General features: G+C 34.4%; 49 protein-coding genes, 1 pseudogene and 1 riboswitch (2 of these 51 cut by a window edge). Of the genes and pseudogenes, 31 read left to right on the top strand and 19 right to left on the bottom strand.

The window, feature by feature from the left end; translation table 11 throughout:
- A protein-coding gene (locus tag ACU8YW_RS27015; protein ID WP_000713629.1) for a radical SAM/SPASM domain-containing protein crosses the window boundary here: on the top strand, positions 1 to 134 show its 3' portion. 745 nt of this gene lie to the left of the window's left edge; 134 of the gene's 879 nt are visible here — the last part of the coding sequence; its start codon lies off the left edge, out of view; its stop codon occupies positions 132 to 134.
- Between the two features lie 36 nt (positions 135 to 170).
- On the opposite strand, the gene pepF is transcribed toward ACU8YW_RS27015, so the two are convergent.
- Both pepF and guaC read right to left on the bottom strand, forming a co-directional pair.
- On the bottom strand, positions 171 to 1,988 hold the full coding sequence (gene pepF / locus ACU8YW_RS27010) for an oligoendopeptidase F (protein ID WP_097890078.1): 1,818 nt from the start codon (positions 1,986 to 1,988) through the stop codon (positions 171 to 173).
- Between the two features lie 136 nt (positions 1,989 to 2,124).
- On the bottom strand, positions 2,125 to 3,108 hold the full coding sequence (gene guaC / locus ACU8YW_RS27005; RefSeq protein ID WP_000432444.1) for a GMP reductase: 984 nt from the start codon (positions 3,106 to 3,108) through the stop codon (positions 2,125 to 2,127).
- A 240-nt stretch (positions 3,109 to 3,348) separates the two neighbouring features.
- On the opposite strand from guaC, the gene ACU8YW_RS27000 reads away from it, so the two are divergent.
- Entirely contained in the window at positions 3,349 to 4,380 is a 1,032-nt protein-coding gene (locus ACU8YW_RS27000) for an acyltransferase (protein ID WP_087981859.1), read from the top strand.
- Positions 4,381 to 4,567: 187 nt separating this feature from the next.
- On the top strand, positions 4,568 to 6,013 hold the full coding sequence (gene dbpA / locus ACU8YW_RS26995) for an ATP-dependent RNA helicase DbpA (protein ID WP_097890079.1): 1,446 nt from the start codon (positions 4,568 to 4,570) through the stop codon (positions 6,011 to 6,013).
- Positions 6,014 to 6,055: 42 nt separating this feature from the next.
- On the opposite strand, the gene ACU8YW_RS26990 is transcribed toward dbpA, so the two are convergent.
- Positions 6,056 to 6,616 carry a DUF1836 domain-containing protein gene (locus ACU8YW_RS26990; RefSeq protein ID WP_088065081.1) on the bottom strand — a complete coding sequence of 187 codons (561 nt, stop codon included), beginning with the start codon at positions 6,614 to 6,616 and terminating at the stop codon, positions 6,056 to 6,058.
- Between the two features lie 164 nt (positions 6,617 to 6,780).
- Between ACU8YW_RS26990 and trhA the strand changes: the two genes are divergently transcribed.
- From trhA to ACU8YW_RS26970, 4 genes are all read left to right on the top strand, one after another.
- Positions 6,781 to 7,428 carry a PAQR family membrane homeostasis protein TrhA gene (gene trhA / locus ACU8YW_RS26985; RefSeq protein WP_000995376.1) on the top strand — a complete coding sequence of 216 codons (648 nt, stop codon included), beginning with the start codon at positions 6,781 to 6,783 and terminating at the stop codon, positions 7,426 to 7,428.
- Between the two features lie 224 nt (positions 7,429 to 7,652).
- Entirely contained in the window at positions 7,653 to 8,669 is a 1,017-nt protein-coding gene (gene galE / locus ACU8YW_RS26980; protein ID WP_426934426.1) for a UDP-glucose 4-epimerase GalE, read from the top strand.
- Between the two features lie 469 nt (positions 8,670 to 9,138).
- Entirely contained in the window at positions 9,139 to 9,729 is a 591-nt protein-coding gene (locus ACU8YW_RS26975; RefSeq protein WP_000542569.1) for an AmiS/UreI family transporter, read from the top strand.
- 99 nt (positions 9,730 to 9,828) lie between these two features.
- Positions 9,829 to 10,716, top strand: a complete 888-nt coding sequence (locus ACU8YW_RS26970) for an NAD-dependent epimerase/dehydratase family protein (protein ID WP_142287457.1) — start codon at positions 9,829 to 9,831, stop codon at positions 10,714 to 10,716.
- An 88-nt stretch (positions 10,717 to 10,804) separates the two neighbouring features.
- Here ACU8YW_RS26970 and sodA read toward each other — a convergent pair whose 3' ends face one another.
- Positions 10,805 to 11,431 carry a superoxide dismutase [Mn] gene (gene sodA / locus ACU8YW_RS26965; RefSeq protein WP_088065080.1) on the bottom strand — a complete coding sequence of 209 codons (627 nt, stop codon included), beginning with the start codon at positions 11,429 to 11,431 and terminating at the stop codon, positions 10,805 to 10,807.
- 217 nt (positions 11,432 to 11,648) lie between these two features.
- Between sodA and ACU8YW_RS26960 the strand changes: the two genes are divergently transcribed.
- Positions 11,649 to 12,719: a nitric oxide synthase oxygenase gene (locus tag ACU8YW_RS26960; RefSeq protein WP_088065079.1), complete on the top strand. Its 1,071-nt coding sequence runs from the start codon at positions 11,649 to 11,651 to the stop codon at positions 12,717 to 12,719.
- Between the two features lie 361 nt (positions 12,720 to 13,080).
- On the top strand, positions 13,081 to 14,649 hold the full coding sequence (locus ACU8YW_RS26955) for a BCCT family transporter (RefSeq protein WP_088065078.1): 1,569 nt from the start codon (positions 13,081 to 13,083) through the stop codon (positions 14,647 to 14,649).
- A gap of 96 nt (positions 14,650 to 14,745) precedes the next feature.
- On the opposite strand, the gene ACU8YW_RS26950 is transcribed toward ACU8YW_RS26955, so the two are convergent.
- On the bottom strand, positions 14,746 to 16,044 hold the full coding sequence (locus ACU8YW_RS26950) for an MFS transporter (RefSeq protein ID WP_426934427.1): 1,299 nt from the start codon (positions 16,042 to 16,044) through the stop codon (positions 14,746 to 14,748).
- 328 nt (positions 16,045 to 16,372) lie between these two features.
- Here ACU8YW_RS26950 and lytS point away from each other — a divergent pair, with 328 nt between their 5' ends.
- The 6 genes from lytS (at position 16,373) to msrB (ending at position 22,581) form a co-directional block, all read left to right on the top strand.
- Positions 16,373 to 18,142 (top strand): two-component system sensor histidine kinase LytS, encoded by a 1,770-nt coding sequence (gene lytS, locus ACU8YW_RS26945; protein ID WP_088065076.1) that lies wholly within the window; start codon positions 16,373 to 16,375, stop codon positions 18,140 to 18,142.
- Complete coding sequence (locus ACU8YW_RS26940; RefSeq protein WP_426934428.1) at positions 18,120 to 18,860, top strand: LytR/AlgR family response regulator transcription factor; 741 nt, start codon at positions 18,120 to 18,122, stop codon at positions 18,858 to 18,860. Before lytS ends, ACU8YW_RS26940 begins: the two co-directional genes overlap by 23 nt.
- 133 nt (positions 18,861 to 18,993) lie before the next feature.
- Positions 18,994 to 19,425 carry an antiholin-like murein hydrolase modulator LrgA gene (lrgA, locus tag ACU8YW_RS26935; RefSeq protein ID WP_000104908.1) on the top strand — a complete coding sequence of 144 codons (432 nt, stop codon included), beginning with the start codon at positions 18,994 to 18,996 and terminating at the stop codon, positions 19,423 to 19,425.
- A 34-nt stretch (positions 19,426 to 19,459) separates the two neighbouring features.
- Positions 19,460 to 20,152 (top strand): antiholin-like protein LrgB, encoded by a 693-nt coding sequence (lrgB, locus tag ACU8YW_RS26930; protein WP_000168869.1) that lies wholly within the window; start codon positions 19,460 to 19,462, stop codon positions 20,150 to 20,152.
- Between the two features lie 328 nt (positions 20,153 to 20,480).
- Positions 20,481 to 21,524: an AI-2E family transporter gene (locus ACU8YW_RS26925; RefSeq protein WP_088065075.1), complete on the top strand. Its 1,044-nt coding sequence runs from the start codon at positions 20,481 to 20,483 to the stop codon at positions 21,522 to 21,524.
- Positions 21,525 to 21,615: 91 nt separating this feature from the next.
- Positions 21,616 to 22,581, top strand: a complete 966-nt coding sequence (gene msrB / locus ACU8YW_RS26920; RefSeq protein WP_097890084.1) for a peptide-methionine (R)-S-oxide reductase MsrB — start codon at positions 21,616 to 21,618, stop codon at positions 22,579 to 22,581.
- A 27-nt stretch (positions 22,582 to 22,608) separates the two neighbouring features.
- Here the strand turns inward: msrB and ACU8YW_RS26915 are convergent, their stop codons facing one another.
- Positions 22,609 to 25,725, bottom strand: coding sequence for an efflux RND transporter permease subunit (locus ACU8YW_RS26915; protein WP_426934429.1), 3,117 nt, complete (start codon positions 25,723 to 25,725; stop codon positions 22,609 to 22,611).
- Between the two features lie 142 nt (positions 25,726 to 25,867).
- Here ACU8YW_RS26915 and ACU8YW_RS26910 point away from each other — a divergent pair, with 142 nt between their 5' ends.
- Complete coding sequence (locus tag ACU8YW_RS26910; RefSeq protein WP_088065072.1) at positions 25,868 to 26,740, top strand: TetR/AcrR family transcriptional regulator; 873 nt, start codon at positions 25,868 to 25,870, stop codon at positions 26,738 to 26,740.
- A gap of 30 nt (positions 26,741 to 26,770) precedes the next feature.
- Here ACU8YW_RS26910 and ACU8YW_RS26905 read toward each other — a convergent pair whose 3' ends face one another.
- Positions 26,771 to 27,742 carry a glycosyltransferase family 2 protein gene (locus tag ACU8YW_RS26905; RefSeq protein WP_001170707.1) on the bottom strand — a complete coding sequence of 324 codons (972 nt, stop codon included), beginning with the start codon at positions 27,740 to 27,742 and terminating at the stop codon, positions 26,771 to 26,773.
- A 36-nt stretch (positions 27,743 to 27,778) separates the two neighbouring features.
- On the bottom strand, positions 27,779 to 28,162 hold the full coding sequence (locus ACU8YW_RS26900; RefSeq protein WP_000413281.1) for a GtrA family protein: 384 nt from the start codon (positions 28,160 to 28,162) through the stop codon (positions 27,779 to 27,781).
- A gap of 302 nt (positions 28,163 to 28,464) precedes the next feature.
- Here ACU8YW_RS26900 and ACU8YW_RS26895 point away from each other — a divergent pair, with 302 nt between their 5' ends.
- Complete coding sequence (locus ACU8YW_RS26895; protein ID WP_088065071.1) at positions 28,465 to 29,904, top strand: glycosyltransferase family 39 protein; 1,440 nt, start codon at positions 28,465 to 28,467, stop codon at positions 29,902 to 29,904.
- A 59-nt stretch (positions 29,905 to 29,963) separates the two neighbouring features.
- Here the strand turns inward: ACU8YW_RS26895 and ACU8YW_RS26890 are convergent, their stop codons facing one another.
- From ACU8YW_RS26890 to ACU8YW_RS26870, 5 genes are all read right to left on the bottom strand, one after another.
- Complete coding sequence (locus ACU8YW_RS26890; RefSeq protein ID WP_097890086.1) at positions 29,964 to 31,421, bottom strand: ArnT family glycosyltransferase; 1,458 nt, start codon at positions 31,419 to 31,421, stop codon at positions 29,964 to 29,966.
- 92 nt (positions 31,422 to 31,513) lie between these two features.
- Entirely contained in the window at positions 31,514 to 33,067 is a 1,554-nt protein-coding gene (locus ACU8YW_RS26885) for an ABC-F family ATP-binding cassette domain-containing protein (protein ID WP_087981892.1), read from the bottom strand.
- Between the two features lie 210 nt (positions 33,068 to 33,277).
- Positions 33,278 to 34,099 carry a glycosyltransferase family 2 protein gene (locus ACU8YW_RS26880; protein ID WP_087981893.1) on the bottom strand — a complete coding sequence of 274 codons (822 nt, stop codon included), beginning with the start codon at positions 34,097 to 34,099 and terminating at the stop codon, positions 33,278 to 33,280.
- 28 nt (positions 34,100 to 34,127) lie between these two features.
- Positions 34,128 to 35,582 carry an oligosaccharide flippase family protein gene (locus ACU8YW_RS26875; RefSeq protein WP_087981894.1) on the bottom strand — a complete coding sequence of 485 codons (1,455 nt, stop codon included), beginning with the start codon at positions 35,580 to 35,582 and terminating at the stop codon, positions 34,128 to 34,130.
- A 490-nt stretch (positions 35,583 to 36,072) separates the two neighbouring features.
- Positions 36,073 to 36,585, bottom strand: coding sequence for an acyl-CoA thioesterase (locus ACU8YW_RS26870; protein ID WP_000412135.1), 513 nt, complete (start codon positions 36,583 to 36,585; stop codon positions 36,073 to 36,075).
- A 312-nt stretch (positions 36,586 to 36,897) separates the two neighbouring features.
- Here ACU8YW_RS26870 and ACU8YW_RS26865 point away from each other — a divergent pair, with 312 nt between their 5' ends.
- Positions 36,898 to 38,211, top strand: a complete 1,314-nt coding sequence (locus ACU8YW_RS26865; protein ID WP_088065069.1) for an ArnT family glycosyltransferase — start codon at positions 36,898 to 36,900, stop codon at positions 38,209 to 38,211.
- A gap of 92 nt (positions 38,212 to 38,303) precedes the next feature.
- Here ACU8YW_RS26865 and ACU8YW_RS26860 read toward each other — a convergent pair whose 3' ends face one another.
- The 3 genes and pseudogenes from ACU8YW_RS26860 to ACU8YW_RS26850 all read right to left on the bottom strand — a co-directional run bounded on the left by ACU8YW_RS26860 (position 38,304) and on the right by ACU8YW_RS26850 (position 40,367).
- The gene (locus ACU8YW_RS26860) at positions 38,304 to 39,110 is read right to left on the bottom strand and encodes a methyl-accepting chemotaxis protein (RefSeq protein WP_370512865.1); all 807 of its coding nucleotides are present in this window, start codon (positions 39,108 to 39,110) and stop codon (positions 38,304 to 38,306) included.
- Positions 39,108 to 39,485, bottom strand: a pseudogene (locus tag ACU8YW_RS26855) (protoglobin family protein); the annotation flags it as partial. The pseudogene ACU8YW_RS26855 and the gene ACU8YW_RS26860, both read right to left, overlap by 3 nt.
- Before the next feature lie 249 nt (positions 39,486 to 39,734).
- Positions 39,735 to 40,367, bottom strand: coding sequence for a trimeric intracellular cation channel family protein (locus ACU8YW_RS26850; RefSeq protein ID WP_000924376.1), 633 nt, complete (start codon positions 40,365 to 40,367; stop codon positions 39,735 to 39,737).
- Positions 40,368 to 40,638: 271 nt separating this feature from the next.
- Here ACU8YW_RS26850 and wpaB point away from each other — a divergent pair, with 271 nt between their 5' ends.
- From wpaB to ACU8YW_RS26810, 8 genes are all read left to right on the top strand, one after another.
- Complete coding sequence (gene wpaB, locus ACU8YW_RS26845) at positions 40,639 to 42,045, top strand: secondary cell wall assembly protein WpaB (RefSeq protein ID WP_426934430.1); 1,407 nt, start codon at positions 40,639 to 40,641, stop codon at positions 42,043 to 42,045.
- 77 nt (positions 42,046 to 42,122) lie between these two features.
- On the top strand, positions 42,123 to 43,223 hold the full coding sequence (locus ACU8YW_RS26840) for a glycosyltransferase family 4 protein (RefSeq protein WP_088065067.1): 1,101 nt from the start codon (positions 42,123 to 42,125) through the stop codon (positions 43,221 to 43,223).
- Between the two features lie 15 nt (positions 43,224 to 43,238).
- A complete protein-coding gene (locus ACU8YW_RS26835; RefSeq protein ID WP_046955475.1) occupies positions 43,239 to 43,979 on the top strand; it encodes a WecB/TagA/CpsF family glycosyltransferase in 741 nt (246 codons plus the stop codon).
- A gap of 291 nt (positions 43,980 to 44,270) precedes the next feature.
- Positions 44,271 to 45,470 (top strand): niacin permease NiaP, encoded by a 1,200-nt coding sequence (niaP, locus tag ACU8YW_RS26830; protein ID WP_098082159.1) that lies wholly within the window; start codon positions 44,271 to 44,273, stop codon positions 45,468 to 45,470.
- Positions 45,471 to 45,738: 268 nt separating this feature from the next.
- On the top strand, positions 45,739 to 46,455 hold the full coding sequence (locus tag ACU8YW_RS26825) for a LytR/AlgR family response regulator transcription factor (RefSeq protein WP_048542790.1): 717 nt from the start codon (positions 45,739 to 45,741) through the stop codon (positions 46,453 to 46,455).
- Between the two features lie 121 nt (positions 46,456 to 46,576).
- Entirely contained in the window at positions 46,577 to 48,655 is a 2,079-nt protein-coding gene (cstA, locus tag ACU8YW_RS26820; protein WP_000854302.1) for a carbon starvation protein CstA, read from the top strand.
- Positions 48,648 to 48,851, top strand: coding sequence for a YbdD/YjiX family protein (locus ACU8YW_RS26815; protein WP_000919820.1), 204 nt, complete (start codon positions 48,648 to 48,650; stop codon positions 48,849 to 48,851). The genes cstA and ACU8YW_RS26815 overlap by 8 nt, the downstream gene beginning before the upstream one ends.
- Before the next feature lie 147 nt (positions 48,852 to 48,998).
- Positions 48,999 to 50,054: a GGDEF domain-containing protein gene (locus tag ACU8YW_RS26810; RefSeq protein ID WP_098082158.1), complete on the top strand. Its 1,056-nt coding sequence runs from the start codon at positions 48,999 to 49,001 to the stop codon at positions 50,052 to 50,054.
- 82 nt (positions 50,055 to 50,136) lie between these two features.
- On the opposite strand, the gene pdxK is transcribed toward ACU8YW_RS26810, so the two are convergent.
- The gene (gene pdxK / locus ACU8YW_RS26805) at positions 50,137 to 50,961 is read right to left on the bottom strand and encodes a pyridoxine/pyridoxal/pyridoxamine kinase (protein ID WP_088065063.1); all 825 of its coding nucleotides are present in this window, start codon (positions 50,959 to 50,961) and stop codon (positions 50,137 to 50,139) included.
- 134 nt (positions 50,962 to 51,095) lie between these two features.
- Between pdxK and ACU8YW_RS26800 the strand changes: the two genes are divergently transcribed.
- From ACU8YW_RS26800 to ACU8YW_RS26790, 3 genes are all read left to right on the top strand, one after another.
- Entirely contained in the window at positions 51,096 to 52,667 is a 1,572-nt protein-coding gene (locus ACU8YW_RS26800; RefSeq protein WP_088608206.1) for a GAF domain-containing sensor histidine kinase, read from the top strand.
- A 20-nt stretch (positions 52,668 to 52,687) separates the two neighbouring features.
- The gene (locus ACU8YW_RS26795; protein WP_000695794.1) at positions 52,688 to 53,335 is read left to right on the top strand and encodes a response regulator; all 648 of its coding nucleotides are present in this window, start codon (positions 52,688 to 52,690) and stop codon (positions 53,333 to 53,335) included.
- A gap of 190 nt (positions 53,336 to 53,525) precedes the next feature.
- Positions 53,526 to 54,152, top strand: coding sequence for an FMN-dependent NADH-azoreductase (locus ACU8YW_RS26790; protein WP_000246726.1), 627 nt, complete (start codon positions 53,526 to 53,528; stop codon positions 54,150 to 54,152).
- 63 nt (positions 54,153 to 54,215) lie between these two features.
- On the opposite strand, the gene ACU8YW_RS26785 is transcribed toward ACU8YW_RS26790, so the two are convergent.
- On the bottom strand, positions 54,216 to 54,887 hold the full coding sequence (locus ACU8YW_RS26785; RefSeq protein WP_426934431.1) for a transcriptional regulator YeiL: 672 nt from the start codon (positions 54,885 to 54,887) through the stop codon (positions 54,216 to 54,218).
- A 106-nt stretch (positions 54,888 to 54,993) separates the two neighbouring features.
- Between ACU8YW_RS26785 and ACU8YW_RS26780 the strand changes: the two genes are divergently transcribed.
- Entirely contained in the window at positions 54,994 to 55,689 is a 696-nt protein-coding gene (locus ACU8YW_RS26780) for a YjjG family noncanonical pyrimidine nucleotidase (RefSeq protein ID WP_426934432.1), read from the top strand.
- Between the two features lie 40 nt (positions 55,690 to 55,729).
- Here the strand turns inward: ACU8YW_RS26780 and ACU8YW_RS26775 are convergent, their stop codons facing one another.
- Positions 55,730 to 56,962, bottom strand: coding sequence for a chloride channel protein (locus ACU8YW_RS26775; protein WP_060487937.1), 1,233 nt, complete (start codon positions 56,960 to 56,962; stop codon positions 55,730 to 55,732).
- A 314-nt stretch (positions 56,963 to 57,276) separates the two neighbouring features.
- Positions 57,277 to 57,381: riboswitch (SAM riboswitch) on the top strand.
- A 92-nt stretch (positions 57,382 to 57,473) separates the two neighbouring features.
- On the opposite strand from ACU8YW_RS26775, the gene ACU8YW_RS26770 reads away from it, so the two are divergent.
- Positions 57,474 to 57,671, top strand: the start of a protein-coding gene (locus ACU8YW_RS26770) for a bifunctional O-acetylhomoserine aminocarboxypropyltransferase/cysteine synthase (protein WP_000504750.1). Its footprint extends 1,101 nt past the window's final position; 198 of the gene's 1,299 nt are visible here — the first part of the coding sequence; the start codon lies at positions 57,474 to 57,476; its stop codon lies beyond the right edge, outside the window.

The raw sequence follows: 57,671 nt of genomic DNA, 5'->3' as shown, positions 1-57,671 counted from the left end.
ATATTAATAATGACTCATTTTCTAATATTATAGAAGGTGAAAGAGCAACAAACATTGTCGATGGATTTTCGAAAAGAGTTGCAGTCGAAGAGCTATGCAGGAAATGTGGATACCGTAAAAGATTTGGAAAATAAATATGAAAAAAGCCCTCATAAAGTGAGGGCTTTTTTTTATTCTTGATAAGAACGTTCCAATTCATCAATTAAGGAACCGACGTAAGAAACAGCCCTGCGGATTGCATCTGGTTTTGACATATCTACTCCGGCATGCTTCATTAATTCAAGTGGTTTCATCGTACCACCAGCGCGAAGTACATCTAACCAGCGATCAACGGCAGGTTGCCCTTCCTCTTTAATCATTTGGGCTACCGCAGTAGATGCAGTGAGGCCTGCGGAATAGGTGTAAGAATATAAGCCCATATAATAATGAGGTTGGCGCATCCAAGTTAAGCCAGCACCTTCGTCAATTTCTACAGAATTTCCCCAGAATGTCGAAAGTACATTTGTTTTTATTTCAGTTAAAGTTGTAGCTGTAAGTGCTTCTCCTTCTTCTGCTAGGGTATATACTCTTCTTTGATATTCTCCCTCAAGTAAGTGAGTAACAAAGTTATGATAATATGTGCCAAGTAGTTGCAGAATCACCCATCTGCGCATTCTCTTGTCGTCAGTAGTCGCTAATAAATGCTGGGCTAATAGTAATTCATTCATTGTAGATGGTGCTTCAACAAAGTACATAGATGGACGTACATTCATAATACGCTGGTTTTTATTTGCTAAATAAAAATGACCAGCATGGCCAAATTCATGTGCTAATGTGAAGCATCCACGCATCGTATTTTGCCATGTAATTAAAATGTATGGATGAGAACCATATGGGCTTGAACAAAATGCTCCGGTGGATTTGCCTACGTTATCTGCAAGATCAACCCATCTTTCTTTGAATCCTTTTTCGATAATGGAACTATATTCATCGCCTAATACCTTTAAAGAATCTTGAATTAATTTACCAGCCTCCTTGTATGTGATGGTTGGATTAAATTCGGTATCTAAAGGTGCATGTAAGTCGCAGAACAGCATTTGATCGAGTCCTAATACTTTCTTTTTTAAATCTGCAAAACGGCGCATATGAGGCGCTAATTCTTTATAAATAATATCAAGTTGATTGTTATACATTTCAAGTGGAACTTTTTGAGGTTCTAAAAGCATATGAGTAACAGATTCAAATTTGCGTAAACGAGAGAGTGTTACTTGTTTTTTTACTTCAGTAGCATATGTTGTTGCCACTGTATTCTTATATCGTTTTAAGGTGGAAACAAATGATGAGTATGCTTTTCTACGTATGTCTACGCTTGGAGAGAACTCATATTTGCTTTCAAATAATGAAAATGATACAGGGAGTTCGTTTCCTTTTTCGTCTTGTATGGAGGTAAAATCCATATCGGCTAATTTAGTCATACCGTAAATTTTGTATGGAGAACTATGTACTTCGCCAAGTGCAGCAAGAGCTTCTTCTGTTTCAGGAGAGAGCGTGTGCGGCCTTTTTTGTAGGATGTCTAGTAATGATTTACGGAAAGGTTCGAGTTTTGTTTCTTCAGCTAAATATTTTTCAATTGTTCCTTCGTCGAATGAGAGGATTTCATTATGGATAAAGGACAGTGCAGTATGTACTTTCGTCCATAAAGCAGCAATTTTGGAAGAGTTCGCTTGAATAATTGGATTTGTACGATCAGTGGATTCTTTTAAATTTGCATATGAGTATAGTTTTGTTAACTCCATTAAAAGATCTTCTTCTAAAAGTAGGCAATGTAATAAGGTAGTGGGGCTAGTGTGTAATTGTCCTTTAAACGCATCAAGTTTTTTTATATCGTTTGTTAATACACGTAATGCAGTTTCCCACTCTTTATCAGATTCGTATAAATCAGAGAGGTCCCATGTTAGTTCAGTAGGGACTTCTGTGCGAATATGGCGTTTCTCAATTACATTTTTCATTTGTTATATCCCCCTTATTATAAGTATCTAAAAACAGGATACTAGAAAATTCAGTAAAATGAAAATAATTTACATTTCTATGTATGAAAAAGAAGGACAAGCATAAAAATGCTTGTCCTTCGAGTTAAATTTAAAATTAATATACTTTATCACCGTTGAAAATAGAGTTTTTCACGACTACATAATCTACAGTACGAATTGAGTCTAATTTTGTTCCGCCAGCGTAAGAGATAGAAGATTGAAGATCTTGTTCCATTTCGATTAAAGTATCTTCTAAAGAACCTTTATGCTCAACGAACATTTTCTTACCTTCAACGTTTTTCTTCTCACCTTTTTGGAATTCAGAAGCTGAACCGAAGTACTCTTTATAAAGTTTGCCGTCTTTTTCGATTGTTTCCCCTGGAGACTCTTCATGACCAGCGAATAGAGAACCGATCATAACCATAGTCGCCCCAAATCGAATAGATTTAGCTACGTCGCCGTGTGTACGAATACCACCGTCAGCGATAATTGGCTTACTTGCAGCTTTTGCACACCAGCGAAGTGCAGCTAGTTGCCAACCGCCAGTTCCAAAACCTGTTTTAATTTTAGTAATACAAACTTTACCAGGTCCAATACCAACTTTTGTTGCGTCAGCACCAGCGTTTTCTAATTCTCTTACCGCTTCTGGAGTCCCAACGTTTCCAGCGATAACGAAGCTTTCTGGTAAATGCTTCTTAATATGTTGAATCATGTTGATTACAGCATTAGAATGTCCGTGTGCAATATCAATCGTGATGTATTCAGGTGTAAGTTGCTCAGCAGCTAATTGTTGTACGAATTCATACTCGTCCTCTTTTACACCAACGCTAATAGAAGCGATTAATCCACGTGATTGCATATCTCTAATGAATGAGATACGTTTCTCTGGTTGGAAACGATGCATGATATAGAAGTAATTGTTTTCAGCTAAATAAGTTGCGATTCTTTCATCAATAATCGTTTGCATATTTGCAGGTACGACAGGTAATTTAAATTTATGTTTACCTAAAGTGACAGTTGTATCACATTCAGAGCGGCTGTTTACAATACATTTTGCAGGAATTAATTGAATATCTTCATAGTCGAATACGTTTTCCATCATTTACACCCCTAAAATACGAATATTTTATTCATTTTGTTTAAAAATGTTCGTCCAAAAGATAATTTACATTATTTTCACTCATAAGTCAAAGGTTTTCATGTTTATATTTAAAAATTAAGGTTTAGCTACGTATGTTGTAAGTTCATGTAATTAAAATGTGTTTAAACATAGTATTATTTGATGTAAAATTATGTTTGGGAAATAAAAGTTAAAGAGGTAAATTTAGGAGGGGTGCTAATGAAGCGCTTAGTATATATGGATTGGTTGCGTGTATTAGCAACGATCGCAGTGGTTACAATTCACGTTTCTGCTGGTTATGTTTCTATGTTAGATGCAAATAACGTATCACGCTGGATGGCTGGTAACTTGTTTGAATCGATTTCACGTGCGAGTGTTCCGATTTTTGTAATGATTAGTGGAGCGTTATTGTTAAAGGGTACAAAAGATATTTCAGTCGGGGAATTTTTACAGAAGCGTGCAAGTAAAGTAATTATACCTTTTGTAGCTTGGAGCGCTATATTTTATGCATATGGAGCATATGCAGGATATTTCCCGGCATCTTTAAAGCAAGGGATAAAGCACTTTTTAACGGATACTATTGGGGGACATTTATGGTTCTTATACATGATTGTAGGGATATATTTAATTACACCTCTACTGAAAATCTTTGTGAAGAACGCTAAAAAAAGAGAGATAGAATACTTTTTAATTTTATGGCTATATGCGTCTGTTGTAGTCAATTTAGTGAAATATTATTATCCTATCAACTTTAACATTGAATTATTTTACGTTACAAATTATGTAGGGTATTTCTTACTTGGTTATTATTTATCCAATTACGATATTTCGAAAAAATGGAGGAATATTTCTTACATTGGAGGACTTGTAGGATTTATTAGTACATTCTTTATTACATATTACTATACAGTAAAAGCAAATGGACAGTTAGAGCAGTTTTGGTATGGATATTTTGCGCCAGGTGTTGTACTGATGGCGATCGGATTATTTATATTTTTCAAATATGCATTCCAAAAGTCAGAAAGAGAATTACCATTGTTATTCCGTTTTATAAATCAAGCAAGCCTTGGAATCTATATTCTTCACTTCTTCTTATTAAATAACTTGTTGTACATGGTTTTCCCTAAGGTAAATGAGCGTGTACATGCAATATTGGCAATACCTATTAATGTAACGATTACAATTGTTCTTAGTCTGGTAATTACGTTAGTATTGCAAAGAATACCAGTTGTGAAAAAATTAGTTCCGTAAAAATGAATACAGTATAGATAGGGCAGACTTATTATTAAGGCTGCCTTTTCCTATTTTAAAATTATACTTAGATAAATTTAGGTTGAAACGAATTGAAAACAGTGGATTAATATAGTATCTTACTATAGTCTAAAGTGAGGTATGAAGAACATAATAGGTTAAATATAAAATCAAATGAGGTTAATATATGAGTAAAAAAAGCTTTAGTAATTATGCATTAAGTAAAGAAGTAAGACGAGCACTTACTGGTTTAGGATATGAGCATCCGACAGAAGTGCAAGGAGAGGTTATTCCAGTTGCATTGCAAAAGAAGGATCTTGTTGTAAAGTCGCAAACGGGAAGTGGAAAAACGGCTTCGTTCGGAATACCACTTTGTGAAATGGTAGAGTGGGAAGAGAATAAACCACAAGCATTAGTTTTAACACCAACGAGGGAACTTGCTGTTCAAGTGAAAGAAGATATTACGAATATAGGGCGATTCAAAAGAATTAAAGCTGCTGCAATTTATGGTAAATCTCCATTTGCACGTCAAAAATTAGAGTTAAAGCAAAAGACGCATATTGTAGTGGGGACCCCAGGACGTGTGTTGGATCATATTGAAAAAGGGACCCTTCCTTTAGATCGATTGAAATATTTAGTGATTGATGAAGCAGATGAAATGCTAAATATGGGCTTTATCGATCAAGTAGAGGCAATTATTGATGAATTACCTACAAAAAGAATGACAATGCTATTTTCAGCAACCCTACCGGAAGATATTGAAAAGTTATCCCGTACATATATGAATGCACCAACTCATATTGAAATTAAAGCAGCTGGGATTACAACAGATAAAATTGAACATACCCTTTTTGAAGTAAGGGAAGAAGAGAAGCTTTCACTTCTTAAGGATGTAACTATGATTGAAAATCCAGACAGTTGCATTATTTTTTGTCGTACACAAGAAAACGTAGACCATGTATATAGACAGCTAAAACGAGTTAATTATCCTTGTGACAAAATACACGGTGGTATGGTGCAGGAAGATCGTTTTGAAGTTATGGATGATTTTAGAAAAGGAAAGTTCCGTTATTTAGTAGCAACTGATGTAGCTGCGAGAGGAATTGATATTGATAATATTACACATGTTATTAATTACGATATTCCATTAGAAAAAGAAAGCTATGTACACCGTACTGGAAGGACGGGACGAGCTGGTAATAATGGAAAAGCTATTACATTTATAACGCCTTATGAAAATAGATTTTTAGAAGAGATTGAGGAATATATCGGATTTGAAATTCCAAAGGAACTGGCACCTTCAAAAGAAGAAGTTATAAAAGAGAAAGCAGTATTTGAAGAAAAAATATATGCTAAACCAATTATAAAGAAAGATAAAAATGCAGACCTAAACAAAGGAATTATGAAATTGTACTTTAATGGCGGAAAGAAAAAGAAAATTAGGGCGGTAGATTTCGTTGGTACAATTGCTAAAATTCAAGGTGTTTCTGCTGATGATATAGGTATTATTACAATACAAGATAATGTTTCGTATGTTGAAATATTAAACGGAAAAGGACCACTTGTTTTAAAGGTTATGAGAAATACAACGATAAAAGGTAAACAATTAAAAGTTCATGAGGCAATTAAGTAAACAAAAAAACTATCCACTATAATAGGTGGATAGTTTTTTTATTTAAGATTCTTTTAAATCATCAATCAACTTCTCAGCTAAGCGCCTATACATATTACTCATCGACACAAATGATGTTAGTAATAAAAATTTCTCTAGATTCGGATCTTCTAAGGAAGAAATTTCACTTACTTCTGAAACAAGATTATTTACGTCTTGTGTAAAGCTTTCGACGTTTTTTTCGGTAAGAGAAAGATAATCTTTATATAATGTATTTAATTCGAATGAATCATCGTTTAATAAGGATTCATTTATATTTTCTAAGGAGCTTTTTATGTCATTAATGGAAAGGGCTCCTTTTAATTGATAAATTAAGCTGATTAAAATCATATGCTCTTTTGAGTATTTTTTATTTTTGATTGGAATAAACAGTTTCCCTTTTGCGTAATTGTTAATCATTGTTTTTGTTAATACTTTTTCATCATCGGTTCTTGTTGTATCCGAATAAGTATTTTCAAATAATTGGACAACCTGGTCTACATACAAGTCGACATTTGGAATATCCTCAAGCGTAATGTTTTTTTCTAAATATAATGTTTCAAGCAGTTTATTTATATTTTCCACGTAGAACCCCTCACTTTTATAACTTAGTGGAGCATAATGTTTAGTTTATCTCTAAATATGGTATTACGAAACAAATGAATTGTAAATGTTGACCTCTAATAATAATACGTATATAATTACATGTAGTTATTGAAACTACATGTAATTATATGAGGGGTGTATATATGAATGCTTATGTAAGAGAACCAGTTAATGCTTTTACCCACTTGGGAGGAGCTGTATTATCATTTATTGCATTATTAGCTATGCTTGTAAAAGTTTCTATTAAGATGCCATCTTTTGCGGCAATTACAGCTGTTATTTTGTTTGGTATCGGAATGATGGTTCTGTATACAGCATCAGCTGTATATCATAGTGTTGTAGCCAGTGAACGTGTTATTTATTTCTTTCGGAAGCTTGATCACTCTATGATTTTTATATTGATTGCAGGTACATATGCACCATTTTGTTTAATTACATTACATTCCGCAAACGGTTTATTATTATTTTGTTTAGTTTATGCAACTGCCATTTGTGGTATTGTTTTTAAAATGTTTTGGTTTAGTTGCCCGAGATGGTTATCAACAGCAATTTATATTACAATGGGCTGGTTAATTGTTCTGTTCTTTGCACCGTTAGCTGCTAACTTAAGTGCAGGAGGTATCGTGCTTCTAGTGCTTGGAGGCATTCTTTATACAATCGGTGGATTTATTTATGGAACAAAGCCAAAATGGTTAGAGTTTAAACATATGGGGCATCATGAAATTTTTCACGTGTTCGTGTTATTGGGAAGCCTTGCCCACTTTTTAAGTGTATATTGCTACGTAATTTAACAAGATGAAATTTCCGAGTGATTTTTATTTTTTCTTGATTAATAAATAAAGATATAGACACATATGTATGTTAAAGAGTTGCATAACGTAAAGGTTATGCGGCTCTTTTTTATATAAATAATAATTCGAAATAAATATTCTAAATTATCAGTCTTTTGTGGTAGGATAGATTTGTATTGAGGTTATAAAATTTTATAATTAATAATAAGTGGGGGACTATATATATGGCGATACTTATAACAGGTGGAGCAGGATATATTGGTAGTCATACGTGTATAGAATTATTAAATAATAATTATAAAATTATAGTCGTAGATAATCTTTCAAATAGTTCAATCGAGTCCTTAAATCGAGTAAAAGAAATAACAGGAAAACAATTTGAATTTTATAAAGAAAGTGTTTTAAATCGTGAAAAAATGAATGAGATTTTTTTGGAAAATAATATTGAAGCGGTTATACATTTTGCTGGATTTAAAGCAGTGGGGGAATCGACTACAATTCCTCTAACATATTATTATAATAATATAATAAGTACAATCGTACTATGTGATGTGATGCAGAAACATCATGTTAAAAAGTTTATTTTTAGTTCATCTGCAACTGTATATGGAATTCCAAAAACGTCACCAATTACAGAAGAATTTCCACTAAGTGTGACAAATCCATATGGGCAAACAAAATTAATGATTGAGCAAATTATGCGTGATGTGGCAAAAGCTGATGATGAATGGAGTATTGCGTTACTTCGTTATTTCAATCCCTTCGGAGCACATAAAAGTGGTCGTATTGGAGAAGATCCAAATGGGATTCCGAATAATTTAATGCCATATGTAACGCAGGTGGCGGTAGGTAAATTAAAGGAACTAAATATATTCGGAAACGACTATCCAACAAAAGACGGGACAGGTGTCCGTGATTATATTCACGTTGTTGACCTTGCAAAAGGACATGTAAAGGCACTTGAGAAAGTACTTGAGACGAAAGGAATAGAGGCATATAATCTTGGCACAGGTAAAGGGTATAGTGTGTTAGAGATGATAAAGGCTTTTGAGGAGGTTTCAGGTAAAAAAATACCTTATAAAGTGATAGGGCGTCGTCCTGGTGATGTAGCAGTATGTTTTGCTGATGTATCTAAAGCGAAACGAGAATTAGGATGGGAAGCAAAATATGGGTTAGAAGAGATGTGTGTAGATTCTTGGAGATGGCAGGTAAATAATAAAAACGGCTATCAAATGATTTAAGGTAGTTAGTAAAGCATTCTCTTATTAATTTGTAGGATATTTTATGTATATAATAAATTGTTTTCTTTATTATGTTGCTTGAGGTCAGTAATATGTTCAATTTAGGAAAGAGAATGTAATAAAATATTACTGACCATAGCATTTGAATAGCAACCGGTTCTATTGAAAAGTATTCCAATACTTGTATCATTGTTAAAGTGCGTTTATAATCAAATAATCTTGTTAGCTTTTTGCTTGAATTACGTATTATTGAAAGCGTTTTTATTGCGTGATATATTTTGATTGACATCATTACTGTATAAAATGTATGAAAAGGGTTTTTCTATTGTTTTTTAAGGTAGGAAGTCTGACTTATTTTCGAAAAAACTTCGTATGTAGTTGTAAGTAAGAAGGAGAATAAGGAATAATATAATTTTTACAAGACGGGGAGGGTACAGTGTGAAAATGTAAGGTTTTCACATGAGGATATATGGGGTACGTAGGATTATTACTTTCGGGTGCAGCTTTATTTTTAAATAGTCTTGTTATATTAGGGAAAGCAGAGATGAAAAGTGCGGGTGTTTTTAATTTATTTGTGGGTGCACTACAAATTATTATTCCGTTCTATTTGATCATGATTTCTGACCAAAGTAATTGGACAGTGTATTCATATGCAGCTACTTTCTTATTTGGATTAACCTATTTATATGTAGGTGTTACCTTTATAAAAGGAATGGATAGTAGCGGTTTAGGTTGGTTTTGTATTTGGGTAGCAATTATTGCTTTATTCTATATGGTTGTTTCATTTGTTCAATTTCACGATGTTGTTAATGCATTAACGTGGTTTATGTGGGCATTACTTTGGTATTTATTCTTTGTATTAAATACACAAAAGAAGAATATCAATCAATATCTTGGAAGAATTGCCTTCGTACAATCATGGGTAACATTGACGTTGCCTTCACTCTTTTATTTTATGGGAGTATGGGGAGAGGGATTCGTATATGAACTATGGGTTTATGTATCCGTAATTTCTATTTTATACTTCTGTTATTGTATTTATAAATATCGAGTACGTTAATATATTTTCTGTAGAAAAGCATGGAATCGTTAAACGAATTCCATGCTTTTTCTATATTAGCATTTATAATAGAGAGGTAGTATTTTACAATTTATCAAAATGGGGATGATGAATTTGAAAAAAGTATTGGTGCTAGGGGGAACAAGATTTTTTGGTAAACATTTAGTAGAAGCACTTTTGCAAGCTGGACACGATGTAACAATTGCGACGAGAGGCATTACTGAAGATTCTTTTGGAAGTGTAGTAAACAGATTGATTGTAGATAGAGAAGACGAAAAACAACTAGCTGAGCGTCTAAAAGATAAAAGTTATGATATCGTATACGATAATTTATGCTATAGCTCGAATGCGGCGAAGATAGTATGTGGAGTGTTACGAGGAAAAACGAAGAAATACATTATGACATCTTCAATGGCTGTTTACGAGCCAGCACTAGGCTTATTAGAAGAGAACTTTAATCCGTACGAGTATGCCGTTACGTATGGTGGTAGGAAGGATTTTACTTATAGTGAAGGAAAGAGATTAGCCGAAGCGGTTTCATTTCAACAAGCAACATTCCCAGTTGTTGCAGTACGTTTTCCAGTTGTTATTGGAGAAAACGATTATACGAAAAGGTTACAATTTTACGTTGAACATATTGTGAAGCAAGAACCTGTCGCCGTGAATAATCTAGATGGAGAGTTATCATTTATACATGAAAAAGAAGCAGGAGAATTTTTAGCTTGGTGCGGGATGAAGGACATAGAAGGGCCAATTAATGCTTGTAGCAACGGGGTAGTTTCTACTCGAGAAGTTATTCATTTCATAGAAGAAAATACGGGAATAAAAGCACTCGTTCAAGAAGTAGGAGATAATGTAGCACCTTATAATGAAGTGATTAATTGTACATTACATAATGGAAAAGCTAGTGAATTAGGATTCCCGTTCCGAGAATTGAAAATAGAAATAGAACAAGTATTACGTTATTACATACATGCAATGAAATAATCATAAATCCCCCGGTGGCAATCCGGGGGATTCTGGAGGATTTCGACAATACTAATTGTACATTACCAAACTTACCTTATACGCACGACTAATGTTTTTGTGATCGCATTGCTTGTAAATACTTTTCATTTACCTGGTCCCAGTTCACTGTATGCCACCAGTTGGTAACAAATTCTGGACGCCGATTTTGATACTTTAAATAATAGGCATGTTCCCATACATCGATGACGAGTAATGGAATTTTACCTTCTTGCAAAGGTGTATCTTGATTGGGTGTACTCATAACGGAAAGTTCCTCACCGTCCAGAACAAGCCATCCATAGCCACTTCCAAAACGACTAATAGCTGCTTTGGAAAGTTGATCTTTTAAGTTGTCAAAGGTATTGAAATAATAATCAATTACTTTTGCAACGTCTCCATTAGGCTCACTGCCACCTCGCGGGCTCATTACTTCCCAAAAAAGACTATGACAATAGTGACCACCACCGTTATTTCTGACAGCTGTAACAATTTCTTTTGGTAAAGTTTCTAAATTACATAGTAACTCTTCTAAAGATTTATTATGTAATTCCGTATAGTTTTCTAAAGCGGCATTCAAGTTATTTACGTATGTCGCATGGTGCTTTCCATGATGAATAGAAAGCGTGTTGCTATCGATATATGGCTCTAGTTCATCATAGTCATATGAAAGCTTTGGCAATTGAAATGAAGACATAACATTCCCTCCTTTCTCATTAAAAAGTTGGTCTAGGTAAAAATAATTTACCTGAGTCAAAAATACACCTATTTTTTATACAAGTCAATAGTAATCTCTTTAATTTTCTGAAAAATATTACAATAAAAGTAACACTTCGACTTTCATTTGTGACTCTTATTCTTTTTGCTTATACTGTAAAGTAGTAACGTTTTGTTGAAATAGAAGGAGATCGTTTATGAGTAAAACGAAACAATTAATAGAGGAAGCGAGTCATTTTATTACGGTTTGCTATAAAGAGCTTAATAAAGAACAATTCATAGAAGAGAGAATAAAAGAAATTCAAGTTGAGATAGAGAAGACGGGGACGTATGAGCATACATTTGAAGAACTTGTTCATGGATCACGAATGGCATGGCGCAATAGTAATCGATGTATCGGAAGACTATTTTGGAGTAAGATGCACATATTAGATGCACGTGAAGTAAATGATGAGGAAGGTGTATACAACGCATTAATTCATCATATTAAATATGCAACGAACGATGGGAAAGTTAAACCGACAATTACAATTTTTAAGCAATATCAAGGTGAAGAAAATAATATACGAATTTATAATCACCAATTGATTCGGTATGCAGGGTATAAAACAGAAATGGGAGTGATTGGTGACTCTCATTCCACTGCGTTTACGGATTTTTGCCAGGAACTTGGCTGGCGAGGAGAAGGTACGAATTTCGATGTATTGCCACTTGTTTTTTCTGTCGATGGAAAAGAACCTGTATATAAAGAAATTCCAAAAAAAGAAGTGAAAGAGGTACCAATTGAACATCCAGAGTACCCAATCTCATCTTTAGGAGCAAAATGGTATGGGGTTCCAATGATTTCAGATATGCGCTTAGAAATTGGCGGTATTTCCTATACAGCCGCTCCGTTCAATGGATGGTATATGGGGACGGAGATTGGGGCTCGTAACTTAGCGGATCATGATCGTTATAATTTACTGCCGGCTGTTGCGGAGATGATGAAGCTCGATACATCGAGAAACGGTACGTTATGGAAAGACAAGGCGCTAATTGAATTAAACGTGGCTGTTTTACATTCTTTTAAAAAACAAGGAGTTAGTATTGTGGATCACCATACAGCTGCGCAACAATTTCAACAATTTGAGAAGCAGGAAGCGGCATGTGGACGGGTTGTAACAGGTAATTGGGTATGGCTCATTCCACCGTTGTCGCCAGCTACCACTCATATTTATCATAAACCGTATCCAAATGAAATTTTGAAGCCAAATTTCTTTCATAAATAATAGCTAGTATAGTTTTTTTATGCAAATTATAATTTTTTTTAATTACTGTTACGTAGCAAATGGAAGCCTTTACTCTCGGTTATTTTTGGAAGGAGCTTTTTGAACCAAGGAGTTCCTTATGTTATAATCAAATTTCTGTTTCGAAGACCTTATAGAAATATAAGGTCTTTTGTTTTGCTTTTTTATGTAATAGGAATAGAAAATTTCTTTTAAATAAGGGATTTAGCATATTTTTAGGGACAACATAAGTGTGTAGAAAATTGATGAATTATTATGCTTATATAATCATTGTGTTTTGGATGTAAACAATAAAACATAATAAAGTTGTTTTTTTAGATTGCTGAGGAAGGAGGAAGTGTAAATGAGAATGAAGAGTCGAAAAACGGATTGGCCTGTATTTCTTATTAGTGGTGGCTCACTTTTATTATTTGTAATTGCAGTTATTTTAAATAAAAGTTACGTAGAGGGAGTCATTAATAGCAGTTTTGCAGCTTCAATTAAATATTTTGGTGCCTTTTGGCAAGTTTTATTAATTGGTACATTTGTTGTTGCAATGTGTATGGCATTTTCGAAATATGGGAGAGTTAAACTTGGGGGGCTAGAAAAACCTGAGATTAGTACGACAAAATGGCTCGCTATTATTATGTCTACATTACTTGCTGGAGGTGGCGTTTTTTGGGCAGCCGCAGAGCCGATGTACCATTTGATGACGGTGCCACCAATACATGAAGGTATAACTGCTGGGACGCAAGAAGCGGTAATGCCTGCTTTAGCACAAAGTTATATGCACTGGGGTTTCCTGGCTTGGACGATTTTAGGTACAATTAGTGCGGTAGTTATGATGTACGGGCATTATCATAAAGATATGCCGTTAAAACCTCGAACGCTTTTATATCCTATCTTTGGGGAGAGATTGCGAAAGAGTTGGCTTGGAACAATGATCGATGTATTTGCCATTATTGCGGTAGCTGCAGGGACGATTGGTCCAATCGGATTTTTAGGACTACAAGCAAGTTATGGGTTACAAGCATTGTTTAACATTCCTGATGTGTTTACTACTCAATTAGCTATTATTGTTTGTGTAGTAGCTGTTTCTACTATATCTGCGGTAACGGGAATTGATAAAGGGATTCAAATTATAAGTAATTTAAATGTTAGGTTAGCAGTTTTATTAATGGTATTCGTATTACTGTTTGGACCAGGTGGATTTATTATCGATTCATTTGTTTCTTCGTTTGGATTTTATATAAATGAATTTATTCCAATGAGCACATATCGTGGTGATACAGCTTGGTTAGGGTCGTGGACAATCTTTTTCTGGGGATGGTTTATTGGATATGGACCGATGATGGCAATTTTAGTGAGCCGAATTTCAAGAGGAAGAACAATCCGAGAAATCATCGTTGCAATTGGAATTATTGCACCTATTATTACAACGTTTTGGTTTACTATACTAGGGGGATCAGGTGTGTTTTATGAGTTAATGAATCCTGGTTCTATCTCGGTGGCATTAAGTGAATCTGGTATGCCAGCGGCTATGATTGCAATTACAGAGCAACTGCCACTATCTAATATTATTGGACCTGCATTTCTTTTATTAACAATTTTATTTGTAGTAACAACAGGAGATTCAATGGCTTATTCGATTTCAATGGCAGTGACTGGAGATGGAGATCCTAGAATTAGTTTGCGAGTTTTTTGGTCGCTTATTATGGGCGCAGTTGCGGCGATTCTTTTATATATGGGTGAGGGAAGTATTAACGCCTTACAATCCTTCATTGTAGTGACGGCTGTTCCAGTATCTATTCTGTTATTCCCGATGCTATGGCTAGCGCCTAAAGTCGCAGGGGAATTAGCGTTAAAACAAGGTATTGTAAAAGAAGAAGATAAAACTAGCTTCTTGTTCCAAAAAGCTAGTAAATCAAAATAAATAATTGTATTTATATAAGAAGAGGAAGCGTTTCATTTGAGATGCTTCCTCTTTGCTATTTATTTAACTACTGTTCATACTCTGTACATTTTCAATCTATTCTAATACTTTATCTTTCGTCTCTGGAACACATAATAACATCGTAACTAAACCGATTGGATAGATAATGAAGATGAGAGATAATGCTCCCATTAAATTACCACCTGCAGCAAGTAAGCCGATAATAACAGGCCCAAATCCAGCTAAACCACGTCCTGTACCGAAAATAAAGTTTTCTGCTGTAGAGCGAGCTTCAGCAGGATAGTTTTCGGCTAAAACTGCCCCGAATCCTCCCATCATGCCATTGGCAAAGAATCCAAGCAATGCACTTCCCCATAACAATAATGTTGAGTCTGTGAATAAGAAGAAGTAAATGAGACAGTATATAGTACCACCGACATAATAGATTGTAAAAGCTTTACGGCGACCAATTTTATCAGCTAGAATACCAAAAGTTGCAATTCCAATTAGCATGCCAATTGTAGAGATGAACATCCAACCGCTCGCTTTTGCTAATGTGTAGTTATATTTATTCGCTAAAATAGTTGGCATCCATGTGAAAATTCCATAATATCCGAAGTTCTGGATGAATGACATAATAATAAGACCGATTGTTGTTATCGTTACTTTTTTATTGGCAAATAACTTTCGAAGTGGGAACTTTTTTATTTGCTTTAGTTGTTCTGCCTCGGTAGTTGTTAAATTACCTTCAGCTTCTTTTTGTAACAATTCTTTTTTGTATCGTTGTTTTTGTTCCCATATTTTCGGTTCACTTAAACTTTTGCGGACGTAAACAGCTAATAAAGCGGGAATGAGTCCAAATAAGAAAACAGCTCTCCATCCGAAATGCGGGACGATAAATGCTGGAAGGAGTGAAGCGACTAGTACGCCAAATTGCCATCCAAGTGCAACAACGGATGTCGCCTTAGCGCGCATTTCTTTAGACCATGTTTCAGTTACGATGGCCATTCCAATCCCGAATTCACCACCAACTCCCATTCCAACTAAAAAGCGAAGAATTAATAATTGCCAATAATCTGTTGCGAAATAAATAAGTGCTGTTGCGAGTGAAAATAGTAAGATTGTGAAGGCCATCGTACGGATACGCCCAAATAAATCAGCAATAAATCCAAATAAATAAGACCCGATTAGCATTCCTATTGTGGTAGCTAATGTCAAGTTTCCACCTTCAACAGGGCTCAAATGAAATTCTTTTAAAATGTAGACGAGTACGAAAGATAAGAGCAACATATCTAAACCTTCTGCTGCATATCCTAGCGCAGAACCAAACAATGTTTTATATCTTTTCTCCTTCGTTTCCTCTGTTGTTGATTGTACATCAGTAGTAACGTTCATCATTACTCCTCCTTATTTTCTTCTACAGTCGCTATGGAAGAATAACAAAAGGCCTTCTCACCTGATATGATGAGAAGGCCAAAAAAGCATACGTATCTCTAAAAAAGACCATACGTATAGTATATTCCGACTTCCTTCTCAACCTCACGGGGTTGGGTTAAAGGACTGTATTATATTACTTTATTTTTAGCACTCTTCTATTAGGTTGTCAAATAAAGAGGGGATAGTTATGTGTAAAATATTTCAAAAGATATTGCATTCTTCTTGACGCCCACTTCATTATTTTCCCATAATAAAACTAACTCATATAAAAAGGAATGAATCACAGATGCTAAATTTAGTACTTATGATGATTGAACGTGTCGGACTTATTGTTATTTTAGGATTTTTACTTTCTCATATTAGAACGTTCAGGCGCCTTCTTCATAGACAAGATGGGTATGTAGATAAGCTTAAGCTTATTTGTATTTTTTCAGTGTTTACAATTGTCAGCAATTACACGGGAATTGAAATTGCGGGGAATACAATTATGAATGAAAATTGGCTACAAGGTGTTTCGTCATCTAGTACAATTGCGAATACACGTATTATGGGTGTTGGAATTAGTGGATTGCTTGGTGGTCCTATCGTCGGAATTGGAGTAGGATCGATTGCTGGTATTCACCGTTATATGCTTGGCGGGACGACAGCGCTAAGTTGTGCAATCTCTTCAATTTTAGCAGGTGTTATAACTGGGTATATTGGACACATTTTCAAAAAATATAATCGTGCAATTACGCCTAAATTTTCAGCGATTTTAAGCGTGTTTATTGTTTCTTTAGAAATGATTATGATCCTATTAGTCGTAGAGGATGGAACTAGTATCGTGAAAACAATTGCGATACCAATGATCCTTGTAAATAGTTTCGGAAGTTTTATTTTACTTTCAATGATACAAGCTATTTTGCGTCAGGAAGAAAACGCGAAAGCTCTGCAAACGCATAAAGTATTACGAATTGCTGATAAGACATTACCATATTTTCGCAGGGGATTAACAGAAGAGTCTTGTAAACATGTGGCACAAATTATTCACCGTTTTACGGGAACGGATGCGGTATCCTTAACAGATACAGAGAAAATATTAGCTCACGTTGGATTGGCATCAGATCATCATATTCCTTCACACAGTTTAATAACAGGTTTATCGAAAGAGGTTTTACATACAGGGAAAATAATGAAAGCGAAATCACGTGAGGTTATTAATTGCCAACATGAAGGCTGTCCTTTGCAAGCAGCTATTGTTATTCCATTAACTTCACATGAAAATACGATAGGGACATTAAAACTGTATTTCAAGAACCCTAACCAGTTAAGTCGTGTTGAAGAGGAACTTGCAGAAGGATTAGCAAAAATATTTTCCACGCAGCTTGAGTTAGGTGAAGCAGAGTTACAAAGTAAGTTATTGCAAGATGCCGAAATAAAAGCGTTACAAGCACAAATCAATCCGCATTTTTTATTTAATGCGATTAATACCGTATCAGCTTTATGCCGAACAGATGTAGAAAAGGCAAGGAAGTTATTATTGCAGCTTAGCGTGTATTTTCGTTGTAATTTGCAAGGGGCACGTCAGTTGTTGATTCCACTAGAACAAGAATTAAACCATGTACAGGCATACCTATCACTAGAACAAGCAAGATTCCCAAATAAGTATGAAGTAAAGATGTATATTGAGGAAGAGTTAAAGACAACATTAGTACCACCATTTGTTCTTCAACTGTTGGTTGAAAATGCGTTGCGACATGCTTTTCCGAAGAAACAGCCAGTATGCGAAGTAGAAGTGCATGTTTTTGAAAAAGGGGGCATGGTTCACTTCGAAGTAAAAGATAATGGACAAGGAATTGAGGAAGAACGCTTAGAACAATTAGGAAAAATGGTAGTGTCGTCAAAGAAAGGGACTGGAACAGCTTTATATAATATTAATGAACGACTTATCGGGTTATTTGGGAAAGAGACAATGCTTCAAATTGAAAGTGAATTAAATGAGGGGACAGAGATTACTTTTGTTATTCCTAAAAAAATAGGGGAGGAAGAACGGAGTGTTAAAAGTATTAGTAGTTGACGATGAAATGTTAGCACGTGATGAATTGAAGTATTTATTAGAGCAAACGAAAGAAGTAGAGATAATTGGTGAGGCGGATTGTGTAGAGGATGCATTAGAGGAATTAATGAAAAACAAACCAGATATTGTTTTCCTAGACATTCAGCTATCTGATGATAACGGATTTGAAATCGCAAATATATTAAAGAAGATGAAAAATCCCCCTGCAATTGTGTTTGCTACTGCCTATGATCAATATGCGCTGCAAGCATTTGAAGTAGACGCGTTAGACTACATTTTAAAACCATTTGATGAAGAACGTATCGTACAGACATTAAAGAAATATAAAAAGCAAAAACAAATAAAATTAGAAACAAATCAAGAGGTAAAGAGTGTAGACGTAACGACCGAGATGCATAAATTAGCATTACCAATTGAAGAATCGATTGTACTCGTGAATATTGAAGATATTATATATGTAGGACTTGTGGACGGAAAAGTGACAGTAAAAACAATGAGAGAAACGTATGTAACACACGATACACTTGTAATTTTGGAAAAGAAGTTGCCACAAGCAAGTTTTATGCGTGTCCATCGCAGTTTTATTGCAAATATTAATCATATTATGGAAATACAACCATGGTTCAATTCTACATATAATTTAATTATGAAAGAAGGATCAAAAGTACCTGTTAGCCGTACATATGCAAAAGAACTCAAAAAGCTACTTCGTATTTAAGAAGTAGCTTTTTGCATTTCATCTGCCTATTTTTGTAACTAATTTTGTATATTTGACGTTCTGCTATGCAAACGCTTACAGTTTTGTTTTTATCTTATACAATAAAGGTACCAAATCGAAAGAGGTGGCCAAAATGAGTACGAAAAAAGTATATAGTTTCTTATCACAAGCATTCATATTTTCAGCTATTATGTTAGTTTCTAATATTATTGCAACGCATTTACCAATTCCGATGCCTTCATCGGTGATCGGATTAGTTATTTTATTTAGCCTATTATGTTTAAAAGTTATTAAATTGGAACAAGTTGAATCACTCGGAACGGCTTTAACAGGTATTATCGGATTCCTTTTCGTTCCATCAGGTATTTCGGTTATTAATTCTCTCGGTGTAATGGGACAATATTTTGTACAAATTTTAACTGTAATTGTTGTCGCAACAATTATTTTACTCGCTGTAACAGGATTATTTGCACAATTTATTTTAGGAAAAGACGATAAAGAAATAGAAGATACGAAAGAATTGAAAGTAGTAAATAAAGGACGCAAGCACGGAAAAGTTGCGTAACCAATTTAGTATATATTGCTAGGAGGGAATGAACATGGCAAGCACAATGACTCCATATTTCGGAATCGTCGTTTCATTAATCGCATACGGAATCGGAACATTATTATTTAAGCATTCAAAAGGATTCTTCTTATTCACACCATTATTCGTAGCGATGGTATTAGGGATTGTCTTTCTAAAAGTAGGTAACTTTACTTTTGAAGAATATAATACTGGCGGAAAAATGATTAGCTTCTTCTTAGAACCAGCAACAATCGCGTTTGCAATTCCATTATATAAACAAGTGGATAAGTTAAAAAAATATTGGTGGCAAATTTTATCGGCTATCGTGGTTGGATCTATTTGCTCAGTAATTGTCGTGTTTATTGTTGCAAAAGCAATTGGTTTAGATACAGCAGTAATGAATTCAATGTTACCACAAGCAGCAACAACAGCAATTGCATTACCAATCTCTGAAAGTATTGGTGGTATACCAGCAATTACATCGTTTGCAGTTATTTTTAATGCAGTTATTGTATACGCATTAGGAGCATTATTCTTAAAAACATTTAGAGTAAAACATCCAATTGCAAAAGGTTTAGCACTTGGAACAGCAGGTCACGCATTAGGAGTGGCAGTAGGAATTGAAATGGGTGAAGTAGAGGCAGCTATGGCAAGTATTGCTGTAACAGTAGTTGGGGTTGTAACTGTAGTTGTCATACCGATGTTTATGCCATTCATTGGATAGTAAAACTTACTTAAAAAAACGAGAAAAGCAAGCTATTTGTAGGACAGATTTCTACTGATAGCTTGCTTTTTATGTTACAGTAGTGGTAAGACCTATGTTAATAAAATGTAAGTTTCCTTAAATCTTCATTAATACTGTGTAGAATACGTTTTGAATTAGGTCATTGTATTGTAAAATAAGAAGTAAGCTACTATAGGATCTGCTAAGAGAGACCTATAATAAGCTTATAAAAATCTTTATATGAATGAATAATTAAAGGTAGAGAAGAGAGAAAAAATCTACTTATTAACGTTTTACTTTATAGGACAGGAGAGAGTACTCGTCGATTATGCAAATAAAAAACCTGTTTCAAAGCAAAGGATTTCAGAGGTTTCTCGTATTAGTAATACTTGCTCTCGTGTTATACGGGCTGCAAAGTATGTTGAATTTAATTTTAATTACGTTTATTCTCACATATTTAATGGATCGATTCCAAAAGTTTATTTCTCGCAAATTAGATCATTTCATGCCCATTAACCGAAAAATTATTATAGCGTTTCTATATGTAATGTTAATTGGTGGAATTGCTATTACGCTATTTAAATATTTACCAGTATTAACGATACAAATTTCACAATTGATTTATCAATTTAACGTATTTTTAAGAAACCCACCGGATAGTGAATTAATTAAGTATGCAGTTAATGCTGTCAATCATATGGAACTTTCGAAATATGTAGGACAAGGCGTTGACATTTTGTATAAATCGATTACGAATGTTGGGAAATTTGGCCTTCAAGTGTTACTTTCTTTAATTTTAAGTTTATTTTTCTTATTGGAGAAAGCTCGGATCGTTGCTTTTACTGCAAAATTTAAAGAAAGCCGACTTGCAATTTTCTATACTGAAATTGAGTACTTCGGTAAGAAATTTGCACGTTCATTCGGAAAAGTAATCGAAGCACAATTTTTAATTGCAGTTGTTAACTGTGTTTTATCCGTTATTGCACTATGGATATTAGGATTCCCGCAATTATTAGGTTTAGCGTTAATGATCTTCTTACTCGGTTTAATTCCAGTAGCTGGGGTTATCATTTCGTTATTCCCGCTTTGTATGATTGCTTACAATATTGGCGGTATTATGTACGTTGTTTATATTTTAATTATCGTAACAGTAATTCATGCGCTTGAAAGTTACGTGTTAAACCCGAAGTTCATGTCGCAAAAAACAAACTTACCGATCTTCTATACATTTATGGTATTAATCTTCTCAGAACACTTCTTAGGTGTATGGGGATTAATTATCGGTATTCCAATCTTCATTTTCTTATTAGATGTCTTAGATGTGACAAGTGATGAAATAGAGAATGAAGCCAGAAAAAATAAGGTGAAGTAAAGAAAAAGCATCGATGTTCGATGCTTTTTCTTTTATAACATGATGTTTTTTATGCCATACTGTAAGCAGAAGATAGAATAGGGGTGAAATAATGGCTGTAAATGAAAAGGTAGAGTTAGCTACATTTGCTGGAGGGTGCTTCTGGTGTATGGTTTCGCCATTTGAAGAGATGGAAGGAATTATAAAGGTTGTTTCTGGTTATACAGGTGGTTATAAAGAGAGTCCAACATATAAAGAAGTATGTTCAGAAACGACGGGACATTATGAGGCAGTACAAATTACATTTGATGCAAATAAAATGCCGTATGAAGAGTTATTAAATATATATTGGAGACAAATTGATCCGACTGATATAGGAGGACAATTTCACGATCGTGGACAGTCTTACGAAACAGTAATTTTTTATCACAATGAAGAACAACATAAAAAAGCAGAGGCTTCAAAAGAAGAGCTTGCAAAGAGTGGACGCTTTTCAAAACCAATTGCTACAAAAATATTACCAGCAGCTACGTTTTATCCAGCTGAAGACTATCACCAAGGATATCATAAGAAAAATACATTCCGCTATGAGTTATACCGTAAAGGATCGGGACGAGATGCTTTTATTAAACAACATTGGCCAAAAGATAATACTCATTTAAAAGAAAAACTCAATGAGATGCAGTTTTATGTAACACAGGAAAATGGAACTGAGCCACCCTTTCAAAATGAATATTGGAATCATAAAGAAGAAGGACTTTATGTAGATATCGTCTCAGGTGAACCGCTATTTACTTCTTTAGATAAATTTGATAGCGGGTGTGGATGGCCTAGCTTTACGAAGCCAGTTATGTCAGCAAGTGTGAAAGAAAAAATGGATGTCAGTCATAATATGACGCGTACGGAAGTGAGAAGCAAAGAGGGAGATTCACATCTAGGCCATGTATTCCCGGATGGCCCAGGACCAAATGGTCTTCGTTACTGTATTAATTCCGCAGCCCTTCGATTTATCCGAAAAGAGGAATTAGAGAAAGAAGGATATGGTGATTTTCTAATCGTATTTGGGAATAAAAAATAACCTCGCTAACTGCGAGGTTATTTTTTATTATTTTGCTTTTTTCTTTTTGAACTTGCTTAATACTTCATAAACGATTGGAACAATAAGAAGTGTTAATAACGTTGAACTTGTTAATCCACCAATTACTGTTACACCAAGTCCTTTAGAAATTAAGCCGCTACCTTCAAATCCTAATGCAAGTGGGATAAGAGCACCGATTGTTGCAATTGCAGTCATTAAAATAGGGCGAAGGCGTGTAGCACCAGCCTCTAATAAAGCTTCACGTGTTGATAGACCTTCATTTTCTTTATGAATAACACGGTCGATAAGCACGATTGCGTTTGTTACAACGATACCGATTAACATAAGTGCACCAATCATTGCAGAGACACTTAACGTTTCACCAGAGATTAATAAGGCAACAAGAGCTCCGATAATTGTGAATGGTAGCGAGAATAAAATTGCGAATGGTGCAAGGGCACCGCCAAATGTAACGACAAGAACGAAGTATACAATGGCAATCGCAGCTAACATCGCTAAGCCAAGTTGCTTGAATGATTCTTCAATATCTTTTGTAACACCGCCCATAGAAACATCTACACCGGAAGGAAGATCCATTTTATCTACTTCTTTTTGAACAGCGGCAGATGCTTTTGAAACGTCATCAGATGTTAGTTTTGCACTTACTTCTGCATAAACACGGCCACCGCGGTGTTTCACTGTATTCGAAGTTTCCCCTTCTTTTACAGTCATAACATCTTTCACAGCCACTTCAGTACCAAGTGGCGTTGTAATTTTACGATTTGTTAAGTCATCGATTGTTGCATAATTTTGTTTTTCAGCTTCGACATATACGTTGACATCTTTACCGTCTTTTTTAATTGTTGTCAGAACAGGTCGATCATGTTGATTAGAAAGTCCCATTCCGATTTGTGCAGCTGTTAGACCCATTTTACTTAGTTTTTCCTGATCTGCGACTAAAGTGTACTCTGCATACGTTTTTGCAATACTAGAGTCAATATCCTTTAAGTCTTTATTTTTCTTCATGATATTTTGAATATCTTTGACAATAGGTTTAATGTCTTCCGAGCTATCTCCGTAAACGTATAGTTTAATTTCGTTACTACCGCCACTCGCTCCGAAGTCTTGGTTTTTCCATTCGCCTTTTCCAGACATCTTCTGTAAATCTTTAACGACTTGCTCTTTTTCTTTTTCGAAGTTTTTCGTGTCGTTATCATATTGCACGAAGAACATTGCTTGATTTGATTGACCAGGACTCATTGGGTTTTCGCCACCTAATGAGAATTGAATTGTTTTGACGTCTTTATTATCTTGGAAGTGCTTCTCAGCTTTCGTTGCAATTTTTTCAACATCTTCTAACGTTTGACCTGGTTCAGGGTTGTACGTTGTAATGATCATTTTTTCTTCTTCAGATGGTAAGAAACTTACACCGATAATTGGCACAAGTGCAAGACTACCAACTAATAGAAGGACAGCAATGCTTGATGTGATGATTTTATGATTTAAAGCCCATGCAAGTATGCGTTTATACCCGTTTGCTAATTTACTTGGTTTTTCTTCATGATGTACTTCTTTTTCCCTCATGCTCTCTTTTTTAAATAAAGAGTGAGCTAACATCGGCACGATTGTAACTGCTACTAGTAACGATGCTAATAAAGCGAAGACGATAGTTAAGGCAAATGGTAAGAACATTTCACCAATCATACCTTTTACTAGTCCAAGCGGTAAGAATACAGCAATTGTTACAATGGTAGAAGACATAATTGGGATAAACATTTCCTTCGTAGCTTCACGAATTAAATCTTTTCCGCGCAGTTTCTCTTCTGATAACGACATTCGTCGGTAAATATTTTCAATAACAACAATGGAGTCATCAACAACGCGTCCAATAGCGACTGTCATTGCTCCAAGTGTCATAATATTAAGCGTAATATCCATTTGTTTTATGACTAATACAGCAATTAATAAAGAAAGTGGTATGGAAACGACAGAGATTAATGTTGTTCGGATATTTCGTAGGAACAGCATAATAATAACAATCGCAAATATAGCACCAAAAATAGCTTTGCTCAGCATTGTTTCTACTGATTTCTCAATCGGTGCACCTTGGTCGAATGTTGAAATAATCTCTAAGTCTTTATATTTTTTCTCAAGGTCTTTTACTTTATCTTTCACTGCATTTACAACATCAACAGTATTCGCGTCAGCAGCTTTCACAATTTGAATTCCAATTGCTTCTTTTCCATTTGTTCGAGAAATAGATTCTGCTTTTCCGACTTCTTTAATGTCAGCAATTTCATCTAATGTAACTGTCGGAATCCCGTTCATAGCCGCTGGATTCATTTGCGGTGTTTGTGTACCAGCTCCAGCGTTTTGACTACCTTGACCGCTCGGTGATGAAGGTATAGCTGGGATCTTTAATTCTTTTAATGCTTTCATTGTTGTAATATTTCCATCTACAACAACTGATTTTTCTGTGTCTTTAAATGTATATAAGCCAAGTGGTAAAGATACGTCCGATCCTTTAATTACATTTTTTACAGTATCTTCACTTAAACCTAATTCTTTCATCTTATCTTTCTTGAAGACAAGTTGTACTTCATCTACTTGTTGACCTGAAATTTGAACAGATGCGACCCCATCAAGTCCTTTTAATCCGGGAACAACATTTTTTTCTACATTTTCAGTTAAGGCAGCTAAAGATTCATTTTTACTTGCTACGCTTAACGAAATAACTGGAAAGGCATTGAAGTTTACACGTGAAACTTTCGGGTCTTTTACACCTTCTGGGAGTTTCACATTTGTGAGAGCTTCTTTAATTTCTGTTTCAGCCTTTTCCATATTTTTATCAAAATCATATTCTACCTGAATAGAAGATGCGTTTTGAAAAGATGATGAACTAACAACGTTTACACCACTTAAGTTTTGTAGTTGCTCTTCCATCGGTTTTGAAACTTTGTCAGCTACTTCTTCTGGTGTAGCACCAGGATAAACCGTAGTTACTGTTACAACAGGTGTTGTAATATCAGGAATTGTTTCCAGCTTCATATTCAGCCCAGAATAAATACCTGCAATGGTAACAATAATGGTTAGTAGCCAAACTGCGAACTTATTTTTTAACGAGAAATTAATAATTTTGTTCATGTTTGCGCTCCCTTTGTATTGTATTGACCAACTGGTCAGTCTAATACATAATATAACTGACTGATTGGTCAGTCGTCAATGAAAAGGGATGGTATAATAAATTCATAATAAGATGCGAGATTAAATTTAGGAGAGACATGATATGAAAGAAAAAGAGCGCTTAATTATAGAGATGGCTATGAAGTTATTTGCGACTAAGGGTGTAAATGCGACATCAGTACAGGAAATTGTGACAGCTTGTGGCATATCTAAGGGAGCTTTCTATTTATACTTTAAATCGAAAGATGAGCTTTTATTAGCAACACTTCGATATTACTATGACAAGATTCAAAATAAAATGCTGGATATTGAAAATGAATCGTTATTGCCGCGTGAAAAATTTGCAAAGCAATTGCGTTGTCAGTTTAACGATATACAAAAGCATAAAGAATTTATTATTATGCATGCGAGGGAAAATGCTATACCTTTTAATAAAGAAGTAGAAGAGTTTATGATGAGGATGAAGTTAGAGTCTCATGCATTTTATCGGAATAGTTTATTGTCTATTTATGGTGAAAAGGTTATGCCTTATTTATTAGATTTAGTCATTATGGTAGAAGGTATATGCCGTGGATATTTAGAACTAATCATTTTACAAGCACCAGAAATTGACTTATCTTACGTTTCTGCATTTATTTTGAAAAGAGTAGATGATTTAGTAGATGGATTGGTAGAATCTTCGGAAGAACCTGTGTTACATGAAGAAAAGCTTGGGGAATTTCTTTGCAAATCAGAGCTTAGTAAGGAGCAGGTTAAGGAACACTTTTTAAAAGAAATTATTGTTTTTAAACGCACATTAGCTGATCAACTAGAAGATGAGGAATTGCTTGTTACATTAGATGTTTTGGAGGCAGAAATGAGATTGCAAAATCCAAGGATACCGGTCATTCAAGGAATGTTATCTAATTTAGAGATATATCCAAATTTAAAAGAATTTCGTTTGAGGATTATGGGGTATTACAATATAAAAAGGTAACAATGATGGTTTTCATTGTTACCTTTTTTATTATGCATTCACTTTTTCTTTTGTTTGTGTAGTCTCTTCTTGCTCAATATTGATTGTTTCTTTTACGATATAAATCGGACGGTTTTTACTCTCGTCATAAATACGAGCAATATATTGGCCAACGATTCCTAGACCAAGTAACTGAATACCGCTAAAGAATGTAATAGCAACCATAATAGATGCCCAACCTGTTTGCGTACCAGTGCCAATAATTTTTACAGTAATTGTATATAGTAAGACGATTATTGAAATAAGAACTGATAATAAGCCTAAAGTCATAACGATACGTAATGGTTTTGTTGAAAATGCAATAATGCCATCTGATGCAAATTTAATCATTTTCTTTAATGGATATTTTGTTTCACCAGCAAAGCGCTCATCGCGTTCATATTCAACATACGTTTGACGGAAGCCAACCCAAGACATCATACCGCGGATGAAGCGATTTCGTTCAGTCATTTGATTGAAAACATCAGCTACTTTGCGATCGATGATTCGGAAATCACCAGTATCTTTTGGGATATCGATATCAGACATGTAGTTTAAGAATTTATAGAAATATTTAGCTGTTAAAAGTTTAAACCAAGTTTCACCTTTACGTTGTTTACGTTTCGCATAAACAACTTCATATCCTTCTTCCCATTTTGCAATAAGTTCAGGAATAACTTCAGGTGGATCTTGTAAGTCTGCATCGATAATTACAATAGCGTCACCTTTTGCAGCAGCAATACCAGCTGTAACGGCTATTTGGTGTCCAAAATTACGTGCAAAATTAACGATTTTTGTACGGTAATCATTTGCTGCAATCTCAGATAAGATTTCCATTGTACGGTCTGTGCTACCGTCGTTTACAAAGACAAACTCGTAATTAATATCATTTTGAAGCATAACGGACTTTAAACGGTTATAACATTCCTGTGCTACTTCTTCCTCGAAGTACATAGGAACTACAACCGAAATTAATTTTTGCATGTTGTATCCTCCGTATTTTTAATAAGTTGTTCAAGTTTAATTAGTAGCCTTTTCGGTTTGGTTGAATGTCCAAATTTTATTAAGGACAAAGTTTATAACCATTCCGACACCAATTGCGAAGATCTGTGCAATTAATGCATTAAAAGTAAGTTTATCTACTAATATAAATAAACATAATGTATTAAAAGCCAATACAATTAAATTTACAGTTAGAAATTTAAAGAACATTGACGTGCTTTTATTATTAGGTTTAAACACCCAATTTTTATTCCAATAGTAGCTATTGGCAACACCAATTAAATAGGCAATGGTATTCGCAATAAGGTAGTTCATCCCGAATTTTAATAATATCCAAAAGCTAATAATTGTAATGAGTGTATTAAAGATTCCTACTAAACCAAACTTTAAGAGTTTCTCCATAATAGTATCCTCAACTTTATAAAATATATAAATAAAACAGGAATGTAAAAAGGTTGTTCGTACATAACAACTATCAATTATATCATAGTTTATGCTAATATGTTATATGTTTTGGGTAGATATCATTTTAGGATATAAAATAAATCTGTTCATAATAAAAATGATTATTTTAAATTGGTATACTAGGAAATATAAAAGCAAACATGGAAATCATGATAATATTAATGTATAGTAGCTGGTAGTGTAATTTTTTTAGGAAATATAATGTTTTCCCATATAAATATGTTAAGGAGTGAGTTTTTTTGGAACGTTTTTCTGGATTGTTTTCAACCTTTTCTACACGTGCCATATACGGCATTTATAGCTTTTTCGTTGCAATATTAATTTTTGATTATTTTTCAGATACTCAAAAATATAATTATGTAATGATATTAGTTGGAGTTTTATTATTATGTACAATTGGAAACTTTATACTTAGCAGTGGATCGCTATACCTTGAAAGAGTAAATGAAAAAATATGTTTTTTTGTACTGCTAATTATTTGTGTAGCAGTGAAAACAGCGTGGATTCTTACATATAAGATTGATCCGATTGGTGATTATGAAGCCTTTTTTAATACGGCAAAAGCATTAGGTGACAACTTTGTTATTCATGATAGATATGTTGCATTATTTCCACATATTTTTGGATATGCTTCATTCTTAAGTATCTTCCTGAAAATATTTGGGGCAAACTTTATGATTCCGCCAATTATTAATGTTGTTTTAACTACAATATCGATGGGATTAATATATTTTATAGCTAGAAGAATTGGTGGAGTGAGAACAGCGATAACAGCAAGTGTTTTATGGATTCTCTTGCCATCACAAACGATGTATAACATGTTTGCACTTTCAGAACCGTTGTATTGTACAATATTGTTATTGGCCTGGGCAATTATGATAATTGTTTATGATAAAATTGAAAATATAACGATTGCAAAGGTTCTTATGTATTCAATTCTAGTAGCTGCATTACTTGTATTAATAAATATGGCAAGACCAATTGCAGCAGTGCCAATTATAGCCCTAGCAATATGGATGTTTATTATAGATACAAAGCATATTGGGAATAAAAAGCTACTTATTAACAAGGTGGCATATGTAGGGGTTATCATTATTGGATACTTAATGATGTCTTCGGCGGTAAATCATTATGTAACATTACGTTTAGGTGAAGAGATAGCAACAGTGCCGGGATACAATATTCATGTAGGATTTAATAAGGGAGCTTCAGGAACATGGAATCCAGGAGATTCAGCATTACTATATCATTATAGTGGTCAACCAGGATGGAGTGCTCAGGACGTTCAAAAGCAAATGCTTGAAGAAGCGAAAAAGAGAATAAAAAACGATGATATAGATTTCGGGAAACTAATGTATGATAAATTTATTATCTTTTTAGGGAACGATGATCAAGCTGTTAAATATGCAGATCCAATTATGGATCATAAAGTACGATATACTATAATTTCTAATGTTTTCTATTACTTTTTACTAGCTACTTCACTGTTCGGGGCGTTAGTAGCTATAAAAAATAAAAATAAATCTTCACTTCTCATTATTTGTTTATACACGATTGGGCTAACAATGGCACAAATGATAGTAGAAGTAGCACCGAGATATCATTATTCGGCTACAATACCTATGATCTTTTTAGCTGCTTTTGGCATTAATCATATTTACAATAAAAAAAGGATATAAATAAAAAGGCATGAGCTCGGTATTGCATCGAGCTCATGCCTTTTTTATTTGGCCTTATCTTATATTTTTGTAGTCTTTCTTTTAGACATGAGACGATAAACTACATATAGTCCATAACTTTGAATGATTGTAAAGCTAGGGATGATAAAGTATCGGTATCTTGTTTGATATTCGATTAAGAAGTGAATCGTTATATAGCCAATTATTAATAATAAAAATAGTGTGTAATGTGTGTTGTTTTGCTTAGTTAGTATGAGATAAAAAGTTGCTAACGTGCCAAATAACATAGTTGTAATATATATATATTTATCGTATGTCTTAAGGTCGTCTTGCAAGGTAACCATATCATTCTCTGTGTTACTTAGTGTTGCCAGACTCCATACTGGGGCGGAATCATAATCTGCCCACATAATCGTGAATTTATCACTAAATAAAGATAAAACCTTTTGTGGATCAGCTAGTCGCTCTTGAATCAATTTCTTCTCAACGGCTTCTCGTTCTTTTCCAAGCTCAAAGGACATAACATATTCTACATCTGCTGAAGAATATCCACCTCTTGTTTCGTGATTAAGTCCTACGGTGAATTTCCAGAGAGGATCCCTGTTAGATAGCGGATATTGGGTAATTCCGGCAGATATAAATGAAGAACTTATAATGTAATGAACAAGGTAAAAAATGATGAAAATCCCAGACAATTTTTTTATAGAAGTTAAAATATCCTGTTTTGATTTTCCTAATATACCTTGTAAAAAGACATAAAGAGCTACTGCAATCAAAACTAAAGCGCCAAGTGGACGCATAATATCTCCTAAAGCTAGGGAGATCCCTATAAAAATCCACATATATTTATGGGTTAGGCCTTTTGTAATTAATAAATAAAACCCAAGATAAAATAGGAATGTGGCAATATGTTGATTCGTTAGTAATGAGCTCATTACAATGCTTGGGATATATAATGCATATAGTAATCCAGCCATTCTTCCAGACCATTCATTAAAAACATATGAAGTTATTTTGTAAATTAGCAAGGTTGTTCCTGTGCAATACATTATATTTAAAAGTTTTAGAAGGAAAGGCCCTTCACCGAATAAATTAATAATGAGGGCTTGGTACATTGTAAATCCAAGTTGATAAACCCATGAAGTATAATAGTCATCTTGTGCAAAACTAAAATCGCCTTTAGTAGCTTGAATAGCACTATTGTACATCACTGAAAAATCTGATTCGATAGGAGTTGGAACGTAGAGAACCCAAATTAATCGAACAGAAAAAGCTAAAACAATAAGTGAAACGGTAAATATAAATGTAGACATATACTTATTAGAAATATAGCCAATAAGCAAAAATAGAAGGCCTATTAGAATAATAATCGGGATGATAATAAAGGAATGTGTGTCAGTTTTTTCTTGAATTACGACTATTGATTGCCACGTTATAGCAGCAGAAATAATTAGACATAGTACTAATAAGCACTTTACAAAAAGTATATTAAGCTTTAGGGGGAATGTACGTTGCATTACTAAAAACTCCTTATCATACTGTATGTTTATTTTAAAACGAAATCCCTTTACACGCTAAATAGCAGTGTAAAGGGATGTTTTTTAGGGGATTAAGAATTTTCTTGGGCCCATTTCTCTACATCCCAAGTTTTTGTTATCCACTCTTCATAAAAGTCTGGTTCGTGGCATACAAGAAGAATTGTTCCTTTGTATGCTTTCATCGCTTTTTTCAACTCTTCTTTTGCTGTAACATCAAGGTGGTTTGTTGGCTCATCAAAGAGTAGCCAGTTACTTTCTTCACCCATTAGTTTACATAAACGAACTTTTGCTTGTTCGCCACCGCTTAATTGATTCAGTGGACGAGAGATATGTTCGTTTTTTAAACCGCATTTCGCTAACATTGCACGTACTTGATGCTGGTCTAAGCTAGGGAATGTATTCCAAACATCATCAATGGGTGTTATATTATCAGCTTTTACTTCTTGCTCGAAGTATGATGGGTTTAAGAAGTCACCAAGACTTGTTTTTCCGCTTAATGGTTTAATCTTACCTAAAATCGTTTTTAACAGTGTTGACTTACCGACACCATTACATCCAACAATTGCAATTTTTTCACCACGTTCAATTGTCATTGTTAATTTCGGTAATAACGGATGTGTATATCCAATCTCTACATTTTCCCCTTCGAAGACAAATCGACTACTTGCACGACTTTCTTTAAAGGAGAACTCAGGCTTAATAGCTGTTTCAGGACGATCGATACGTTCCATGCGATCAAGTTGTTTTTGACGGCTCTTTGCACGGCCTGTTGTTGAGTAACGGGCTTTATTTTTTGCAATAAAATCTTCTTGTTTTTTGATAAACTCTCGCTGCTTTTCATAAGCATTGATATGTTGATTTTTATTGATTTCTGCCAGCTCTAAGAATTTTTCATATGTTGCTGTATAACGCGTCATTTTTGTGAATTCTAGATGGAAAATAACATCGACACATTTATTCATAAATTCCGTATCATGGGAAATTAATAGGAATGCATGTGGATATTCTTTTAAATAACTTGTTAACCAATGGATATGTTCAACGTCTAAATAGTTGGTAGGCTCATCTAATAGTAATACTTCTGGTTGCTCAAGTAGTAACTTTGCAAGTAATACTTTTGTACGTTGTCCACCACTTAATGCCGCAACATCACGATCTAGACCAATTGCATCAATTCCAAGGCCGCGCGCTGCTTCTTCAATTTTAATATCTAATAAATAGAAGCCACCTGCTTCAAGGGCATCTTGAATTTCTGCCATTTGTTCAAGAAGTTCCTCTAATTCTTCTGGTGTAGCAGTTCCCATTTTTTCTGCAACTTCATTTAAAGCTTTTTCTTTTTCAAATAAAGGTAAAAATGCATCTGCTAATACGTCACGGATCGTGCGACCAGGTGTTAAAATCGTATGTTGGTCTAAGTAACCGTAATTTGTACCAGGTGTCCATTCTACACGACCTTCGTCATGGATAAGCTGACCAGTAATTATATTCATAAATGTTGATTTACCAACACCGTTTGCTCCGACTAATCCAACGTGTTCTCCTGCGAGTAAGCGCATGGATACATCTCTAAATAATGTACGATCACCAAATGTATGGCCTAATTTTTCAACAGTTAATAAGCTCATAATGTCCTCCGTTCATTTCTAAATAGTGTCTTGAATCATGATACTAAATTCTTGGATATAATGCTATCATTTCAAAAATATATAATGTAACTGACAAGCAAGGTATGCGATTACAAAAGAATGATGGGTTGCTTTGCAAGAAACAAGCGATGCAAGAGAAATAAAAAAATAAGGTGTAACCATTTAATAAAAGTGGTTACACCTTATTTTTTATTTTAAATATCCACGAACAATACCGCGTAAGCGATTTGCGTGGAATTTACGCTTATCATTAGAAATGTTTTGTGTCATACGGAATGTTGCGGCAGCGACAGCACGTATGAAATAAGGGAATCCATAGTGTAAGCGAATAACCCTACCAAAACCACCAGCATAAGAAATAGCACGTTTTAATGATTGTTCATTAATAATTTCCTCTTTTACAGGATGATATACGAACAGATCTTTTCTAAATAAACCAGTGTAATTTTGTTTCATCCCACGTAGTACAAAGTCAGTTTCTTCACCAGCTCCATAAATCGTGCCAGAACCAACACCTAAATCTTCATCAAATGTACCTACAGCTTGTACAAATTGTTTTGTGAAGAATAGTGTGAAAGAAGGCCCCATGAATCCATACTTATTATTTAAAATAATGTCTGTATTCGGTGCGTGTATTAAAGAACCTGTACCTTCAACATTTGTAGTGTTTGTCGAGATGAAATGAACATCTTTATTAGAGTTGAAAGTTTCTAATATACTCTCTAAAACATTTGTTTCATAAATACAATCATCATCTGGAAAAGCGATGAAATCACCATCTGCTACTTTTAATCCTGCATTTCGAGCTCTCGATAGCCCTTTAATAGGTGTATAAATGTAGTTAATAGAAAATTTATCTTTATATTCATCAAATAAATCAGAGATTGGCGTATCATTTTGATCTACTACGATAAGTTCAAAGTTTTTGTAAGTTTGTTGTTCAAGTGATTTTAGTAAGTCAAGAATATCATCACGTCTGCCACAAGTAGCCATGATTAAAGAAAATTTCAAGTTTAACAGCTCCTTTTAGAGATTGAGTTTAAGCTTTTTTGAATCGTGCTAATATCTTTTCAAGTAGTGAAAAGAGAATTTCATCCTTTGTTATAAAGAGGATAAGGGCATACGTTAATCCACACGTTATTATGACTAGGATAACTTGTAGTATTTGTCCAGATACGATCATATCAATAACGAATGCTATGGGGACAAATGTTAGGGAATAAAATAGATATTTAAGTTTTTGTATATCAAATAACGTATAATTCACTTTTAATTTCTTTTTCACATAAATATATTCAAATGTGATTAAGAAACAATTCGCAATTGTTGTTGTGAAAATTGCGGTTGTTGGTGTAAGTATATGGAAGAATATTAATGCAATATTGGATGCCAAGTTGATAAATCCACAAATGAATAAAAATCGCACTAAAATGCTTTCTTTCTTTTTCACATAAATAATTTGATTCGATAAAATGGACTCAATACCGACTGTAATCATATAGAAGGCGAAAACAATTAATGTATTACCAGCCTCAGCAAATTGTTGTCCACCGTAAATAACAACAGCTCCATGAGCAATGAGCATTAAACCAATTGCGGCAGGGAATAGGGTAATGAAATATACTTTTGAAATTTTATTTAGTAAAGACTCATATTCCATTTCAGACGCGTTTCCTGATAAATAAGACAGTCTTGGAACGGTTACTTGTACAACACTTAACATAAGTGTATTAATAATCATCATAATTTGAAAAGCCATTACGTAATATGCAACTTCTTCTTTTCCAACATATACCCCTAAAACAAGACGATCTAATTGAGTATATAAAATATTAGCATTTGAAAAAATCAAGACTAATAGTAACGGTTTTAAATGAGGAATAATTGTTAAGTCGGAAAAATCAAATTTCACTTGGCGTTTCACATATATAAAGCTAATAGAGTGGTTTAAAAATGTCGATAATACTAATAAACCAGCATATGTTTTGTAATCGTCAACCCCATGAATGAAAGAGAAAAGAAGTACGACATAGATTAATCGAACGATAACTGTTTTTTTAGTGATGAAGTCATAATTTTCATATGCCTCATTGAACCATTCCACATAAAACATGTTAGATATAAAATTAAAACCGAAAATAAGAAGAACAGGAAATAAACTTTCATGTCCGTATCCAATATAACTAAAGAGCACAAAGCCTGATAAAGCTAAAATACTAGTTGTGAAGTTAATTACATAGAGACTTGTAAATAACTTAGAAACTTTCTTTTTATCGTTTTTAATTAAGCTAATTTCACGTAAACCATATTGATATACACCAAATACGGCGAACACGAAGAAGTAATTGAAAAAAGTTTCAGCAATGTTAACGGTTCCGATTGAATTGGCCCCTAATGTTCGATATGCGTAAGGACCAACTAAAATTGGAAGTATAATATTAAACGTGTTGAGCAGTATTTTATAAAAAATATTTGAAGCAATTGATTTCTGCATAATTTCACCTTTCCATTAAAATAATCCAGTTTTTTCACTAGAGTTAATTCTCTCAATATAATGAAGTGTAAGGTGTTTTCTACACTGTTTACAAATCCTTAAATTGTTTGTTGACCACCCGTATAAGTGTACCCTACATAAACTTTGTAAAGCAACTGTTGATGGGATCGAACTGTATTATAAAGTGAAACTTTAATCAGTGGGGGGGTGTACATTTCCTATTGATTATCAGCACTCATCAATTGGGCGTTTACGGGCAACAGGGCTCCCGCCTAAAGTCTTTGCTACACGGTAGTTTTACAGCCCGAAAATAGCGGGATAAATGAGATTTTATCAATTAGAAAAAGTTAATAGCGAACGGGTATGTATAAAAATATTACATAATATGTGTGAAAAGGAGTAATGGTTGTATGAAGGTGTGAAATTGTTTATAAAAAATGAGCGAATATGTGATAGCTATTCGCTCAAAAGATGTTTTAATGGTGAAGGCCTATATACTCCAAGGTTTACTTAAAGTTAAAACTTCAGCCATTTCTTTGCTTTTTACACGCCCTTTTTTTCTACTTTCTGCACGCTCAGAACCAGTTGTGTGTAGCCAATGTTCTTCTTCCGTTTCAGGTAGTACTTGTGGGACAGATGAAGGTTTTCCATCTTTTAATGCAACGAATGTAATGAAACATGTTGCAGCTATTCTACGTTCGCCTGCTAATAAATTCTCTGCAATTACTTTTACGAACACTTCCATCGAAGATTTTCCTGTATAACATACGAATGCTTCGTAACAAACAGAATCTGCTTGGTGAATTGGAGTTAAAAAATCAACAGAATCGATAGATGCCGTTACGCAATGTTTACGGCTATGTCTTGCAGCTGCAATTGAAGCGATACTATCAATTTCCGCTAATAATTTTCCTCCGAAAAGTGTTTGATGATTATTTAAATCATTCGGAAAAACACGTGTTGTTTTAATTGCTTTGGATTCTCGCATGAATTTCTTTTCCATATGGTCAGCCCCTATTTTCTGTTTTCAATCAGAATGACATGTATTGTAAGTGGAGTACAAAAAATTAAAAATCAATAGATATTTAATGAAGTAAAGAATTCCAGAAGAGGGTTAGTAAAACTTCTGTATTTGTATTCATGTAACTGAAAGAAAATTTATTACTATATAAAGTGTAGTGTAAAAGAGGATTCGCTTACATTGCAAGTGAAAAAATTAGGACCCTGTATTTGTCATAGAAATTCCCTATCAGCTGTGTACCTATTCATGATAGAATCGTTTTGTTATGAATGGAAATAGAGGTGCAATGGACATATGAAGCATATACAAACAAATTTTTCGTCTTTTTTTAGTAAAATAATGATTGGTGCGATGCTCGCATTTTTTGTTTATAGTTGTTGGTCAGCGTTTGAAACAAGTAAACAATTTTTTGGCGACAGTACAACAAGTGTAACAATTGTATTGGTTATTTTTGTTATTCTTATGTTGTTAGTGGCATCGATTTTACAGTATCGCTTTACAGAAAAACAATTTCTTGTTTTTCTTATGAGTACATCTATAATTGTGAGACTTAGTATGGTTCTATTTGTAGACGTTCCAATAATTGGTGATATGAAAGCTATGTTTGAGTCTGCAAAGCAGATTGCAATTGGTAATAACGTAGAGAGCATAGCGCAGTTACCTTTTATTATTTATGAATCAATAATTATTCGTGTATTTGGCGATACAGTATTCGCATTGCAGTTATTTAATATTTTATTTTGCACAGGGACTGCATTTTTCATTTATCGTATTGCAGCAATGGTTTTCGGAGAAGAATGCGGCCGTATTGCGTCTGTATTTTACGCTTTATATATTCCGAATATATTTATGAGTTCCTTATTAACATCAGAATCGCTCGCAATATTTTTATTTTATTTGGCTTGCTACATACTTTTATATAAAGGTTTAGATCATCCTTATATGTGGGTACTTTCAGCAATTTTATTTGCATGCAGTAATATGATTTTCCCAATAGGATTATTTCTTCCTATTTTTATTGCTGTATATGTGTTGTTAATTGAACTCTTTCAATCAGCAATGAAGCAAAAAGTACTATTAAAGATGATAGGGATACTTATTCTATTTTATAGTGCTCATTTTGGTGTGAGTTATGGAATTCAGACAATGGGAATGTCACAATATACAATTTCAAATGAGACGTATGTTCAATCTGTTTTAATTGGAAAAAGTAAAAATGAGGAAAAAATAACAAAGAATCAAAACGTAACAGAGCATATTGATCAAAAGCTAAAAGAGATTGAAGAAGAAAGATTTAAACTTTTAAAGCCAGTAATTAATCAATTCTCAGGTGAGGGAATACATTCTATTCTATTTAAATGTGAAAAACTTATATATATAGCGGTAACATTATTTATGTCGATAGCTTTATTACACTTTCTTATTAAGAAACAACAAAACGAAGGATATATGTTGTTCGTTTTGTTAATTGGCGGATACGTATTGTTAAGGCTCTTCCAAGTAGATATGGCATATTACAATCTTATTGTGCCAGCCTTGTTTATTTTGCAAAGCTTTGGTGTTTATATGAGTTATGTTTATTGTCAAAAAATATTCTTCAGAAAATAAAAAGAATCCAGTTTGGATTCTTTTTTTATGGATGGAAGATGAGGACTAAGAGTCAGCAGAGATGAAGAATCTCTACTGACATAAGCTTCACCCTATCTATTCAGTTCTAGTTGTAAACTATCAGCTGTTAGAGCCATTTTTGAGGAATCGTCTTGAATTCCTTTCATTACTTGTGAAATGGTTTCTAACTCATTTTCAATTTTTTTATTCTGTTCTTTCGAGTTAGACATGTCTTTTACAATTTCTTGGAAGTATTGATCTGTTGCAGACATACTATCCGTTCCTTCAGATACGAGGGAGCTAATTTGTTTCACTGAAGAAGAGACACGAACAATTTGTTCATTTGTTTTTTCAACGAGCTTTGTAACGTTGAATATAGATTCTTTCGTTTGCTCTGATAACTTGCGAATTTCTCCAGCTACAACAGAAAAGCCTTTGCCAAATTCCCCAGCACGTGCAGATTCAATAGCAGCATTTAGTGCGAGCAAATTTGTTTGCTCTGCAATTGATTTTACAATGTCTATAATCTCGTTAATTTTGTTAGAAATATCGAGAAGTTCATGAGTATCTGTAATAATCGTTTCCATGTTTGTTTGAATGTATTCCATTCGTTTATTCTGTTGATTTAATTGTTCTTTCCCTTTATTCGCTTTTTCTTCTGATGTTGTAGCTAATGATGTACCTGTTTTGGCAATTTCTACAATAGTTTCAGATTTAGCGGTTAACTGTTGAATAGAAGCACTCGTTTTTTCAGATACAGATGCTAGTTCTGTTGCAATATGCGTAATGGTCATAGCTGTTATTTCTTTTTCTTTTTCATGTTCTTTTTGCATTCTTTCATATTCAGATTCATAAGCCGCAATAACGAGCTCTTGTTCAAGGGTGAATAATTTGTTTATTACGTTTATAGAATAAGAAAAATCGTCAATTGTTGTAATTTTTGTTTGCAAAATCTTCATGATAGAGCGGAATAATTCTTGATAAGCGGCAGTATACCATTTTCTATGTAAACCAATTTGTACATGTCTTTTGGCAATTCTAACACGTTGTTCAATAAAATCTTCGTGCATATCTCCGCTGAATAATTCCTTTATATGTGTTTTTAAAGTTTGCTTTAGTTTTGGAATAGAGCTATAACGTTCAATAATAGTAGTTAAATTAGGCTGCTTTGTAATATTGGCATAGAATTTTTCCGTAATCCAATCAATTTCTTCATAAATAAAGGGCTGTAGTACCTTTACGATTTGTAAATCTTCTTTTGAAATATGTAGCATATCCATTTGAATTTTCAGTTCAGAATTAGTAGGCACGTTAAAAGTGATTTTTTGATCCTTACTTAATTCAAGTATACTGGCGTTTGTTTTATTTGTATGTTTTTTAAAAAACCGAAGCATCGTTCTTCCCCCTGTGTATAAAGCGTTTTCATTTTTGGTTCTAATATAATTATATATTTTTATATACAATTACTCTATATTAGTGTGTAGAATAGTATATAAATTAAGAGAATTCTGTGTAGAATTCTCTTAATGGCCTTTATTAATTTTAGCATGTGTTTTAAAGAAAACAGGGAAATGTACATTATATATTACAGTGACAACACGAATAATAAATGTTACTAATAAACAAACATAGAAAGCTAGTACGTGTGCCCCCATTGCATATGTGATTAGGAAACTAATTGCTCCTAAGATAGAAGCGATTGCGTAAATCTCTTTTCGGAATACGTAGGGGATATCTTGAGCGCAAATGTCACGTAAAATACCGCCTCCAATACCTGTAATGACTCCCATTGAAACAACTAAAAATGAGGCGTCAACATGATGTGACATTGCTGCATTTGCACCAATAGCTGTAAAAACACCTAAGCCAACAGCATCAGAAAGCATAATAACGACTTGCAGTTTATTGATACGCTCAAAAAACATACAAGTAAATAATGCTGATAATACGCTTACGAAAAAGTAAATGGGTTTAACAAATGCGACAGGAGGCAGGTTACCGATCATAATATCACGAATAATACCGCCACCGAGCGCTGTAGCTACAGCTAAACAAAGGACACCGAATAAATCTAAATCTTTTTTTAAACCAACTAATGTACCGGAAATAGCAGCGGCGATAATGCCAAGAAACGTAAATATGTCGATTAATAACATTGCTGTAATCCCTTCCTCCTAAAGATGTTCCAGAGAAAAAATATACACTAAAGTTATGTAAATAACAATGCATTTTCTTTACATGTAGAAAAAAAGAAAAAATGAGGAAAGAAAGCGCTTGAAAATGCAAATATGCTTTTTTCTATAAGGTAAGGCTGGGGAGAAATGTGAGGCGTTTAATTAAAAAATATATGTTATAATAAATATTTGAGATAAGAAAAAAATATTAACAGTATAGATTGAAATTAGGTAATAGTTATGGAGGTTCTAGATGTTAAGCGAAAATAGTAAAAGTAATAAATTTGAAAATTTTCTATTAATCTTTATTTTGTTGCAACCAATTTTAGATTTGCTCACGGCATTCTGTATAATGGTTTTAAAAATTGATACGACCATTGGAGTTATTACACGCTTATTCGTTATGTTCCTAAGCGGGATATATATTTTAATTCAAACGAAGAAACAAGGAAATATAAAATATATATTGTATATAATCTTAGTAGGAATAGTCTTCACCATCGGATTGGTAAATAACAAGCTTACAAAAGATCCTATGGTACTTACAGAGGAAATTAAGTTTATAGCAAAAGCATTATATCCGTTTGTTATGCTTACTTGTTATGTATTTGTATTTAAGTCTTTAAAAGAGAAAAGCCATTCAAATTCAAAAATGCGTGACTATGTTACGTATGCATCGCTAATTATAGGAGTAGTCATGGTAGCTTCGATTACTACTGGAACAGATTATAATAGTTATGAATGGGTAAAGTTAGGATCACGCGGTTGGTTTTATGCAGGTAACGAGCTAGGATCTATTTTAGCCATCATGTGTCCAATTGTTATTTTGTATTCAATTGAAAGAACAAAAAGTATAGGTAAAGCGTACTATTGGATTCCTTCAATTTTAGTTGTTTATTCACTATTTGCAATTGGGACAAAGGTTGGCGTAGGAGCAATCTTTGGATCAATGGCTATCGCAGTTGTTATGTGCTTTATTCAGGCATTTACACAGCGTAAAGATGGAAAGAAACATGCCTATTTATTAAATGGTTTTCTTGCAATAACTGTATTTATAGGCATATTGGCATATACACCTTTTTCACCGTTTATGAAAAATATGGGATTCCATTTCCAATTAATTGAACAAGAACAGAGTGCGAAAAAGGAAGAGAAAAAGAAGGAGGAAGCTAAAGAGCACAAACCTCCTGTGACAGAGCAAGAAAAAGAGAAAGAAAAAGCAAAAGAAAAAGTAGCGGAGAAGAAAGAAGAAACGCAAGCTCTTATTTTTAGTGGGCGTCAATTATTTGAACAGATGTATAAAGATTTCTATAATGAAGCCCCAATGTCTCAAAAATTATTAGGAATGGGTTATGCTGGTAACTATAAAGAACAGCCGAAATTAATTGAACGTGACTTCCACGATTGGTTCTATTCTTTCGGAATCATAGGGTTCATTTTACTTGTAATTCCATTCTTATACTTTGGTATTAAATTTATTGCATGTATATTTACTAAATTTAAACAAATATTCACAGTGAAATATGCAATGATGATTGCAGCAATACTTCTCGGATTAGGTATCTCATTCATGGCTGGTCATATTTTAATTGCACCTGGAGTGAGTTTCTACTTAGTAATAATCATGGCATATTTAATAGTTGACTTGGAAATTGAATGATAGAAAAATAAAAGCTAGCATATGTTAGCTTTTATTTTGTTATAGTAAATAAAAAGAAAAAATGGGGGATGTAAGAAATGAAAGTGTTGCATATGAATGCTGGTGCAGAAGAAGGTGGGGGGAAAACACATATTATTTCACTTTTATCTCAATTTTCAAAGGAAGAAGTGGAATTAATGGTATTTGAAGAAGGTGCGATTGCTAGAGAGGCGAGAAACCTTGGTATTCAAGTGCATGTTTTTACCCAATCATCTCGGTACGACCTATCAATTCTTTCAAAAATAAAAGCATTTATTAATGAAAATCAATTTGACATTGTGCATACACATGGCGCACGAGCAAATTTCTATCTCTCCCTCTTGAAAAAAGGTATAAAAGCGAAATGGATAATGACTGTCCACAGTGATCCAACTTTGGATTTTATGAAGAGGGGATTAAAAGGATGGGTATTTACGAAGTTAAATTTACGTTCTTTCAGGAAGGTAGATTTATTCTTTGCAATTACGGAAAACTTTAAGAGAAACATAATAAAACTAGGTGTACCAGAAGAGAAGATTTGTACGGTTTATAATGGAATCGAGTATGATAATACTCCAGCAAAACCTTATGATAAAAGTGAATTTGGCATTGATGAAGGAGTATTTACAGCTGTTCAAGTAGCGCGTCTTCATCCTGTTAAAGGTCATGATATTTTATTTGAAGCGTTACAAAAAATTAAAATTCCAAATATAAAGGTGCTCTTGCTTGGTGATGGACCTATAGAAGCAGAATTAAAAGAGATGGTGAAACAAAAGGGCTTAGAGGATAAGGTGATTTTTCTAGGTTTTCGTACAGATTCAAAAGAATTATATGCATCTGCACACATTAATTTGTTAACCTCTTATAGCGAAAGCTTCCCTCTTGTTTTATTAGAGGCGGCTAATCAACGCTTAACATCTATTGCAACAAATGTAGGTGATATGAAAAAGTTAATAGTTGATGATACGTATGGATGGATTGTACCGATTGGTGATGCGGATTCGTTAGCAAACGCGTTAGAAAATGCTTATGAAAAATGGTTGAATGGTGAATTAGAAGCGATGGGAAATCGTTTATATAATCATGCATCTACTCATTTCTCGCTAAAGAATTTGTATGAAGATACTTATAATGCATATAAAAAACTTTTACTGAAATAGAGAGGATAGTTAATCATGGAAGTAAAAACGGTTGATATTCTAGGTGTTCCTTTTTCTACAATGACAATGGATGAAACGATCCAATATTTGAAGGGACAACTAGAATTGGAGCGAACTCATACTTTTCAGGTAGTAACAGCAAATCCTGAAATTGTTATGTGTGCAAAAAAGGATGAAACATTCCATAAAACATTATTAAATACAGATTTAATTACACCTGACGGTATTGGAGTTGTAAAAGCAAGTGGTATGTTAGGTACACCTGTAAAGGAACGTGTAGCAGGTTTTGATTTAATGTGTAATCTATTTGCAAAGTTATCAGAGGAGAATAAACCGGTATCTGTTTTCTTACTTGGTGCAAAACCGCATGTTGTACAAGCTGCAGCAGATCATTTAACGAAGACATATTCAGCTGTATCTATTGTGGGTACACAAGATGGGTACTTTAAACAAGAAGAAGAAGAGAGTATCGTTTCTCGCATTCAAGAAGCAAAACCAGATTTATTACTTGTCGCGCTTGGTTTCCCAAGACAAGAGAATTTTATCCAAACTAATAAGCATCGTTTAGAAACGAAGATGGCTGTTGGAGTGGGCGGAAGTTTAGATGTATGGGCTGGAGAGGTAAAACGTGCACCAAAATGGATTCAAGCGATTAACTTAGAGTGGTTTTATAGATTGTGTAGTAATCCAACGCGCTGGCGTCGTCAGTTAGTATTAGCGGAATTTTTAAAAGAAGTCATGCGTTCGAAAAAGTAGCGGAATATCGCTACTTTTTTATTTGGTCATTTTTAATAAAGTGAGGTTTTGCTCATCCACCACTGATGGTTAACTCTCACCAATTGGACGTTTAATGGCAGTTGGTCTTCAATTTAACCTTTTTGTTTCAGCTGAATTTTGAGGTAGGAGTCTTACTGCCCTCAAATAGTGTGATAAGTATTTTACTTTTGGGGAATGATGAAGGAGAATTTTTTGAACGAAAGTATTTTACTTATACAATTCACACATGTAAAATGATGTGTAAAGACAGCTGTGTAAGGAGGACTTCTTGTGGGCAAGGTGAAAGAAATTTCGAAGCGAAAGCTACTTGGTATAGCAGGGCTTGGATGGTTATTTGATGCAATGGATGTTGGAATGCTTTCATTTGTAATGGTAGCACTGCAAAAAGATTGGGGATTAAGTACGCAAGAAATGGGCTGGATAGGCAGCGTTAATTCGATTGGTATGGCAGTCGGAGCGCTCGTTTTTGGAATACTATCAGATAAAATAGGGCGGAAATCAGTCTTTATTATTACATTATTACTATTTTCTATCGGTAGTGGTTTAACTGCTTTAACGACGACACTTGCGATGTTCCTTGTTTTACGATTTTTAATTGGTATGGGGCTTGGCGGAGAGCTTCCAGTCGCATCTACATTAGTATCAGAGAGCGTTGAAGCGCATGAACGTGGCAAAATAGTTGTGCTATTAGAAAGCTTTTGGGCAGGTGGATGGCTAATTGCAGCCCTTATCTCGTATTTTGTTATTCCGAAATATGGTTGGGAAGTTGCAATGGTATTGAGCGCGGTTCCGGCACTATATGCTTTATATTTAAGATGGAATTTACCGGATTCTCCCAAATTTCAAAAGGCTGAAAAAAGACCATCTGTTATCGAAAATGTAAAGTTAGTTTGGTCTGGTGAATATCGTAAGGCAACAATTATGTTATGGATTCTATGGTTTTCTGTTGTCTTTTCTTACTATGGGATGTTCCTTTGGTTACCTAGTGTAATGGTATTAAAAGGATTTAGTTTAATAAAAAGTTTTCAGTACGTACTTATTATGACGTTAGCTCAATTGCCAGGATATTTCACGGCTGCTTGGTTTATTGAACGACTTGGTCGTAAGTTCGTTTTAGTTACGTATTTAATCGGTACAGCATGTAGTGCTTACTTGTTTGGAGTGGCAGAGTCATTAACGATATTAATCGTAGCAGGTATGTTACTATCCTTCTTTAATTTAGGTGCTTGGGGTGCATTATACGCTTATACACCGGAACAGTATCCAACGGTTATTCGTGGTACAGGTGCAGGGATGGCAGCAGCATTCGGTCGTATTGGTGGTATTCTTGGGCCGCTATTAGTAGGATATTTAGTTGCTTCACAGGCTTCACTATCACTAATATTTACGATTTTCTGTGGGTCAATTTTAATTGGCGTAGTTGCTGTAATTGTACTTGGGCAAGAAACGAAGCAACGAGAATTAATATAAGGTGAAAGTTTAATCGGTGAGGGATTTATCCCCACTGATTATTAGCCAGCGCCAATTGTGTTTTTGGGGAAGTAACACTCATTTCTTCGCATTCAGTGGGTGTTACTTCCTACAAATAATGGAATGAAAGGGTAGGGGGAACCGTTGTGGTTTCCTTTTTTCTGTTTTTTTAGATAAATAATGGTATAGTAAGAAAAAGGGAATGTTTCTTATAAAAGCGAATGTATACAACAAGACATATGGACAAAAGAATTAGGTGGTTGAAGAAATGAAAATTTTACTGATCATGGAAGAAGCAGAAGAGCGAAGAAGTTTAGCTGAAAAATTTACTGAAAATATAAGGAATGTAGAATGTTTTGAAGCGAATACGGGAACAGAATCATTATTGATCATGAAAAAGCATACACCAGATTTTGTTTTCTTGAATTCAAAATTACTAGATGGAACTGGTTTTGAATATGCGAGTTTATTACGGGAAGTAAATTGTTATACGAAATTGATTTTTATGGGTGAAGATATAGAAGAGTCGATTACGGCATTTCGGTTTCAAGCATTTTATTATTTACTACGCCCATTTCGTGAGGAAGATTTGCAATTCCTTTTATATAGAATGTGTAAAGAGCAAGGCGAGAAAGCAAAGAGTTATTTGCGAAAACTACCGATAGAAGGTCAAGAGGGAATTCGGTATATTTTCCCTGAAGATATTGTATATGTAAGCAAAAATAAGGAAAACAAAACGGTTTCAATTTATACAACAAATAATCAGTATATTTCAACATATACACTTCAAGAGCTGGAAAATAAGCTAAATGTATATGATTTTTTACGTGTGCATAAAAGTTATTTAATTAATATGTCATATGTACAAGAACTAAAACCTTATTATAATGGCACATATAATCTGTATTTAGATAAATATGATGAGCAACCGATTCCAGTTAGTCGTAATTATGTGAAACGACTTCGAAATAAGATTGAATTATAGTAGGTAATGCGAATTTTTTAACATGATAAACTAAAAATCCTTCATGATAAGGAGGATTCAAATTAAATATTCAGAAAATTTAGTACAATCCCACTAAGCGATAGTATTGGGGGGATTGTATGTGAAAACATTGAAGTCGATTTTACTATGGGGAGTTATTGCAGCAGTAGGCGCAGGTGCTTTTGGTGTAATAGCTTTATCACAAGGTGAAACTATTAATGCCGTGTGGCTCTTAGTAGCTGCGGTATGTGTGTATGCAGTTGCTTACCGCTTTTATAGTAGATTTATAGCGAGAAAGGTATTTGGTTTAGATAATAATCGGCAAACGCCAGCCCATACATTAAACGATGGAAAAGATTATGTTCCGACAAATAAGTGGGTATTATTTGGGCACCATTTTGCAGCAATTGCTGGGGCAGGCCCTTTAGTAGGACCGATTTTGGCAGCGCAAATGGGATATTTACCAGGGACAATATGGATTATTGTTGGGGTAGTTGTCGCTGGAGCTGTACAAGATTTTGTAATTTTATTTGCTTCGATGAGACGGAATGGTAAATCTTTAGGAGAAATGATTAAAGATGAGATCGGTCCTGTTACAGGGCTTATTGCAATGATAGGCATTTTAGGCATTATGATTATTTTATTAGCGGTATTAGCATTAGTGGTAGTAAAGGCGCTTGTCGGAAGTCCTTGGGGAATGTTTACAATAGCAGCAACGATTCCTATTGCTATTTTAATGGGAGTGTACATGCGCTACATTAGGCCTGGCCGGGTTGGTGAAGGGTCAGTAATCGGAATTATTCTACTTATACTGTCTCTTATTGGGGGACAGTATGTAGCAGAGCATCCAACGCTTGCAAGCATGTTCACGTTTAGCGGTGAAACGATTGCTATTATGCTTATTGTATATGGATTTATCGCATCGGCCTTACCAGTTTGGATGCTTTTAGCACCACGTGATTATTTAAGCACATTTTTAAAAGTCGGAACAATTGTTGGATTAGCAATTGGTATTTTAATTGTAGCACCAGATTTACAAATGCCAGCAGTTTCGAAATTTATCGATGGAACAGGTCCTGTTTTCTCTGGAAACTTATTCCCGTTCTTATTTATTACAATTGCTTGTGGTGCGGTGTCTGGATTCCATGCTCTCGTTTCATCAGGTACGACACCAAAGATGATTGAACAAGAGGGACACGCACAGCCAATCGGTTATGGGGCAATGTTAATGGAATCATTTGTAGCTGCGATGGCGATGATTGCAGCTTGTGTATTAACACCAGGAACTTATTTTGCGATTAATAGTCCCGCAGCGCTTATCGGTACGGATGTCTCGCAGGCAGCTCAAGTTATTTCCTCATGGGGATTTGCTATTACACCAAATGAACTAAAAGATCTCGCTGTAAACGTTGGAGAGCAAACGATTTTATCACGCACAGGTGGTGCACCAACGTTAGCGATAGGTATGGCGTATATTTTCTCACAAGTAATAGGTGGAACAGCCATGATGGCCTTTTGGTATCATTTTGCAATCCTCTTTGAAGCTCTATTCATTTTAACAACAATTGATGCTGGAACGCGTGTAGGCCGATTTATGATTCAAGATATTTTAGGACATGTATATAAGCCATTTGGGAAAACGGATTCTACATTAGCGAATGTGATAGCTACAACGTTATGCGTATTAGGATGGGGTTATTTCTTATACCAAGGGGTAGTTGATCCGCTTGGTGGAATTAATACATTATGGCCACTTTTTGGTATTGCAAATCAAATGTTAGCAGGTATTGCATTATTACTTGGAACGACAATTTTGTTCAAAATGGGGAAAAAGGCATATGTTTGGGTGACACTTATTCCAACTGTCGGATTGCTTATTGTAACGATGACAGCGGGTTATCAAAAGCTATTTCATGAAAATCCTAAAATAGGATTTCTATCTCATGCAAAGGTGTTTCAGGGAGCATTAGATGAGGGGAAAGTGTTAGCACCAGCTAAAAATGTCGCTCAAATGAAACAAATTATTTTCAATGATTATATTGATGCAGCGCTTTGTGGAATTTTTATGATAGTTGTAATCGCTGTATTAATTTCTGCGATTCGAATTTGGATTCAAGTATTAAGAAATAAGCCGATGCCGCTAAAAGAGGCACCATATATTTCTAGAGATGAAAGTGAGTCGAGGAACTATTATGCTTAAACGACTACGGAAAGTATGGGGAAAAAGGAAACACTTTATTAGTTTACTCGTTGGGGTACCAAGCTATGAAACATATGTAGAGCATATGAAAAAGCATCATCCAGAAGAAGAAGTGGTATGTCAAAAACAGTTTTTTGCAGAAGCGCAAGAAGCTAGATTTAATGCAAAGGGTGGAAAGATATCAAGGTGTTGTTGAGGAAAAGGGCGAATTTTCGTCCTTTTTTATTTTTTTGCTGTTTCACGTGGAACAGCAAAAAATAAATAAAAAGCTTTGGGAATTATAGGTATTTCATATACAATAAAATAAGGAAAGGGATAGATAGAAAAGTAGGGAGATTATTTTATGTTAAGGGACTTATTTGTAAACACAACAATTATTCTTTCCTTTATTTTTGTTGGAGGTCAGCTTTTAAGAGATAAACCGTTAAAAGAAGGGTTCTCTTTTTGGCAGAAATGTGTAGTAGGTATTCTTACTGGAATATTAAGTGTACTGTTGATGCATTTTGGTGTACATATTGAAGATATTATGTTGGATCTACGTTATTTAGCTGTTATTTTGGCAATTATAATTGGAGGTCCGATAGCTAGCAGTATAACAGTTACTATTATATTAATTACCCGATTATTTTTTACTGAGTACTCTTTAGCCTCTGAATTGGCTTGTTATACAATTGTATTGATAGGTTTTGGAATTATTTTCATTTGGCGGATGAAAGCTTCTATATTTAAAAGATGGATCTGGTTTAATGTATATAGTTTATCTATTTTAACGGTTCCACTTTCTATTTTATTTAAGGATATGTCTATAGTAGCATTATATTTAGTTTGTAGTGGTGTTGCAGCATATATCACATTTATAAGCGCAAATTATGTATTGCAATCCAATGAGTTATTTCAAACGATGAAGCAATACGCAACGATAGATGCACTGACAGGTTTAGGAAACGTAAGACAGTTTGATTTAGAGATGAATCGTCATATTGGTAATAAGCGTATGAAAAATGATTCACTTTGTTTACTACTTATAGATATTGATCACTTTAAGTGTGTAAATGATACGTATGGGCATCCTGCGGGAGATGAAGTATTAAAACAAATGGGGCATATTTTACGAGAAGTTTCAATGTTTCCAGATTTGGCTTTTCGAAAGGGTGGGGAAGAGTTCGCGCTTTTGATACCGCAGAAAGGATTAGCTTATGGAATGCGTATGGGGGAACAAGTTCGCACGGCTGTTGAAAACCATCCATTTCAATTGCTAAATGGAACAAAAATAAAAATTACAGTTTCAGTAGGAATTTCAGTGTATGAAGAATCACCAGAGCGATTTATTCAAGCTGCTGATGATGCATTATATTACTCCAAAAGAAATGGTAGAAATCAGGTTAGTTCTGCATCTTAAAGATAAGATGACCAGAAGAGCTTATAAAAAAACACCCACAGAGAGGAAATATATAAACTCTGTGGGTGTTTTCATTTATATGTTAGACAAGTTCTTTTGATGCAACGAATTTACGATATGCACCGTGATGTGTTGGGCCTACGTATTCGTTGATCTTGAATGAATAACGGATAGCAGCTGTGATAAATTCTTTAGCAGTTTTTACTGCTTCTTTCACAGTTTTTCCTTTTGCAAGTTCTGCTGTAATTGCAGCAGAATATGTGCAACCTGCGCCGTGTGTATTTGTCGTATCAATTTTTTCTGATTCTAGAAGATCGAATGTTTCTCCATCATATAGGACGTCGATTGCAGTTTCCGTACCAAGCTTGCTACCGCCTTTAATTAGGACATATTTCGCACCTAAAGCGTGGATTTTTTTTGCTGCTTCTTTCATGTCTTCAAGAGAATTAATCTTTATGCCACTTAATTGGTAAGCTTCAAATAAGTTTGGTGTTACAACTAATGCCTTTGGAACAAGAACGTCACGTAAGCAATCGTTCGTTTCAGGATGTAATGCTTCATCAGCACCTTTACATACCATAACAGGGTCAACTACTACATTTTTGAAATTATGTTTTTCGATTGTTTCAGCAACCATTTCAATAATTTCTACTGATCCAAGCATACCTGTTTTTAAAGCATCTACTCCAACACCATCAATTGTCGTTTCTAATTGTGGTTTTAATGTAGAAGCTGGGATTGGGAATACGTTATGTGCCCAACCGTTATGTGGATCCATCGTTACGATTGTCGTAAGAGATGTCATTCCGTATACACCAAGTTCTTGGAATGTCTTTAAATCTGCTTGTATACCAGCACCGCCACTTGTGTCAGAACCAGCGATAGTAAGTGCTTTATTTAATGTCATTATGAAATCCCCCTCAAGTGATATAATGAAAACTATGTTTTCACCATTATATCAATGTTACGAATAAGTACAAAGTGAAAAGTAGATGATTTACTTTAGGGGCGATTTAAAATCTTGTATGTAGGAGACGAATTATGTTTCAAGAGAATCGTACAAATGAATTAGTTATATTAAAAGAGATTGCAGAGACGTTGAACACCTCAAATGATACATATCATGTGCTGCAAGCTGTGTTGGAAAAACTGTTGAATGTAACAGGTTTAACGACAGGATGGATATTTCTTGCGGATGAAAACGGCAGATATACAAAATTAATTGATTATCAATTACCAGAGGGATTAAGATTTGAAAATAAACGACCGATGTGTGAGGGGAATTGTTGGTGTTTACACCGATTTGTGGAAGGGAAACTAGAGAAAGCCGTTAATATTATTGAATGTAAGAGAATTAATAATGCGATTGAATATAACTGGGGAGATACAGAAGGGATTGTGCATCATGCGACAGTGCCGCTAAAAGCGGGGGGAGATGAATTTGGCGTATTAAATGTGGCTAGTCCAGGTAAAACGCATTTTTCTGAAGAAGAGTTAGTGCTATTACAATCAGTTGCTTTCCAAATTGGAACAGCATTAAAACGTACAAAATTGTATGAAAATGAAAAGAGAAGGGCTCATTATTATGTAAAGTTAGACCGATTTATTCAAGCTTTAAGGACGATTCATAAATTTAATGCATTGCCAGAGGAGATTGTAAAGCAAATAGGGAAGTTATTTTTATGGGAGCAAGTTGTATTCTTTATTAGAGAAGAAAATGAACTTGCTGTAAGAGCCTCATGTAAGATAGATGAGATACAAGAGGATTTGAAGTCAGCGGCACAGGAAGCTCTGAAAAAAGAAGAGCCTGTTTTGTTAAAGAGTCAGGTTGGGAATATCGTACATCCTAATCGTGCGGTTATTGCCATTCCCATACATATTCAAGATCATATATTTGGCGTACTAAGTGTAAGTTCGAATAATGGAGAATTTGATATAAATACGATAGATGTAGTACAGGCGTTAGCCAATCATATATCGTTAATGATAGAGAACTTAAGGTTAAATGAAAAGCGCCGAGAACTTGTACGACTGGAAGAACGTAATCGTTTAGCTAGAGATTTGCATGATTCTGTTTCACAAAAGTTGTTTTCATTAACTTTTATGACGAAAGGTGCCGAAGCCGTCTTAAAGGGGAAAAACGAAAAGGTAGATCAGTCTTTGCATGAGATACGTGAGTTATCGCAAGGTGCTTTAAAAGAAATGAGGACGTTAATTTGGCAACTACGTCCAGCGGGATTAGAGAAAGGACTATTACCAGCTTTAAAACAATATGGTGAAAGTTTGGGATTGAAAATTCGGGAACAAGTTACAGGTGTTCGTGATTTGCCACGCGTAGTAGAGGAAGCGCTATGGCGAATTGGACAAGAAGCTTTAAATAACGTAAGTAAACATGCGAATGTCAGAGAAGCGGCGATTTATTTCAAAGTGACGGAGAAGAATGTATCATTAGAAATAGTCGATCAAGGAAACGGCTTTGTAGAGAAGAATATAAAAGAGAAGAAATCACTCGGTATGACTACGATGCGCGAAAGAGTAGAATTAGTCGGTGGAACAATTAAAATTGTAAGTGATAAGAAAAGAACAAGTGTAAAAGTAAATGTACCATTATGATGTGAAAATGAGGGAAGTTTGTGAAAATAAAAGTATTGTTAGTTGATGATCATACAGTTGTTTTAAAAGGATTAGCATTTTTCTTAAGTACACAGGAAGATTTAGCGTTAGTTGGAGAAGCAAATAATGGGAAAGAAGCGTTAGTGAAAGTAGGGGAGACGAATCCTGATGTTGTATTAATGGATTTATATATGCCCGAAATGGATGGTGTCGAGGCGACGGCGTGCATCAAAAAAGAATATCCAAATGTGAAAGTAATTGTATTAACTAGCTTTTCTGATCAGGCGCATGTTTTACCAGCGTTAAGGGCGGGGGCAAGTGGGTATATTTTAAAAGATGTAGAACCCGATCAGCTTGTTGAAGCTATTCGAAGCGCATATAAAGGTAATATTCAATTACATCCAGATATAGCAAATACTCTTCTCTCTCAAACATTACCTGTGGAAGAAAAGGAAGAAGAACCTTCTATTCAAGTGGATGTGCTAACGGCGAGAGAAAATGAAGTGTTGCAGCTATTAGCGAAAGGAATGAGTAATAAAGAGATCGCTTCTGTTTTAGTTATTACAGAAAAAACGGTAAAAGCTCATGTAAGTAGTATTTTGAGTAAGTTGAATTTATCTGATCGTACGCAAGCAGCATTATATGCAGTGAAAAATGGAATTGTATAAGACAAAAGTCGTAAGACCTAGTTCGCCTTTAGAAGGTGGACTTTTTTTATGGAAAAATACGTCTATGTGAGGACGAAATTGTCTTGATATAAAGATAAAATATGTTTGTAAGCAACAAAACAACAATTACAAGGGATACCTTTTTTGAAAGCATATAACAACAGAAGAGTGAGTACTAGGAGGAAAAACAATGGCAACAGTTTTATTTGTAAAAGCAAACAACCGCCCAGCGGAACAAGCAGTTAGTGTGAAATTATACGAGGCATTTTTAGCAAACTATAAAGAAGCACATCCAAATGATACAGTAGTAGAACTTGATTTATATAAAGAAGAATTACCATATGTAGGCGTAGATATGATTAATGGTACATTCAAAGCAGGTAAAGGATTTGATTTAACTGAAGAGGAAGCAAAAGCAGTAGCAGTTGCTGATAAGTATTTAAATCAATTTTTAGAAGCTGATAAAGTCGTTTTCGGTTTCCCATTATGGAACTTAACGATTCCAGCAGTGCTACACACATATATTGATTATTTAAACCGAGCTGGCAAAACGTTTAAATATACGCCAGAAGGTCCAGTTGGTCTAATTGGAGATAAGAAGATTGCATTATTAAACGCGCGCGGCGGCGTATATTCTGAAGGTCCAGCAGCTGAAGTAGAAATGGCTGTTAAATATGTAGCAAGCATGATGGGCTTCTTCGGTGCAACAAATATGGAAACAGTAGTTATTGAAGGACATAACCAATTCCCAGATAAAGCAGAAGAAATCATTACAGCTGGTCTTGAAGAAGCAGCTAAAGTGGCAAGTAAATTTTAATTGAAAATAGAATCGTCACTCGAAAAAAGTAGCATTAACAGGTAAACGTTAATGCTACTTTTTTTATATTTTAAGTTCATCAGCCAGTTTTTCTAATTGAATTCGATCTTGTATGTAATAGGTTCTTCCGTCTTTTTTTAAGTAATTTTGCTGGCAAAACTGGTTTAATACGTATAAAAGATGGCGGTAGCTGACATTTAAGTATTCCGAAGCCTCGGTATGTTTTTCTGTATAACTGTTATTTTGTTCTGTTAATAGAATAAAAGCCGCTAATCGATTTTCGAACGGATAACTATTGTTTTTGGCGTAACTTTCTGTTCGGCTAATTGTTTTTTCGCCGATAAATTTACATAGTTTCTGTAGAAAGGTAGCATCTTGCAATAAAAGATGCTGACAATCTTTAAGAGGGAACGCTAAGCACATACAATCTTCAATCACTTCCACCGTTTTCGTAACGGATTCAACGCCAATTAACCCTAATTCTCCAATGAACGAAGGTGCTTGAATAAAGTTAATTAAGGAGACCTTCCCGTTTTTGTGACTCATATATATTTTCGCTTTTCCGGAAATTAAGTAATAAAGATAAGGAACATCAACGCCTTCATTACATATCCTTTCTCTCTTTTGAAAGGAATGTAGTTCAGCATACGGTAAGACATTAAAAGAAAAAAGAGTATGGACGTTGTAAGTTTGCATGTAATGAGAGATTTCTTCGCTATTTTTGCTGACTTTCATATTTTCACCTCATGTTTAGTATGAGATATCTCCTATTATGTTTACAAGAAGGAATGATACGATTTACGTAAATTTGTTTTTGTAGAAAAGAGAGTGTGAAGGGCTTATGAAAAAATATAAAACATTGCTATTTGATGTAGATGATACATTGTTAGATTTTCAGAAGGCGGAGAAAATGGCGTTACGTATGCTGTTTGAAGAGAAAGGGATTCCTCTAACTAGCGAGGTTGAAGGGCACTATAAAAAAATTAATAAAAGTCTTTGGGATGCTTTTGAGGAAGGTGAAATGAACCGTGATGAAGTTGTAAATACGCGGTTTTCAATTTTGTTTAAAGAGTACGGGGAAGAAGTAGATGGAGTATTATTCGAAAATAATTATCGTAGCTACTTAGAAGAAGGAAACCAACTTATGCAAGGTGCGTTTGAATTTATAAGTCAAATTCAAAGTGAGTACGATTTATATATAGTGACAAACGGTATTTCTAAGACGCAAGATAAGCGTTTACGTAATGCAGGATTACATGCCTTGTTTAAAGATATTTTCATTTCTGAAGATACGGGATTCCAAAAGCCGATGAAAGAGTATTTTGATTATGTTTTTGAACGAATTCCTAATTTTCCCCCTGAAGAAGGGCTCATTATTGGGGATTCGTTAAGTGCTGATATGAAAGGTGGATATGTAGCGGGAATTGATACTTGTTGGTTTAATCCAGAAAAGAAATCAAATAATAGCGAGATTGTGCCAACATATGAAGTACAAAATTTTGAAGAGTTATACGCGTTATTGAAGCAACGTGTGTAATAAAAATAGGCAGTGGAACTTTTGTCCCTACTGCCTATTTTTATTCGTTTGTAGCTTCGTTATTTTTAGGAAGTGGAAATGCATTACCAATCGCTGCCGCTCCAAGCATCGGTAATAGTAAATTGAGCGGGAAAAACATGAGTAATAGTAATGTTATAGCAATTGGTTTTCTTAATGCATAGCTTGAAATTGCTGTCGTGACGATGGCTACCGAAGCGATTGGATCTATCGGGATAATGGAAGCTATAGCATATCCGATACTAGATCCAGCAAATATAATTGGGAAAATATGTCCACCGCGCCAACCTGTATTTAAACAAACGGCAGTAATACATAATTTTAAAACACCTGAAAGAAGTAGTACCCAGAAAGATAAATGACTCCATTCAACGACTAAATCTTTTAATTGGTGTTCTCCTGAGAATAACGTGTACGGGAGAAAAGTTCCTGTAATTCCTAATAAAATACCACCGATAATTCCAAGTGATAGTTTGTATTCCCTGAAGGGATGGATTAATTTCTCTAATGTGAATTCAAATTTGAAATAAAAGAAACCAACTATAGCACCAATACTAGCAAGTGGTAGAAAGGCGATCCATTCATTAAGAGAAAGGGAACCTTCCCCAAAATCAACGATAAAGGATCCGCGATTATCGAATTTACTAAGTAATAAATAAACGGAAAAGCCAGCGAAAGTGGTAGCTAAATATACAATTGCTTTTTTTCCTTTAGAAAATTCGTTAATTTGCTCACCCTCATTTTCATTTGGAGCTAAATAACCGAATAATGGCGCGTTAAAAATTACACTTAAAGTAGCGCCAATTCCAACCTCTGTTAGTTCATTCATTCCTTTTAAGGCAAATGTAAAGCGATCCCCTACCCATGTACAAAGTCCACCGATAATTCCAACAAGTGCTGCTTCGGGACCTAAGCTAGCTCCAAATATTAAAACGATAATCGCAGTTAAAGTAGCTTTATGTACAAAACGGTATTCAATTCTACCAGTTTTTTTATATTCACCCATCACTTCCGGCATAAGACGTGGATATATGCCGAAGTATTTTTGGGTTAAACCAACGAGAATACCACCGATAGTTGTTACACAAATAGTGTAATACGGGGGAGAAGAGAAAATAGTAGGTAAGTATCCCCAAATAAAGTGAATGCCGATATTTATTGTAACTAAAAATAGCCAGACTGTAGCTCCTACTATAGAGCCTAAAAGAATGCCGTATAGGACGAGTATATAGTGCATGTCCTTTGTGTTTGTCATGTTATACCTCCGTTATGTAAGTTTTAATGTCGAAAGGATTAAATATGCTACTGTGAAAGGAATATGTATAGTATCTTTTTGAGAGGTGGGCTTATTCAATATATTGAGGTCTCGTGAGAATTTGAAATGTATACAGTTAAACTACTTACTTAATTTTATATAGTAATCGTGGGTTTTAAAAGGTCTTTTTCAAATGGATATGGAATATATTTCTTTTGTTATGCATGTCAAATTCTTTGTATTTAATTTAGAACATTCAGAAAAACCGATTGACATTAGGAAATTATTGCTATAAAATCAACGGTAATTGCATAGTCTTATCAAGAAAAGGTGGAGGGACAGGCCCGATGAAACCTTGGCAACAGCCGTATAACGGAATTGTGCCAAATCCTGCAGGTAATAATCCTGAAAGATAAGAAAGAGCCTTTAGAGCGTGTTTTCAAACTGCTCCTTTCTTGTTTTCAGGAAAGGAGCAGTTTTTTATTTTGTATAAAAGAAAGGAGAATGAGAGATGGGAGAATCATGGGGAAAAGGAACAATTTGTGTGCAAGGTGGCTATACACCAAAGAATGGTGAACCGCGTGTTTTGCCACTTTATCAAAGTACAACGTATAAATACGATACTTCAGATGATTTAGCAGCGCTATTTAATTTAGAGGCAGAAGGATATATATATACGCGTATTGGAAATCCTACTTTAGCTGCATTT

It is taken from the genome of Bacillus pretiosus (genome assembly GCF_052947655.1).
The sequence above is the reverse complement of the archived record's forward strand: the minus strand, read 5'-3'. Positions and strand labels throughout refer to the sequence as shown.

Excerpts from the sequence above, each read along its gene's own strand:
- ACU8YW_RS26875 (WP_087981894.1), bottom strand. The coding sequence starts at position 35,582 with ATGCAGAAATCAATTGCTTCAAATATTTTTTATAAAATACTGCTCAAC.
- ACU8YW_RS26975 (WP_000542569.1), top strand. The coding sequence starts at position 9,139 with ATGGGGTACGTAGGATTATTACTTTCGGGTGCAGCTTTATTTTTAAAT.
- ACU8YW_RS26870 (WP_000412135.1), bottom strand. The coding sequence starts at position 36,585 with ATGGAAAAGAAATTCATGCGAGAATCCAAAGCAATTAAAACAACACGT.
- ACU8YW_RS26785 (WP_426934431.1), bottom strand. The coding sequence starts at position 54,887 with ATGAAAGTCAGCAAAAATAGCGAAGAAATCTCTCATTACATGCAAACT.
- guaC (WP_000432444.1), bottom strand. The coding sequence starts at position 3,108 with ATGGAAAACGTATTCGACTATGAAGATATTCAATTAATTCCTGCAAAA.
- ACU8YW_RS26840 (WP_088065067.1), top strand. The coding sequence starts at position 42,123 with ATGAAAGTGTTGCATATGAATGCTGGTGCAGAAGAAGGTGGGGGGAAA.
- wpaB (WP_426934430.1), top strand. The coding sequence starts at position 40,639 with ATGTTAAGCGAAAATAGTAAAAGTAATAAATTTGAAAATTTTCTATTA.
- ACU8YW_RS26910 (WP_088065072.1), top strand. The coding sequence starts at position 25,868 with ATGAAAGAAAAAGAGCGCTTAATTATAGAGATGGCTATGAAGTTATTT.
- pepF (WP_097890078.1), bottom strand. The coding sequence starts at position 1,988 with ATGAAAAATGTAATTGAGAAACGCCATATTCGCACAGAAGTCCCTACT.
- ACU8YW_RS26915 (WP_426934429.1), bottom strand. The coding sequence starts at position 25,725 with ATGAACAAAATTATTAATTTCTCGTTAAAAAATAAGTTCGCAGTTTGG.
- sodA (WP_088065080.1), bottom strand. The coding sequence starts at position 11,431 with ATGTCTTCATTTCAATTGCCAAAGCTTTCATATGACTATGATGAACTA.
- ACU8YW_RS26925 (WP_088065075.1), top strand. The coding sequence starts at position 20,481 with ATGCAAATAAAAAACCTGTTTCAAAGCAAAGGATTTCAGAGGTTTCTC.
- ACU8YW_RS26790 (WP_000246726.1), top strand. The coding sequence starts at position 53,526 with ATGGCAACAGTTTTATTTGTAAAAGCAAACAACCGCCCAGCGGAACAA.
- ACU8YW_RS26950 (WP_426934427.1), bottom strand. The coding sequence starts at position 16,044 with ATGAACGTTACTACTGATGTACAATCAACAACAGAGGAAACGAAGGAG.
- ACU8YW_RS26825 (WP_048542790.1), top strand. The coding sequence starts at position 45,739 with ATGAAAATTTTACTGATCATGGAAGAAGCAGAAGAGCGAAGAAGTTTA.
- lrgA (WP_000104908.1), top strand. The coding sequence starts at position 18,994 with ATGAGTACGAAAAAAGTATATAGTTTCTTATCACAAGCATTCATATTT.
- lrgB (WP_000168869.1), top strand. The coding sequence starts at position 19,460 with ATGGCAAGCACAATGACTCCATATTTCGGAATCGTCGTTTCATTAATC.
- ACU8YW_RS26775 (WP_060487937.1), bottom strand. The coding sequence starts at position 56,962 with ATGACAAACACAAAGGACATGCACTATATACTCGTCCTATACGGCATT.
- ACU8YW_RS26970 (WP_142287457.1), top strand. The coding sequence starts at position 9,829 with ATGGGGATGATGAATTTGAAAAAAGTATTGGTGCTAGGGGGAACAAGA.
- ACU8YW_RS26890 (WP_097890086.1), bottom strand. The coding sequence starts at position 31,421 with ATGCAACGTACATTCCCCCTAAAGCTTAATATACTTTTTGTAAAGTGC.
- ACU8YW_RS26865 (WP_088065069.1), top strand. The coding sequence starts at position 36,898 with ATGAAGCATATACAAACAAATTTTTCGTCTTTTTTTAGTAAAATAATG.
- lytS (WP_088065076.1), top strand. The coding sequence starts at position 16,373 with ATGCTAAATTTAGTACTTATGATGATTGAACGTGTCGGACTTATTGTT.
- trhA (WP_000995376.1), top strand. The coding sequence starts at position 6,781 with ATGAATGCTTATGTAAGAGAACCAGTTAATGCTTTTACCCACTTGGGA.
- pdxK (WP_088065063.1), bottom strand. The coding sequence starts at position 50,961 with ATGACATTAAATAAAGCACTTACTATCGCTGGTTCTGACACAAGTGGC.
- msrB (WP_097890084.1), top strand. The coding sequence starts at position 21,616 with ATGGCTGTAAATGAAAAGGTAGAGTTAGCTACATTTGCTGGAGGGTGC.
- ACU8YW_RS26955 (WP_088065078.1), top strand. The coding sequence starts at position 13,081 with ATGAGAATGAAGAGTCGAAAAACGGATTGGCCTGTATTTCTTATTAGT.
- ACU8YW_RS26815 (WP_000919820.1), top strand. The coding sequence starts at position 48,648 with ATGCTTAAACGACTACGGAAAGTATGGGGAAAAAGGAAACACTTTATT.
- ACU8YW_RS26800 (WP_088608206.1), top strand. The coding sequence starts at position 51,096 with ATGTTTCAAGAGAATCGTACAAATGAATTAGTTATATTAAAAGAGATT.
- ACU8YW_RS26850 (WP_000924376.1), bottom strand. The coding sequence starts at position 40,367 with ATGTTATTAATCGACATATTTACGTTTCTTGGCATTATCGCCGCTGCT.
- ACU8YW_RS26835 (WP_046955475.1), top strand. The coding sequence starts at position 43,239 with ATGGAAGTAAAAACGGTTGATATTCTAGGTGTTCCTTTTTCTACAATG.
- ACU8YW_RS27000 (WP_087981859.1), top strand. The coding sequence starts at position 3,349 with ATGAAGCGCTTAGTATATATGGATTGGTTGCGTGTATTAGCAACGATC.
- ACU8YW_RS26780 (WP_426934432.1), top strand. The coding sequence starts at position 54,994 with ATGAAAAAATATAAAACATTGCTATTTGATGTAGATGATACATTGTTA.
- galE (WP_426934426.1), top strand. The coding sequence starts at position 7,653 with ATGGCGATACTTATAACAGGTGGAGCAGGATATATTGGTAGTCATACG.
- ACU8YW_RS26810 (WP_098082158.1), top strand. The coding sequence starts at position 48,999 with ATGTTAAGGGACTTATTTGTAAACACAACAATTATTCTTTCCTTTATT.
- ACU8YW_RS26905 (WP_001170707.1), bottom strand. The coding sequence starts at position 27,742 with ATGCAAAAATTAATTTCGGTTGTAGTTCCTATGTACTTCGAGGAAGAA.
- ACU8YW_RS26960 (WP_088065079.1), top strand. The coding sequence starts at position 11,649 with ATGAGTAAAACGAAACAATTAATAGAGGAAGCGAGTCATTTTATTACG.
- dbpA (WP_097890079.1), top strand. The coding sequence starts at position 4,568 with ATGAGTAAAAAAAGCTTTAGTAATTATGCATTAAGTAAAGAAGTAAGA.
- ACU8YW_RS26900 (WP_000413281.1), bottom strand. The coding sequence starts at position 28,162 with ATGGAGAAACTCTTAAAGTTTGGTTTAGTAGGAATCTTTAATACACTC.
- ACU8YW_RS26885 (WP_087981892.1), bottom strand. The coding sequence starts at position 33,067 with ATGAGCTTATTAACTGTTGAAAAATTAGGCCATACATTTGGTGATCGT.